At 70.2% G+C, this 57,671-nt stretch carries 45 protein-coding genes, 1 other RNA gene and 3 pseudogenes; 31 read left to right on the forward strand and 18 right to left on the reverse strand.

The genetic code is table 11. The features are described 5' to 3' along the window. Positions 1 to 53: 53 nt before the first annotated feature. From EAO75_RS19070 to EAO75_RS19085, 4 genes and pseudogenes are all read right to left on the reverse strand, one after another. A pseudogene (locus EAO75_RS19070) lies at positions 54 to 368 on the reverse strand (hypothetical protein); the annotation flags it as partial. 163 nt (positions 369 to 531) lie between these two features. Further along, complete coding sequence (locus EAO75_RS19075) at positions 532 to 1,485, reverse strand: N-acetylmuramoyl-L-alanine amidase (RefSeq protein ID WP_147996285.1); 954 nt, start codon at positions 1,483 to 1,485, stop codon at positions 532 to 534. Positions 1,486 to 1,549: 64 nt separating this feature from the next. Next, positions 1,550 to 2,200, reverse strand: a complete 651-nt coding sequence (locus EAO75_RS19080; RefSeq protein ID WP_147996286.1) for a class I SAM-dependent methyltransferase — start codon at positions 2,198 to 2,200, stop codon at positions 1,550 to 1,552. 129 nt (positions 2,201 to 2,329) lie between these two features. Further along, entirely contained in the window at positions 2,330 to 4,081 is a 1,752-nt protein-coding gene (locus EAO75_RS19085; RefSeq protein WP_147996287.1) for an MFS transporter, read from the reverse strand. A 284-nt stretch (positions 4,082 to 4,365) separates the two neighbouring features. Between EAO75_RS19085 and EAO75_RS19090 the strand changes: the two genes are divergently transcribed. Both EAO75_RS19090 and EAO75_RS19095 read left to right on the forward strand, forming a co-directional pair. Then, positions 4,366 to 4,908: a SigE family RNA polymerase sigma factor gene (locus EAO75_RS19090; RefSeq protein WP_147996288.1), complete on the forward strand. Its 543-nt coding sequence runs from the start codon at positions 4,366 to 4,368 to the stop codon at positions 4,906 to 4,908. Further along, entirely contained in the window at positions 4,905 to 5,741 is an 837-nt protein-coding gene (locus EAO75_RS19095; protein ID WP_147996289.1) for a hypothetical protein, read from the forward strand. The genes EAO75_RS19090 and EAO75_RS19095 overlap by 4 nt, the downstream gene beginning before the upstream one ends. Positions 5,742 to 5,781: 40 nt before the next feature. On the opposite strand, the gene EAO75_RS19100 is transcribed toward EAO75_RS19095, so the two are convergent. Both EAO75_RS19100 and EAO75_RS19105 read right to left on the reverse strand, forming a co-directional pair. Then, complete coding sequence (locus tag EAO75_RS19100) at positions 5,782 to 6,414, reverse strand: response regulator transcription factor (protein ID WP_147997965.1); 633 nt, start codon at positions 6,412 to 6,414, stop codon at positions 5,782 to 5,784. Between the two features lie 423 nt (positions 6,415 to 6,837). Beyond that, positions 6,838 to 8,028, reverse strand: coding sequence for a sensor histidine kinase (locus EAO75_RS19105; protein WP_147996290.1), 1,191 nt, complete (start codon positions 8,026 to 8,028; stop codon positions 6,838 to 6,840). A 302-nt stretch (positions 8,029 to 8,330) separates the two neighbouring features. Between EAO75_RS19105 and EAO75_RS19110 the strand changes: the two genes are divergently transcribed. Genes EAO75_RS19110 through EAO75_RS19120 form a run of 3 tightly spaced genes read left to right on the forward strand, consistent with a single transcriptional unit; the run spans position 8,331 to position 11,298 of the window. After that, the gene (locus tag EAO75_RS19110; RefSeq protein WP_147996291.1) at positions 8,331 to 9,206 is read left to right on the forward strand and encodes a MaoC/PaaZ C-terminal domain-containing protein; all 876 of its coding nucleotides are present in this window, start codon (positions 8,331 to 8,333) and stop codon (positions 9,204 to 9,206) included. A gap of 31 nt (positions 9,207 to 9,237) precedes the next feature. Continuing rightward, positions 9,238 to 10,314 (forward strand): Zn-dependent alcohol dehydrogenase, encoded by a 1,077-nt coding sequence (locus EAO75_RS19115; protein ID WP_147996292.1) that lies wholly within the window; start codon positions 9,238 to 9,240, stop codon positions 10,312 to 10,314. Between the two features lie 45 nt (positions 10,315 to 10,359). After that, the gene (locus tag EAO75_RS19120; RefSeq protein ID WP_147996293.1) at positions 10,360 to 11,298 is read left to right on the forward strand and encodes a 3-oxoacyl-ACP reductase; all 939 of its coding nucleotides are present in this window, start codon (positions 10,360 to 10,362) and stop codon (positions 11,296 to 11,298) included. Positions 11,299 to 11,400: 102 nt separating this feature from the next. Here the strand turns inward: EAO75_RS19120 and EAO75_RS45960 are convergent, their stop codons facing one another. Together EAO75_RS45960 and EAO75_RS19125 are read right to left on the reverse strand one after the other, a co-directional pair. Continuing rightward, entirely contained in the window at positions 11,401 to 11,565 is a 165-nt protein-coding gene (locus EAO75_RS45960) for a hypothetical protein (RefSeq protein ID WP_187284512.1), read from the reverse strand. A 95-nt stretch (positions 11,566 to 11,660) separates the two neighbouring features. Beyond that, the gene (locus EAO75_RS19125) at positions 11,661 to 12,824 is read right to left on the reverse strand and encodes a hypothetical protein (protein WP_147996294.1); all 1,164 of its coding nucleotides are present in this window, start codon (positions 12,822 to 12,824) and stop codon (positions 11,661 to 11,663) included. 221 nt (positions 12,825 to 13,045) lie between these two features. Here EAO75_RS19125 and EAO75_RS19130 point away from each other — a divergent pair, with 221 nt between their 5' ends. The 3 genes from EAO75_RS19130 to EAO75_RS19140 are packed head-to-tail and all read left to right on the forward strand — an operon-like array spanning position 13,046 to position 15,938. Then, positions 13,046 to 13,900, forward strand: coding sequence for a Nif3-like dinuclear metal center hexameric protein (locus EAO75_RS19130; protein WP_147996295.1), 855 nt, complete (start codon positions 13,046 to 13,048; stop codon positions 13,898 to 13,900). Next, positions 13,897 to 14,640: a zinc ribbon domain-containing protein gene (locus EAO75_RS19135; RefSeq protein ID WP_187284601.1), complete on the forward strand. Its 744-nt coding sequence runs from the start codon at positions 13,897 to 13,899 to the stop codon at positions 14,638 to 14,640. The genes EAO75_RS19130 and EAO75_RS19135 overlap by 4 nt, the downstream gene beginning before the upstream one ends. A gap of 11 nt (positions 14,641 to 14,651) precedes the next feature. Beyond that, positions 14,652 to 15,938, forward strand: a complete 1,287-nt coding sequence (locus EAO75_RS19140; RefSeq protein ID WP_147996297.1) for a bifunctional RNase H/acid phosphatase — start codon at positions 14,652 to 14,654, stop codon at positions 15,936 to 15,938. Here the strand turns inward: EAO75_RS19140 and eda are convergent. Together eda and yaaA are read right to left on the reverse strand one after the other, a co-directional pair. Then, a complete protein-coding gene (gene eda, locus EAO75_RS19145; RefSeq protein WP_147996298.1) occupies positions 15,921 to 16,553 on the reverse strand; it encodes a bifunctional 4-hydroxy-2-oxoglutarate aldolase/2-dehydro-3-deoxy-phosphogluconate aldolase in 633 nt (210 codons plus the stop codon). The genes EAO75_RS19140 and eda overlap by 18 nt on opposite strands. A gap of 81 nt (positions 16,554 to 16,634) precedes the next feature. Continuing rightward, positions 16,635 to 17,417 carry a peroxide stress protein YaaA gene (gene yaaA / locus EAO75_RS19150; RefSeq protein ID WP_147996299.1) on the reverse strand — a complete coding sequence of 261 codons (783 nt, stop codon included), beginning with the start codon at positions 17,415 to 17,417 and terminating at the stop codon, positions 16,635 to 16,637. A gap of 73 nt (positions 17,418 to 17,490) precedes the next feature. On the opposite strand from yaaA, the gene EAO75_RS19155 reads away from it, so the two are divergent. Further along, positions 17,491 to 18,942, forward strand: coding sequence for an RNB domain-containing ribonuclease (locus EAO75_RS19155; RefSeq protein ID WP_147996300.1), 1,452 nt, complete (start codon positions 17,491 to 17,493; stop codon positions 18,940 to 18,942). Here the strand turns inward: EAO75_RS19155 and EAO75_RS19160 are convergent. Both EAO75_RS19160 and EAO75_RS19165 read right to left on the reverse strand, forming a co-directional pair. Beyond that, a complete protein-coding gene (locus tag EAO75_RS19160) occupies positions 18,884 to 19,486 on the reverse strand; it encodes a hypothetical protein (protein ID WP_147996301.1) in 603 nt (200 codons plus the stop codon). The genes EAO75_RS19155 and EAO75_RS19160 overlap by 59 nt on opposite strands. Beyond that, positions 19,486 to 20,244, reverse strand: a complete 759-nt coding sequence (locus tag EAO75_RS19165) for a MerR family transcriptional regulator (protein WP_147996302.1) — start codon at positions 20,242 to 20,244, stop codon at positions 19,486 to 19,488. The genes EAO75_RS19160 and EAO75_RS19165 overlap by 1 nt, the downstream gene beginning before the upstream one ends. Positions 20,245 to 20,349: 105 nt before the next feature. Between EAO75_RS19165 and EAO75_RS19170 the strand changes: the two genes are divergently transcribed. The 5 genes and pseudogenes from EAO75_RS19170 (at position 20,350) to rnpB (ending at position 22,804) form a co-directional block, all read left to right on the forward strand. Further along, complete coding sequence (locus EAO75_RS19170) at positions 20,350 to 21,174, forward strand: helix-turn-helix domain-containing protein (RefSeq protein WP_261989360.1); 825 nt, start codon at positions 20,350 to 20,352, stop codon at positions 21,172 to 21,174. 19 nt (positions 21,175 to 21,193) lie between these two features. Next, the gene (locus EAO75_RS19175; protein ID WP_147996304.1) at positions 21,194 to 22,054 is read left to right on the forward strand and encodes a DMT family transporter; all 861 of its coding nucleotides are present in this window, start codon (positions 21,194 to 21,196) and stop codon (positions 22,052 to 22,054) included. Next, a pseudogene (locus EAO75_RS19180) lies at positions 22,015 to 22,167 on the forward strand (ABC transporter ATP-binding protein); the annotation flags it as partial. The gene EAO75_RS19175 and the pseudogene EAO75_RS19180, both read left to right, overlap by 40 nt. 74 nt (positions 22,168 to 22,241) lie before the next feature. After that, positions 22,242 to 22,349 (forward strand): annotated as a pseudogene (locus tag EAO75_RS47490) (GNAT family N-acetyltransferase); the annotation flags it as partial. 50 nt (positions 22,350 to 22,399) lie between these two features. Then, an RNA gene (gene rnpB, locus EAO75_RS19190) (RNase P RNA component class A) lies at positions 22,400 to 22,804 on the forward strand. Positions 22,805 to 23,079: 275 nt separating this feature from the next. Here rnpB and EAO75_RS19195 read toward each other — a convergent pair. After that, positions 23,080 to 23,691: a GNAT family N-acetyltransferase gene (locus EAO75_RS19195; protein WP_147996305.1), complete on the reverse strand. Its 612-nt coding sequence runs from the start codon at positions 23,689 to 23,691 to the stop codon at positions 23,080 to 23,082. Positions 23,692 to 25,101: 1,410 nt separating this feature from the next. On the opposite strand from EAO75_RS19195, the gene EAO75_RS19200 reads away from it, so the two are divergent. The 6 genes from EAO75_RS19200 to EAO75_RS19225 all read left to right on the forward strand — a co-directional run bounded on the left by EAO75_RS19200 (position 25,102) and on the right by EAO75_RS19225 (position 35,967). Next, positions 25,102 to 29,838: a non-ribosomal peptide synthetase gene (locus tag EAO75_RS19200; RefSeq protein ID WP_187284513.1), complete on the forward strand. Its 4,737-nt coding sequence runs from the start codon at positions 25,102 to 25,104 to the stop codon at positions 29,836 to 29,838. Between the two features lie 175 nt (positions 29,839 to 30,013). Then, the gene (locus EAO75_RS19205; protein ID WP_147996307.1) at positions 30,014 to 30,739 is read left to right on the forward strand and encodes a thioesterase II family protein; all 726 of its coding nucleotides are present in this window, start codon (positions 30,014 to 30,016) and stop codon (positions 30,737 to 30,739) included. 213 nt (positions 30,740 to 30,952) lie between these two features. Then, positions 30,953 to 32,089, forward strand: coding sequence for an aminotransferase class I/II-fold pyridoxal phosphate-dependent enzyme (locus EAO75_RS19210; RefSeq protein WP_147996308.1), 1,137 nt, complete (start codon positions 30,953 to 30,955; stop codon positions 32,087 to 32,089). A gap of 416 nt (positions 32,090 to 32,505) precedes the next feature. Continuing rightward, on the forward strand, positions 32,506 to 33,372 hold the full coding sequence (locus EAO75_RS19215) for a fatty acid desaturase (RefSeq protein WP_222723973.1): 867 nt from the start codon (positions 32,506 to 32,508) through the stop codon (positions 33,370 to 33,372). A gap of 69 nt (positions 33,373 to 33,441) precedes the next feature. Next, the gene (locus EAO75_RS19220) at positions 33,442 to 35,022 is read left to right on the forward strand and encodes an amino acid adenylation domain-containing protein (RefSeq protein ID WP_147996310.1); all 1,581 of its coding nucleotides are present in this window, start codon (positions 33,442 to 33,444) and stop codon (positions 35,020 to 35,022) included. Between the two features lie 108 nt (positions 35,023 to 35,130). Then, positions 35,131 to 35,967, forward strand: a complete 837-nt coding sequence (locus tag EAO75_RS19225; RefSeq protein ID WP_315987162.1) for a mycofactocin-coupled SDR family oxidoreductase — start codon at positions 35,131 to 35,133, stop codon at positions 35,965 to 35,967. Between the two features lie 72 nt (positions 35,968 to 36,039). Here the strand turns inward: EAO75_RS19225 and EAO75_RS19230 are convergent, their stop codons facing one another. After that, positions 36,040 to 36,804 (reverse strand): thioesterase II family protein, encoded by a 765-nt coding sequence (locus EAO75_RS19230; protein WP_147996311.1) that lies wholly within the window; start codon positions 36,802 to 36,804, stop codon positions 36,040 to 36,042. A 153-nt stretch (positions 36,805 to 36,957) separates the two neighbouring features. Here EAO75_RS19230 and EAO75_RS19235 point away from each other — a divergent pair, with 153 nt between their 5' ends. Continuing rightward, positions 36,958 to 37,227 carry an acyl carrier protein gene (locus tag EAO75_RS19235; RefSeq protein ID WP_187284515.1) on the forward strand — a complete coding sequence of 90 codons (270 nt, stop codon included), beginning with the start codon at positions 36,958 to 36,960 and terminating at the stop codon, positions 37,225 to 37,227. Here EAO75_RS19235 and EAO75_RS19240 read toward each other — a convergent pair. Together EAO75_RS19240 and EAO75_RS19245 are read right to left on the reverse strand one after the other, a co-directional pair. Then, positions 37,179 to 38,900 (reverse strand): ABC transporter ATP-binding protein, encoded by a 1,722-nt coding sequence (locus tag EAO75_RS19240; protein WP_222723974.1) that lies wholly within the window; start codon positions 38,898 to 38,900, stop codon positions 37,179 to 37,181. The genes EAO75_RS19235 and EAO75_RS19240 overlap by 49 nt on opposite strands. A 59-nt stretch (positions 38,901 to 38,959) precedes the next feature. Continuing rightward, positions 38,960 to 40,600: an ABC transporter transmembrane domain-containing protein gene (locus EAO75_RS19245; RefSeq protein WP_187284516.1), complete on the reverse strand. Its 1,641-nt coding sequence runs from the start codon at positions 40,598 to 40,600 to the stop codon at positions 38,960 to 38,962. 729 nt (positions 40,601 to 41,329) lie between these two features. On the opposite strand from EAO75_RS19245, the gene EAO75_RS19250 reads away from it, so the two are divergent. From EAO75_RS19250 to EAO75_RS19295, 10 genes are all read left to right on the forward strand, one after another. Further along, a complete protein-coding gene (locus EAO75_RS19250; RefSeq protein ID WP_410092484.1) occupies positions 41,330 to 42,184 on the forward strand; it encodes a metallophosphoesterase family protein in 855 nt (284 codons plus the stop codon). Between the two features lie 284 nt (positions 42,185 to 42,468). Continuing rightward, positions 42,469 to 43,482 (forward strand): amidinotransferase, encoded by a 1,014-nt coding sequence (locus EAO75_RS19255; protein ID WP_222723975.1) that lies wholly within the window; start codon positions 42,469 to 42,471, stop codon positions 43,480 to 43,482. A 17-nt stretch (positions 43,483 to 43,499) separates the two neighbouring features. Continuing rightward, complete coding sequence (locus EAO75_RS19260; RefSeq protein WP_187284517.1) at positions 43,500 to 44,459, forward strand: fatty acid desaturase family protein; 960 nt, start codon at positions 43,500 to 43,502, stop codon at positions 44,457 to 44,459. A 297-nt stretch (positions 44,460 to 44,756) separates the two neighbouring features. Beyond that, complete coding sequence (locus EAO75_RS19265) at positions 44,757 to 45,044, forward strand: phosphopantetheine-binding protein (RefSeq protein ID WP_147996316.1); 288 nt, start codon at positions 44,757 to 44,759, stop codon at positions 45,042 to 45,044. Continuing rightward, the gene (locus EAO75_RS19270; RefSeq protein ID WP_147996317.1) at positions 45,037 to 46,575 is read left to right on the forward strand and encodes an AMP-binding protein; all 1,539 of its coding nucleotides are present in this window, start codon (positions 45,037 to 45,039) and stop codon (positions 46,573 to 46,575) included. Before EAO75_RS19265 ends, EAO75_RS19270 begins: the two co-directional genes overlap by 8 nt. After that, positions 46,572 to 47,876 (forward strand): condensation domain-containing protein, encoded by a 1,305-nt coding sequence (locus EAO75_RS19275; RefSeq protein WP_147996318.1) that lies wholly within the window; start codon positions 46,572 to 46,574, stop codon positions 47,874 to 47,876. The genes EAO75_RS19270 and EAO75_RS19275 overlap by 4 nt, the downstream gene beginning before the upstream one ends. Further along, on the forward strand, positions 47,876 to 48,655 hold the full coding sequence (locus tag EAO75_RS19280) for a thioesterase II family protein (protein WP_147996319.1): 780 nt from the start codon (positions 47,876 to 47,878) through the stop codon (positions 48,653 to 48,655). Before EAO75_RS19275 ends, EAO75_RS19280 begins: the two co-directional genes overlap by 1 nt. Continuing rightward, positions 48,652 to 50,052, forward strand: a complete 1,401-nt coding sequence (locus EAO75_RS19285; protein WP_147996320.1) for a condensation domain-containing protein — start codon at positions 48,652 to 48,654, stop codon at positions 50,050 to 50,052. Before EAO75_RS19280 ends, EAO75_RS19285 begins: the two co-directional genes overlap by 4 nt. After that, a complete protein-coding gene (locus tag EAO75_RS19290) occupies positions 50,049 to 51,905 on the forward strand; it encodes a hypothetical protein (RefSeq protein WP_147996321.1) in 1,857 nt (618 codons plus the stop codon). The genes EAO75_RS19285 and EAO75_RS19290 overlap by 4 nt, the downstream gene beginning before the upstream one ends. Positions 51,906 to 51,945: 40 nt before the next feature. Next, positions 51,946 to 53,226 (forward strand): valine--pyruvate transaminase, encoded by a 1,281-nt coding sequence (locus EAO75_RS19295; protein ID WP_147996322.1) that lies wholly within the window; start codon positions 51,946 to 51,948, stop codon positions 53,224 to 53,226. Between the two features lies 1 nt (position 53,227). Here EAO75_RS19295 and EAO75_RS19300 read toward each other — a convergent pair whose 3' ends face one another. Together EAO75_RS19300 and EAO75_RS19305 are read right to left on the reverse strand one after the other, a co-directional pair. Beyond that, positions 53,228 to 56,365, reverse strand: a complete 3,138-nt coding sequence (locus EAO75_RS19300; protein ID WP_147996323.1) for a non-ribosomal peptide synthetase — start codon at positions 56,363 to 56,365, stop codon at positions 53,228 to 53,230. A 399-nt stretch (positions 56,366 to 56,764) separates the two neighbouring features. Beyond that, positions 56,765 to 57,595 (reverse strand): class I SAM-dependent methyltransferase, encoded by an 831-nt coding sequence (locus EAO75_RS19305; RefSeq protein WP_187284518.1) that lies wholly within the window; start codon positions 57,593 to 57,595, stop codon positions 56,765 to 56,767. Positions 57,596 to 57,671: the final 76 nt, after the last annotated feature.

Consider the following 57,671-nt stretch of genomic DNA (forward strand, 5'->3'; position numbering starts at 1 on the left):
GCGGTACTGCTGTTCATCGCGTCATTCCTCGACATCTACTCCGTCGACGGCGCCCCCGACGGGTCAAAAATGTTGCCGAGGGCGCTCCATGCGGCCAGGACCGTGGCGGCAATGCCGAACTGGCCGAGGTCCAGACCGGCGACCTTGGGCACCTGCGGCAGCCCCCGGGAGACCACGATGAGTGCGGCGCCGATGAGACCTGCCAGCACGACGCCGAGCAGGAGCGGTCCGCTGGCCCAGGCGTTCGGCAGCTCGATGCCGTCGGGGGCGCCGTCGACGGAGTAGATGTCGAGGAATGACGCGATGAACAGCAGTACCGCTGCTCCGATCACCACGCCGTCGCCTCGAGTGAGGGAGCGGATATTCACTTCAGGTCCTTGTCAATCGTCTCGTCGTCGGCATCGCTGGAGGCGTCGCTGTCACCATGTCGCCGTCAGGCCCCGGTGTGAAGCGCGGGGGTGGCCCCTCATCGTACGGACGACCTTATCGTCCGACCGACGAGGCTGTCCGCCGGGATCAGCCCGTGGACCACTACCCGCGCAGGAAGTCCACGATTCCCTCAGAGATCCCCTGCGCCGCCTTCTGTCGCCAGGCGCCGTTGGTGAGCTGTGCCGCGTCCTTGCTATCGCGCATGTTGCCGCACTCGATGAACACCTTGGGAACCGTTGACAGATTGAGACCGCCAAGGTCCTTACGCGTGACGAGACCGGTGCCGTTGCCGAGGTAGTTGGAGGGGGCGCTGCCCGTGACGCGGAGGAAGGAGCCCGCGATGCGCTCGCCGAGGTTGCGGGAGGGGGCGACGATCGGGCCGGTGTTCGCGGCGCCCGCGTTCACCTTGCCCGGGAGGATGACGTGGAAGCCGCGTTGGCCGGCGCCCGCGCCGTCCGCGTGGAGGGAGACGACGGCGTCGGCGTGCGCCTTGTTGCCGATCTCGGCCCGCTCGTCGACGCAGGGGCCCCAGGGGCGGTCGCCGTCCTGGGTGAACTTGACCGTGGCGCCCTGCTTCTCCAGCAGGGTGCGCATGCGGTGGGCGACGTCGAGTGTGAACTCGGCTTCTGCGTAGCCGTCGTTGGTGGACGTCCCGGTCGTGTCGCACTCCTTCCAGTTCGTCCCGATGTTCACCTTGCGGTTGATCTCGGACGTGTGCCGGAAGTTGTTCGGGTTGTGGCCCGGGTCGATGACGACGACCTTGCCCTTGAGGGAGCCGGAGCCGGAGGCGGCCGGCGCGGAGGTGGAGTCCGTGGTGGGGGTGGGACCCGGAGGCTTGTCGTCGCTCGTGGTGCCGTCCGTCGGCTCCGTGCTCGACAGCGCCCCCGACGGCCGTGCGGCCGCGTTGCCGGAGCCGGTCCCGCCGCCTACCGCCTCGTACACCACCCATCCGAGCAGCGCGCCCGGCACGAGGGCGGCGGCCGCCACGGTCAGGGCTCGCGAGCGGCGGCCGCGGCGGGGCTGGGGAGGATCGAAGTCCGGACCTACGTACGACACGCCTGACACCTTACGGGCCGACCGTGGCCCGCGCGGGGAGGCCACGGCCGAGCGGCTCCGGAGTTCAGATGCCGGCCCCCGTCCGGCGCAGCACCCGCAGCGATTGCGTCGCCGACACCTCCGTGAACGCCCCGGACTCCAGTGCGCGGAGGTAGACGCGGTACGGGGCCTGGCCGGTGAATTCGTCCTTCGGGTCCGGGAACACGTCGTGGATGACCAGCAGGCCGCCCTCGGCGACATGCGGGGCCCAGCCTTCGTAGTCGGCGCCCGCGTGTTCGTCGGTGTGGCCGCCGTCGACGAAGACCAGGCCGAGAGGTGTGCCCCAGATCTTCGCGACCTGCGGGGAGCGGCCGACCAGGGCGATCACGTGGTCCTCCAGGCCGGCCCTGTGCAGTGTGCGGCGGAACGTCGGGAGGGTGTCCATGAGGCCGATCTCGGGGTCGACCGTCTCGGGGTCGTGGTACTCCCAGCCCGGCTGCTGCTCCTCGCTGCCGCGGTGGTGGTCGACCGTGAGAGCCGTCACACCGGCCTCGCGGGCGGCGTCGGCGAGCAGGATGGCGGAGCGGCCGCAGTACGTGCCGACCTCCAGCAGCGGCAGGCCGAGCCGTCCGGCCTCGACGGCCGCCGCGTACAGGGCCAGGCCCTCGCCCAGGGGCATGAAGCCCTTCGCCGCCTCGAAAGCGGCCAGGATCTCGGGCTTGGGGGCCGGGGCCATGGGGGTCCTTCCGGTCGTACGAGCGTCTGGGCGCCCATGCTGCCGCACCCCCTGCCGGTGAGGCGACAGGGGGTGCGGGTGGTGTGGATCTCAGGCGTTGTCAGGCCTTCGTGGGCGTTTTCACGAGGCTCAGGCGGTGACCGTCTCTCCGGGCAGCGCCAGGTCCAGGTCCACCGCGCTGTCGTCGCCCGCGTGCGTCGCGGACGAGGCGAGCGGGGCGTGGCCGTCGGCCCGGGCGGCCAGGACGTAGGCGCCCTGGGTGGGGACGGTGAGGGCGTAGCTGCCGTCGTCCGCGGAGAGGGTCGCGCCGGCCTGGCGGCCGCGGCGGTCGATCAGGGTGACCTTGGCGCGGGCGACCGGCGTGCCCTCGGCGTCCAGGACCCGGCCGCGGAATCCGCGCAGGGCCTCCTCGGCGCGCGCGAGGTTGGCGTCCTCCTCGCTGCTGGCGCGCAGCTGCGGGTGGGCGGCCGGGCGCTGCTTCGGCAGGAACAGGGCGAGCAGGAGGCCTACGGCGACTGCGGCGGTCGCGATCAGGAAGGAGACGCGGAAGCCGTGCATGGTCGGGACCTCGACGCCGCCGACGTTGTTCGCGGTGTTGGCCAGGACCATGCCGATGACGGCGCTGGAGACCGACGTGCCGATGGAGCGCATCAGCGTGTTGAGGCCGTTCGCCGCGCCCGTCTCCGAGGCCGGGACCGCGCCGATGATCAGGGCGGGGAGGGAGGAGTAGGCGAGGCCGATGCCCGCGCCGAGGATCACCGCGATGACGAGGCTCTGCCAGGGGGCGGTCATCAGGCCGAGGCCTGCGCCGTAGCCGATCGCGATGATCAGCATGCCGAGGATGAGGGTGGTCTTGGGGCCGTACTTCGCCGAGAGGCGGGCGTAGACCGGGGCGGTGAACATCATCGTCAGGCCGAGCGGGGCGACGAGCAGGCCCGCGACGACCATCGACTGGCCGAGGCCGTAGCCGGTCTCCTTCGGCAGCTGGAGCAGCTGGGGCAGGACCAGGGAGACGACGTAGAAGCTGACGCCGACCATGATCGACGCGAGGTTGGTGAAGAGGACGGCCGGGCGGGCGGTGGTGCGCAGGTCGACCAGGGGGGCCTTGGTGCGCAGCTCGTAGACGCCCCAGAGGAGGAGGACGGCGGCCGAGGCGCCGAACATGCCGAGCGTGGTGCCGGACGTCCAGCCCCAGTCGCTGCCCTTGGTGATCGGCAGGAGGAAGAGGACGAGGCCGGCGGAGAGGCCGAGCGCGCCGAGGTGGTCGAAGGTGCCTTCCGCGCGGACCTTGGACTCCGGTACGACGAGGAGGGTGAGGGCGATGGAGAGGACGCCGAGGCCGGCGGCGCCGTAGAAGAGGGCGTGCCAGTTCGAGTGCTGGGCGACCAGGGCGGCGGCGGGCAGTGCGAGTCCGCCGCCGACGCCGATCGAGGAGCTCATCAGGGCCATCGCCGAGCCGAGCTTCTCGCGGGGCAGCATGTCGCGCATCAGGCCGATGCCGAGCGGGATCGCGCCCATCGCGAAGCCCTGGAGGGTACGGCCGACGATCATGGGGAGGAGGGTGCTGGTGAATGCGCTGATCAGGGCACCGATCACCATCACGGACAGGCTGGCTATCAGCATGCGCCGCTTGCCGTAGAGGTCACCGAGGCGGCCCATGATGGGGGTGGCCACGGCGCCCGAGAGCAGGGTGGAGGTCAGGACCCAGGTGGCGTTGCTGGGCGCGGTGCTCAGCAGCTGCGGCAGGTCCTTGATCACCGGGACGAGCAGGGTCTGCATCACCGCGACAACGATGCCCGCGAAGGCGAGGACCGGGACGAGGGCGCCGGAAGCGCCCGTGGCGGCCCTGCCGGCGGGCTGGTCGTTCGTCGTTCGTGTCATGTGTACATCGAACTCCGTCTGCCTGGGCAACTATTCCGATGCTTTGGGTCACTAACGAATTCTTGACCTTCTCTTGGGGGAACGGGTGGGGCAGGCCTCTGAGGGAGACGGGTTGAGAGCGTCCCGCAGGCATCGCATCCGAGCTCGCCGTCCTCCGGCGGGCGAAAGGACGCCCGCGTTGCCGGCGAAAAGGAGGCTCGCGTGGCCGGCGAAAAAGACGCCCGCGGCCCGAGGCAACGATCCGGGGGCTTCATGGACTCCTTTGAATATCTAGGGAGGTGCCCATGGGGGATCGCAAGGCGGCTCGGGACTCGGAGTTCCAGAGCTTTGTCATCGGCCGCTGGCCACGCCTGCTGCGGACGGCATTTCTCCTCACGGGGGAGCAGCACGCCGCGGAGGACCTGGTCCAGTCGACGCTCGAACAGGTCTATGTGGCCTGGCGCAGGGTCGGCTCGGCCGACGACCCGGAGGCGTATGTACGGCGCGTGATGATCAACGCACACGCACGAAAGCACCGCAGAAGGCTCAGGGAGTTCCTCGCACCGAAGGACGACTCCGGCTTCATGCGCGAGGTGGCGGACACCGGTGACCGCATCGCCCAGGCCGAGGACCGGGGCGCCCTGCTGCCGGCGCTGGCCCAACTGCCGCCACGGCAGCGCGAGGCGGTGGTCCTGCGGTACTGGGAGGACCTGACCGAGACACAGACGGCGGAGGCGATGGGCTGTTCCGTCGGCGCGGTGAAGAGCAACGCGGCCAAGGGGATCGCGAAACTCCGCGCCATACCGGGACTGGCCGAGATGGTGACGCAGGGAGGGCGCAGCCGATGAGCGCGGACCGGGAGACGAACCACGGGATGACCAGCCACGACATGACTCACACGGACATCGCCGTCCTGCTGGCCGACGCCGCGGACGAGGTCGAGATCGGCATAGCCCCCTATGACGCGGTGCTGCGGGGCGGCCGTCGCCGCAAGGCCCGCCGCTGGGCCGTGGCCACGGCGACGGCCGTGGTGCTGGTGGGCTCGGCGGGGACCCTGGCGGTGGCGGGGATGCCGGGCGGGCACGGCGACCGGGGCTCCTCGGTGGCGACCAGCGCGCCCACCGCGCCGGCGCCGGACGTGCGCACGCCCTCGCGGACGCTGCTCGCAGCAGGGACCGACCAGGGCAAGGACTGGCGGGTCTCCATCGACGTCTGGGAGGCGCCGCGCAATGAGCGCGAGGCGCGGGCCGAGCGGGGCGCCATGGCCGAGTTCGGGCACATCCCGTCCGACCTGCGCGACTCCTCCGACCTGATCGGCAAGAGCTCGTACTTCGTGCGGCGCAGCTTTGGCGACACGGGGAACGAACAGGTGCTGATCGAGGACGCGTTCACCGCCGAGGACACCATGTCCGGCAAGGACATAGAGGCAGCCGCCGTGCCTCTGGAGCCCGGTGCCGACGGTCCGGAGCGCCTGGTCGTAGGCCAGGTCGCCGTGACCGCCCGGTCCGTCACCTGCACCTGGAAGGACGGTTCGACGACCGAGGTCCCGGTGGTGTCCGAGGCCCACGACGTGAACAGCGACGACTTCGTGATCCGCCCGGCGGACGGGTCGCCGGTGAACTGGTTCGTGTGCCTGGCCCCCCAGGGGACGGCGTTCCAGTCGGTGGCGGTCACGAAGTAGGGGTGGCGAAGAGCGGATGCCGGGGTGGCTCGACGCCGGGTCACAGCCACCCCTGCTGTCGGGCCTCCCGCAGCGCCTCCATCCGGTTGCGGGTGCCGGTCTTGCCGATGGCGGAGGAGAGGTAGTTGCGGACGGTGGACTCGGACAGGTGGAGCTTGGCGGCGATGTCGGCGACCGTCGCGCCCTCCGTCGAGGCGCTCAGGACGTCGCGTTCGCGGGCGGTGAGGGGGTTGGGGCCGGCGCTCAGCGCGGCGGCGGCCAGGGCCGGGTCGACGACCGTCTCGCCGGTCAGCACCCGGCGGATCGCCACCGCCAGGTCCTCCACCGGACCGTCCTTGACGAGGAAACCGGCGGCGCCCGCCTCCATGGCCCGGCGCAGATAGCCGGGGCGACCGAACGTCGTGAGGATCAGCACCCGGCAGTCGGGGACCTGGTCGCGCAGCTCGGCCGCCGCGTCGAGGCCGCTCAGGCCTGGGAGTTCGATGTCGAGGAGGGCGACGTCGGGGCGGTGGGTGAGGGCGGCGTCCACGATCGTGTCCCCGGCCGACACCTGCGCCACGACCTTGATGTCCGGTTCCATCCCGAGCAGTAAGGCGAGTGCCCCGCGCATCATCCCCTGGTCCTCGGCGAGCAGAACCCGGATGGACTTGGCGGGCCGATGGTCCCGCGGCATCTCGTTCACGGGCCAAGAGTAGGGCGCGCGGGGCAAAGCGGACCCGGCTCGACGGCCACGTCGGCCGTGGTCCGGCCGGCGGGCCGCGGCGGTGCGCTCGCCCGCCCCCGGGCTGCTCCGCGAGGAGCCGCGCGAGGTGCGGTGGCGGTCTGCGCCTGACGGGGGCGCAGGCCGCCGACCGGACGAGCTCTGCGTCGCCCGGCGTCGCGCAAGGCCCGCTGAGCGGTCAGCCGTTGGGGTAAGCGGCCGTGATCAGCTTGGCGCGGAGGGTCGTCCACTGGGCCGGCATGTCGTGGACCAGGTAGAGGTCACGGCGGCGGGTCCAGGCCTGGCCGGACTCGGGGTCGTGGTTGTGCCACCCCGGAGATGACGGCTCGGCCCGGTGTGCCGTAGCCGGTGCCTGTGCTGCTGCGCCGGGCGGGTCTATCCGACGGGCAACCGGATCTCCTCGACCGCCAACTCCCTGGACTCCAGCTCCGCAGGCAGTTCCGCCGTCACCACGAACCCGTTGCGCGGACCCGGGCCCGCCGTCAGGGTGCCGCCGGCCGCGGACAACCGCTCCGCCAGCCCTTTGAGGCCCGTACCGCCGACGATGCCCGACTTCTCGGCCCGCTCGCCCCCGCACCCGCCCCCGTCGTCCGTCACCGTCAGTGCCACCCGTTCCCCGCTGCCCGACACGACGATCTCGCAGCGGTCCGCGCGGCTGTGCCGTACGGCATTCGTGACGGCCTCCCGCACCACCCAGCCCAGCAGGACCTCGGTCTGCGGCACGAGCGGCGGGCCCGAGCGGCGTACGACGGGCTCGATTCCGGCGGCCCGCAGTGCCGATACCGCGCGGTCCAGCTCAGTGCTCAGGCTGCCCGTCCGGTACCCCGTCACGGCCTCGCGGATCTCCGTGAGGGCCTGGCGGCCGACCGCCTCGATATCGTTCAGCTGGTCCTGCGCCGCCGCCACATCCCCGGCGGCCAGGCGCCGCGCCGCCTCCGACTTCACGACGATCACCGACAGCGTGTGCCCGAGCAGGTCGTGCAGATCGCGGGAGAAGCGCAGGCGCTCCTGCTCGACGGCGCGCCGGGCCAGCTCCTCGCGGGCGGCGCGCAGTTCCCGTACCGCCTCTGACAGGGACAGGATCGCCGCCGTCACCATCGTGGAGATCCAGGTGGCGTAGGCGATGTCGAGGCCGCCCCAGCCGTCGTGGGCCACGGAGACGACCGCGGCCAGCATACTCACGACCAGCCCGGCCGTGCGCAGCTGCGGCATCCGCACGGCCGCGCCCGTGGCCAGCCCGAGCAGCGGGAAGAACAGCAGCCAGTTGCCGCCGTACGCCCCGGCCAGAGCGCAGGTGACCAGGCCCATCAGCACCAGCGCCACCCGGGTCGAGGTCTCCTCCCGCCGCTCCTTCACGAAGGAACGGAACGCCACATAGATGTAGAGCGAGTTGAAGGTCAGCAGGCCGATCCCGCCGATCCACGGGTCCGGGGTCTCCCCCTGGAAGAGGTTGGAGAAGGCGCCCATCCCCATCAGCAGCCAGGGCAGCAGGCTGTAGCCGCTGGGGCTCCGCTCGTCCTTGTAGTGCTCGCACGAGGTCCTGCGGGTCTTGAACAACCAGGCCATGCCCTGCCCCCTGTCGGGTACGAACCGATGACACCGACGGTACGGACACGCGCCGCCGCACGGCAGAGGACCTTGTACGCGATTCGGCAGGACAAATGTCACGGCACGCCGAACCGGCGAACCGGATCTGATGCCGCGTCAGGAGCCTTCACAACTGCGGTGCGCTCGGCTATACAGAGGGCGCCGGACTGGAACGCGTTCTAGAACGGCCCGTGACGACCTCGGTGCGGCCGACGGTGCGGACGGCCGTACCGAGGTCTTTGCCCGCCACTGCCCAGACTCCCGCCACTGTCAGGAGCCGTATGCCCATCGACGCAGCCAAGGCCCTCGCCGCCGAACCCCGGACCGGCGAGATCTCCTGGAACTCCAAGGACGTCCAGCTGTACCACCTCGGCATCGGCGCCGGCGCGAACCCCGACAAGGACAGCCCCGCCACCGACCCCGACGAACTGCGCTACACCCTGGAGTCCCGGCTGCACGTCCTGCCGAGCTTCGCCACCGTCGCGGGCTCCGGCTCGCCCGGCGTGATCAGCGGCCTGTCCATGCCCGGCATCGAGGTCGACCTCGCCCGGGTCCTGCACGGCGGCCAGAGCGTCGTGCTCCAGCGGCCCATCCCGGCGACCGGCACGGCCACCGCGACCCACCGCATCGCCGCCGTGTACGACAAGGGCAAGGCGGCCGTCCTCGTGCTGCGCACCGAAGTCGCCGACGCCGAGGGCCCGTTGTGGACGAACGACTCCCAGATCTTCATCCGCGGGGAAGGCGGCTTCGGCGGCGACCGTGGCCCGTCCGCCCGGCTCGATCCCCCCGCCGGCGAGCCCGCCCGGATCGTCGAACGGCCCATCCGCGAGGACCAGGCCCTGCTCTACCGTCTCTCCGGCGACTGGAACCCGCTGCACGCCGACCCGGAGTTCGCCAAGGTCGCCGGGTTCGAGCGGCCCATCCTGCACGGGCTGTGCACCTACGGGGTGACCCTCAAGGCGGTCGTCGACACGCTGCTCGGCGGCGATGTGACCCGGGTGCGCTCGTACGTCACCCGCTTCGCCGGGGTCGTGTACCCGGGGGAGACCCTGCGGATCCGTATGTGGGCAGGGGAGGGCAGCGTGCGGGTCGCCGTGAGTGCGATCGAGCGGGACGACGCGCCCGTCCTCGCCGACACCGTCGTCGAACACACATGAGTCCAGAACGCCGTACGAGGGGAGCCGCACCATGCGCGCAGCCGTACTGCACGAGATCGGCCAGGACAAGCTGGAGGTCCTCGACGACGTCGAGGCGGTGGGCTTCGGCCCCGGGAAGGTGAGGGTCCGGGTACGGGCCACCGGGCTGTGCCACTCCGACCTGTCCGCGATGAACGGCGTCCTGCCCCAGCCGGCGCCCTTCGTCCCCGGGCACGAGGGCGCCGGGGAGATCCTGGAGGCCGGGGAGGGCGTACGGAACCTCAAGCCGGGCGACCGGGTCGTGCTGTGCTGGCTGCCCGCCTGCGGCGCGTGCCCCGCCTGCAAGCGCGGCCAGACCCAGCTGTGCCTGGCCGGGTTCATGAACGCCGGCACTCCCAACTTCAAGCGCCCCGGCGGTGACCTCTTCGGCTTCGCCGGCACCGGCACCTTCACCGAGGAGGTCGTGGTCGACGCGGGCTGCGCCGTGCCGATCCCCGACGACGTGCCCTTCGACATCGCGGCCCTGATCGGCTGCGGCGTCACCACCGGACTCGGCGCCGCCCTCAACACCGCCGATCTGGAGGCCGGTTCGTCCGTCGCCGTCATCGGTTGCGGGGGCGTCGGCATCTCGGCGATCCAGGGTGCACGGCTCAAGGGCGCCGCCGAGATCGTCGCCGTCGACCCGGTCGCCTCCCGCCGCGAGGCCGCGCTGAAGTTCGGTGCCACCAAGGCCGTCTCACCGGACGAGCTGGCCGACGCCAAGCAGCAGATCACCGCCGGCGAAGGCTTCGACTACGTCTTCGAGGTCGTCGGCAGGTCCGCCACCGCCCGCACGGCCTACGAGAACACCCGGCGCGGCGGCACCCTCGTCGTCGTGGGCGCGGGCGCCATGGACGACTTCCTCCAGCTCAACATGTTCGAGCTGTTCTTCGACGAGAAGCGCATCCTGCCGTCCATGTACGGCGGCGGCGACGTCCTGCGCTCCTACGAGCGGACGATCGCGCTCTGGCGCGCGGGCCGTATCGACCTGGAAGGCCTGATCACCCACCGGGTGCCGCTGGCCGAGATCAACGAGGCCCTGGACCAGATGCGGACGGGCGCGGCGCTGCGCACCTGCATAGAGATCTGACGACCCCGCTTCTCCGTCTGACGACCCCGCTTCCCTAGGAGCCTGATGTCACTGCCACTCGAAGGACTGTCGGCGATCGTCACGGGCGCGGGCCGGGGTCTCGGCCGGGCCGAGGCGCTGGAGCTGGCCCGGCTCGGCGCGGCCGTCGTCGTCAACGACTACGGGCAACCCGGCAGGGACGGCTCGGGCGAGGCGTCCGCCGGGCCCGCCGAGGAGGTCGCCGCCGAGATCCGCGCGGCGGGCGGCACGGCGGTTGCCCACACCGGGGACGTCGCAGACTTCCAACAGGCAGGTGAACTGGTCGAGTTGGCGATCGGGGAGTTCGGCAAACTGGACATCCTGGTCAACAACGCGGGCATCCTGCGCGACCGCATGGTCTTCTCCATGGCGGAGTCGGAGTGGGACTCGGTGATCCGGGTCCACCTCAAGGGCCACTTCAACACGGTCCGGTTCGCCGCCGCGCACTGGCGCGAGCGGTCCAAGGCGGCGGGAGGGCCGGTGTACGGGCGGATCGTGAACACCTCCTCGGAGGCGTTCCTCGCCGGATCCGCCGGGCAGCCCAACTACGCGGCCGCCAAAGGCGGAATCGTCGGCCTCACCACCTCCACGGCCCTCGCCCTGGCCAAGTACGGCGTGACCGCCAACGCCATCTGCCCGCGCGCCCGCACCCGGATGACCGAGGACGTCTTCGCCGGCCTCGAACAGCCCGAGGAGGGGCTGGACCCGTTGGCCCCCGAGCATGTCGCCCCGCTCGTCGGCTACTTGGCGTCCCCGGCCGCCTCGCGGATCAACGGGCAGCTGCTCGTCGTGCACGGCGGCATGGTGGCGGTGGTCGAACGGCCGCGGGTGGCCGCCAAGTTCGACAGCAAGCAGGACACCTTCACCTACGACGAACTCGACGCGCAGCTCACCCCGCACTACGCGGCCCAACCGTCGGGCGAGACGTTCGCGGCGGCCGAGGTGCTCGGCCTGAAACGGGGCTAGACGACGAGGCTGGGCAACGAGGCTGGACAGCGAGGCTGGACACAGAAACGGCCCTGTTCCTCAAGGAGGAACAGGGCCGTACGCCGTGGCCCGCGCGTGGCGTCAGGCTGCCGTCTCGGTTTCCTCGACCGGCTTGCGGTGCCGCCCGCGAGGGGCCGACTCGCTGTCGTGGGCCGAGATCTGGCCCCGGTGCCTGCCGTGGCCGGAGGCCTTCTGAACGTCGTGAACGTCGGCCGGCCCCGGCTGGGTCGTGCTGGCGTTGCTCATCGGAAAACTCACCCCGTCAACATGATCTTTCTTACAGCCGGGCGAGTTTAACCGGACGACCACGGGACGAATCCAGACGGCCACGCCAACCGCCACTACTTCGTTACAAGACCGCCCAACGGGGCTTGCTGCAAGGGCACAGGGCGGGCCACGACGGGATCCGGAGGGTCCGTTTCCACCGGTGCGCAGGACGCCGGATCCGCTTCCGAGGGCGCCGCCTCCGCTTCGGCAGGCACCCCCACCCGAGCCACCCCGCACCGCACCTCCGCCGTGGCATACGGCAGTTGGAGCACCCCGTCCCGTGTCCACAGTCCGGCACCCGTCAACCACCCCTCGGGCGCCGCGAGATGACGCACCTGCCGCTCGGCGGGCCGCCACACCCCGACCCAGCTGCCGACCGGCCCGTCGATACGCAGCGCCACCCCGCAGCTCTCCGGCGTCAGCACCTGCCCCGGCTGGATCGCGAACGGCGTCACCACGCACTCGGGCATCCGCAGGCACTCCGGGAAGCGCACCGGCAGCGTGCTGCCCAGCACTCCCCAGCCCAGCCTTTCCTGCCCCGGCGAGGGCGCGTCCGAGCGGATCAGCAGCAGCCCGCTGTCCGGGTCCGCCAGCAGCACCCGGTCGTCGCTGTCGTCCGAGATCTGCAGCAACGGCGACACCTCGCCGCCCCGCCCCAGATCGACCACGACGGCCTTCGTACGGCCCCCGGACTCCGGGTCGAGACGGTCCAGGGCCAGCATCCGCCCCTCGCGGTCCAGCCACACCCCGCCCGAGCAGCGCCCCGGGATCCGCGCGACGTGCTCCGGCCCGAAGGCGCCCCCCGCCACCAGCCACACCGCGCTGGAGGACCGGCCCACCGCGAGGGCGTACGCCTTCTCGCCGCCCGGCGCCGGGGGCAGCATCCGCAGCCGGGTCCCCTCTTCCGGGCACTGGACCGCGCCCAGCGGCAGCTCGCCCGTGCCGGGCCCCGTCGGATACAGCAGCGAGAACACATGCCGTCCGTCGGTCGGGCGGCGGATGAGGACCCGCCCGTCGCCCATCGGCTGCACCTCGGTGCCGGGCTCCTCCGGCTGGTGCGCGGGCAGCGGCACGGCGTAGGGCTCGGGCCCGTCCAGGGTCCAGCGCTCCGGGAACCAGCTCTCGCCGTCGAGCGCGAGGCGGGCGGCGTAGGAACCGTCCGCCGTGATGGTGCATTCCGCCCGAGGCACGTCGCCGTCCTCATGCTCCGCCTCGGGTTCGATGGCACAGGCCGTCATGGTCCGGTCACCTCCGGTCACGAAGCTAGTTTTCGCACGCACAGGCGTGGGATCGACCGCGTTCCGCTTCACACAAAGGGATGGCCCAGGAACGATTCGCCTGAGGAAACAGGGGTGGATGTGCTGAGCGGAGCCGGTCCTGACCGCAGGGGGCCGGCGGGGCGATCGGGCCGCTTCCGCGCCGGTACGGCCGTGGGGACCAGCCAGGTAGCCTTGCCTTCGTGCCCCGTCTGTCTGAAGTCATCGCCGCGCTGGAGAACCTGTGGCCCGCCGCGCGGGCCGAGTCCTGGGACGCGGTCGGCACCGTCGTGGGCGACCCCGACCAGGAGGTCTCCCGGGTCCTGTTCGCCGTCGACCCGGTCCAGGAGATCGTGGACGAGGCGGTCAAGCTGGACGCCGACCTGCTGGTCACCCACCACCCGCTCTACCTTCGCGGTACGACGACGGTCGCGGCCTCCACCTTCAAGGGCCGCGTGGTGCACACGCTGATCAAGAACGACATCGCCCTGCACGTCGCGCACACCAACGCCGACACCGCCGACCCGGGTGTCTCGGACGCCCTCGCCGGCGCGCTGGACCTGCGCGTCGTAGGACCGCTGGTGCCGGACCCGACGGACCCGTCGGGCCGCCGCGGTCTGGGCCGTGTCTGCGAGCTGGACCACCCGCTCACCGTGCGCGAGCTCGCCCTGAAAGCCGCCGAGCGCCTGCCCGCCACCGCGCAGGGCATCCGCGTCGCCGGCGACCCCGAGGCGGTCGTACGGACGATCGCCGTCAGCGGCGGCTCCGGCGACAGCCTCTTCGACGACGTACGCGCCGCCGGCGTCGACGCCTTCCTCACCGCGGACCTGCGCCACCACCCGGCGTCCGAGGCCCGCGCCCACAGTCCTCTCGCGCTGCTCGACGCAGCGCACTGGGCCACCGAGTGGCCCTGGTGCGAGCTGGCCGCCGCCCAGCTCGACGAGATCTCCGACCGCAACGGATGGGGCCTGCGCGTCCACGTCTCCGACACGGTCACCGACCCCTGGACCGCCCACGCGGCATCCGCCGTCACCGATACATCTGGAGCCCCCAACTGAACGCCGCGCCCGCCGACCAGATCCGACTCCTCGACGTCCAGGCCCTCGACGTCCGTCTCCAGCAGCTCACGCACAAGCGGAGGTCGCTGCCCGAGCACGCCGAGATCGAGTCGCTGACCAAGGACCACACCCAGCTGCGCGACCTGCTCGTGGCCGCGCAGACCGAGGAGAGCGACTGCGCCCGCGAGCAGACCAAGGCCGAGCAGGACGTGGACCAGGTGCGCCAGCGCGCCGTCCGCGACCAGCAGCGCCTGGACTCCGGCGCCGTCACCTCCCCGAAGGACCTGGAGAACCTCCAGCACGAGATCGCCTCCCTCGCCAAGCGGCAGGGCGACCTGGAGGACGTCGTCCTGGAGGTCATGGAGCGCCGCGAGTCCGCGCAGGAGCGGGTCGCCGAGCTGACCGAGCGGGTCGGTGCCGTGCAGGGGAAGGTCGACGACGCGACCGCCCGCCGGGACGCCGCGTTCGAGGAGATCGACGGCGAGGTGGCCACGGTCACCAAGGAGCGCGAGGTCATCGCCGGGTCGGTCCCCGCGGACCTGCTCAAGCTCTACGACAAGCTGCGCGTGCAGCAGGGCGGCATCGGCGCGGCCAGGCTCTACCAGCGCACCTGCCAGGGCTGCCGCCAGGAGCTCGCCGTCACCGAGCTGAGCGAGGTCCGCGCGGCGGCGCCCGACACGGTCCTGCGCTGCGAGAACTGCCGCCGGATTCTGGTGCGTACGGCCGAGTCCGGCCTCTAGGAGGCTGTGCCGTGCGGGAGTTCATCGTCGAGGCCGACGGCGGGTCACGGGGCAACCCGGGGCCCGCGGGCTACGGAGCGGTCGTGATCGACGCGGCGACCGGGCAGACGCTGGCCGAGGCGGCCGAGTACATCGGCATCGCCACGAACAACGTCGCCGAGTACCGGGGCCTGGTCGCGGGCCTGCGCGCCGCGTTCGAACTCGACCCCGCGGCCACGGTGCACGTCCGCATGGACTCCAAGCTGGTCGTCGAGCAGATGTCGGGCCGCTGGAAGATCAAGCACCCCGACATGAAGCCGCTGGCGTTCGAGGCGGCTGCCGTCTTCCCGGCGTCCCAGGTGACGTACGAGTGGATCCCCCGCGAGCAGAACAAGCACGCGGACCGGCTGGCCAACGAGGCGATGGATGCCGGGAAGCGAGGGGAGCAGTGGGTGGCGGCGGAATCCACGGCGGAGCTGGAAGCGGCTGACGCGAGAGCCGCGCGGGCGGCGGTCGAGCCTGAGCCGTCCGGTCCGCCGGGAGACGCCGCGGCGGGCGCGGCACGGGCGCGGGCCGCGCTGGCGCAGGCCGGTGCCGACGGCGCCAAGGCCGACGGCGCCAAGGCCGACGCCGATGTCAGGGCCGCGCGTACCGTCGCCGCTCCCTCGACCGGCTGGGGTCCCGCCGACATGGGGGCGCCCGCCACCTTCGTGCTGCTCCGGCACGGCGAGACGCCGCTCACGCCCCAGAAGCGGTTCTCCGGCAGCGGCGGCACCGATCCGTCCCTGTCCGACGTCGGCCGGGACCAGGCCGAGCGCGTCGGAGCCGCCCTCGCCCGGCGCGGCACCATCCAGCACATCGTCGCGTCCCCGCTCACCCGTACCCGGGAGACCGCCGGCATCGTCGCCGCCCGCCTCGGCCTGGACGTGACCGTCGAGGAGGGCCTGCGCGAGACCGACTTCGGCGCCTGGGAGGGCCTCACCTTCGGCGAGGTCCGCGAGCGCTACGCCGATGACCTCAACGCCTGGCTCGCCGACCCCGAGGCCCGTCCCACCGGCGACGGCGAGAGCTTCGCGGCCACAGCCACCCGGATCGCCGCCACCCGCGACAAGCTGATCGCGGCCTACACGGGCCGCACGGTTCTCCTCGTCACGCACGTCACGCCGATCAAGACGTTCGTCCGTCTCGCCCTGGGCGCCCCGCCCGAGTCCCTGTTCCGCATGGAACTCTCGGCGGCCTCCCTCTCGGCGGTGGCGTACTACGCCGACGGCAACGCGAGCGTGCGGCTCCTCAACGAGACCTCACACCTGCGCGCGTGAGCGTCCGAGGCCGGCCGCCTCGCGCGCCAGCGCCTCGACCCGCCCCCAGTCCCGCGCCGCCACCGCGTCCGCCGGGAGCATCCAACTTCCGCCCACGCAGCCGACGTTGGGCAGGGCGAGATAGTCGGGCGCGGTCGCCGGACCGATCCCGCCCGTCGGGCAGAACCGGGCCTGCGGCAGCGGTCCGTTCAGCGACTTGAGATAGGCGGTGCCGCCCGCCGCCTCGGCCGGGAAGAACTTCATCTCCCGCACCCCGCGCTCCAGCAGCGCCACCACCTCGGACGTGGTCGACACCCCCGGCAGATACGGCACCCCCGACGCCCGCATGGCCTCCAGCAGCAGGTCCGTCCAGCCCGGGCTGACCAGGAAACGCGCCCCCGCCGTGACCGCCCGCGTCACCTGCTCGGGCGTGATCACCGTGCCCGCGCCGACCACCGCCTCCGGCACGGCGTCCGCGACGGCCCGGATCGCCTCCAGCGCGGCCGGCGTCCGCAGTGTCACCTCGATGGCGGGCAGCCCGCCCGCGACCAGGGCCCGCGCGAGCGGTACGGCGTCGGAGGGGTCGTCGACCACGACCACGGGGACGACTGGCGCGAGATCCAGGACTGAGGTCATGGCGTCATCCTGCCCAGGGCAAGCAGTATGCGCAAAGGGCGTTGCGCATACTGCAATGCCGGGTCGGTCAGCCGATGGCCGTCAGTGGATCTCCGTCACCAGCACGTCCAGCATCCACGCCTTCCCGGCCCTGGCCGGCGCCTCCACCTCCACCTCGTACCCGAGGTCCCGCAGCGCCTCCACCAGCTCCGCCGGATCCTTGGGCACGGCACCCGCCGTCAGCAGGCTCCGTACGATCCGTCCCTTGGTCGCCTTGTTGAAGTGGCTGACGACCTTCCGCGTCGGCGCGTGCAGCACCCGTACCGACGCCGTCCGCCCGGCCACCTCGCCCTTCGGCTTCCATGCCGACGTGTACGCCGACGACCGCAGATCCAGCACCAGCCCGTCCCCGGCCGCCTCCGGCAGCACCTCAGCCATCGGCGCCCGCCAGTGCGTGCCGAGCGCCCCGAGGCCGGGCAGCTTCACGCCCATCGAGCAGCGGTAGGAGGGGATGCGGTCATTGACGCGCACGGCACCCCACAGCCCCGAGAAGACGAGCAGCGACCGGGTCGCGCGCTTCTTCGCGGTGGCGTCCAGCGACGCCAGGTCCAGGGCGTCGTACAGCACCCCGGTGTAGATCTCCCCGGCCGGCCGTGCCCCCGCGGTCGGCAGCCCGGCGTTCTTGGCGACCTCGCCCCGCAGCCCCTCACTCAGCCCGAGCACGTCGGCCGCCTTGCCCTCGTCGGCCGCGCACAGCTCGACCAGCTCGTTCAGCACGGCCTCGCGGGCCTCGCCCAGCCCCGGCAGGGACAGCGACTCCAGCTTCAGCGGCGCACCACGACCGGACGCGGCCTTGCCTTCGGACGGCGGCAACAGGACAAGCACACGTACTCCTTCACTCGAACTCCGCCACAGCGTACGGCGTGCCACCCGGCGGCCCTCGCCCTACGCTCGACACATGCCCCGCCGCCACATCCGCGTGACCGGCGCCCCCGAGGCCCCCCTCCGGGCCGCCCTCACCGCGCTGCGCAACGAACTCGGCGTCCCAGGCGGCTTCCCGCCCGAGGCCCTGGCGGAGGCCGAGCGAGCAGCGAAGACTCCCGCCCTTCCCTCCTACGACGCCACCGACATCCCCTTCCTCACCATCGACCCTCCCACGTCCACCGACCTCGACCAGGCGATGCACCTGTCCCGGCAGGGCACCGGCTACCGCGTCCGGTACGCCATCGCGGACGTCGCCGCCTTCGTCGTACCGTCGGGCGCGCTCGACCGGGAGGCGCACCGCCGGGTGACCACGCTCTACTTCCCGGACACACGGGTCCCGCTGCACCCCGAGTCGCTGAGCGAGGGCGCGGCGAGCCTGCTCCCGGACCAGGACCGGCCCGCCGTGCTGTGGACGATCGACCTCGACGCGGACGGCCGTACGCTCGCCGTCGACGTCCGCCGGGCCCTGGTCCGCAGCCGGGCCAAGCTGGACTACGCGGGCGTGCAGAAGGAGATCGACGGCGGGACCGCCGAGGAGCCGCTGGCGCTGCTGAAGGAGATCGGCGAGCTGCGGGAGCGGCTGGAGGTGGAGCGGGGCGGGATCTCGCTGAGCGTGCCCGAGCAGGAGATCGTCGAGCGCGACCACGCCTACGAGCTCGCCTACCGCGCACCGCTGCCCGCCGACGGCTGGAACTCCCAGATCTCCCTCCTGACCGGCATGGCGGCAGCCGACCTGATGCTGACCCTCGGCACGGGCGTCCTGCGCACCCTCCCCGCAGCCCCCGACGGCGCGGTCGGCAGGCTGCGCCACACCGCGCAGGCCCTGCACATCGACTGGCCGCACCACGTGTCGTACGCCGAACTCGTCCGCTCCCTCGACCCGCACCGCCCGCACCACGCGGCCTTCCTCCAGGAGTGCACGACGCTGCTGCGCGGCGCCGGCTACACGGTCTTCAGAGGCGGTGCCCTCCCGGCCATCACCACCCACTCCGCGGTGGCCGCCCCCTACGCCCACTGCACGGCCCCGCTGCGCCGCCTCGCCGACCGGTACACCGCCGAGATCTGCCTCGCGGCCGCCGCCGGCCGGCCGGTCCCCGACTGGGCACTCGCCGCCCTCGACGCGCTGCCCGCCCAGATGGCCGACGGCGCCCGGCGCGCGGGCACGGTCGAGCGGGAGTGCCTGGACGTCGTGGAGGCGGCGCTGCTGAAGGACCGGGTGGGGGAGGTCTTCGACGGCTGCGTGGTGGAGGTGGAGGAACGCCGACCCGCGGTCGGAACGGTGCAGTTGGTGTCCCCGGCGGTCATCGGCCGGATCGAGAACTCGGACGGGGACCGCCTGCCGCTGGGCGAGCGGATCCAGGTCAGGCTCACCCAGTCGGATCCGGGAGCGGCGAAGGTGCGCTTCGAGCCCGTGCGATCGCCTTGACGAGGCTGTCGGCGTCGTCGGCGTGGAAGCGCACGAGACGGATGTCCTGACGGCGGCCGAGGAAGGTGAAGTGGGCGACGGGCTCGGTGAGTTCGAGCGTCACGGTGGTCTGCGAGCCGATGGCGAGGTTCAGTTCGCCCTCGGTCCGCTCATGGGTGGTGCGCAGGTCGCGCCGTGCCCGGGCGATCTTCTCCAGCGGTATGCGCAGATCGACGTGCGCGGCACGCCGGACGCGCAGGTGGCCGGTGTCGAGGACGTGCGGGCGTACGACGGAGGCGGCGTGCATCCCGATGATGAGCACGAGGGTGTACAGGTCCACCGTGAACCACACCCGTTGCACGGTCGGGTGGTTCCGCAGCAGCACGGACATCATGATCGACTCGATCACGATCACGAACCCGAAGCCCAGCATCATCGGGCCCTGCCCGCCCGAGTACCCGAAGCCGGTGCCCGAGCCGACTCCGTTGCGCCGCCGGGCCACCCACAGCCCGATACCGGCGAGGAGCCGCAGCTCGTGCCGGACGAGGACGAGCGCGGTGCGCATCACGGTCCGTCTCCTTCCATGAGGATGTGCAAGGTACGGCGGATCGCCTCCGCCTGGGCCGGCGCGAAGTCGGCGTAGAAGGCGCGCAGGAAGCTGTTGTCCGGGTCGACGTCCACCGGGTCCGGGAGCAGGTCGCGGGGCAGGCAGTCGGCGAGGGCGCGGGCCGCCTCGTCCACGCGCGGGTCGGTGGGGTCCGCGTCGGCGAGCTCGTCCAGCAGGGCGTAGGCGGCGAGGGCCCGGTCCTTGCCGCCCGGCCGGCTGAACGCGTCCCCCAGCGCGCCCATGAGCTGTTCCCTTCCCTCGGGATCCGCCGCGGTCTCGATCAGCGCGAGCATCTCGCGGTCCTTGGCCGCCATGGGGGAGTCGGAGACCTGCGCCATGTCCTTGAAGAGCGCCGCGAGCCGGGGCGACACGGGCCCCTCGGCGGTCACCGCGCCCTCCGTCTCCAGCAGCGCCCGCAGCCGCGCCCGCCGCTCCCGGATGGCGTCCTCCTGCCGGGCGAGATCGTCGTCGAGCTCGGTGAGCACCTCGACAAGATCCTTCCCGGCGTCCTCGGCAAGCACGTCCCGCACCTCGGCGAGCCCCAGCCCCAGCTCCGTCAGCCGCCGGATCCGCGCCAGCACGACGGCATGCCGCAGCGTGTACTCCCGATAGCCGTTCGGCCGCCGCTCCGGCTCGGGCAGCAGCCCCTGATGGTGGTAGTGCCGCACCGTCCGCGTGGTGACACCGACGGCGGCGGCGAGTTCTCCGATCCGCATGAGACCAGTAGAGACGTTGACGTTGCGGCAGGGTCAAGCGGACGCCTCCGGCGGCATGAAACCGGGTCTCCAGGTGTTACCCCACCACCAGGCAGGGGGTGCGACGTGGGCGAACAGGCGCTGTGGACCAGGGCGAGGCTGGGCCGGGACGGCCCGCCGCTCGATCTGCTCACCGCCCGCTTCGACCGGCACGTCTACGCCCCCCACGCCCATGACGAGTTCACGATCGGCGTGTGCGTCGGGGGCAGCGAGATCATCGACTACCGGGGCGGCCGCATCCGCCCCACCCCCGGCTCCCTCGTCGTACTGGCACCGGGCGAGATGCACACCGGCGGCCCGGCCGAGACCGGCGGCTACGCCTACCGAGCCCTGTACGCGAACACGTCCCTGCTGACCGACGGCACCCTCGGCACCGCCGCCCCGCACTTCCGCGACCCCCTCCTCGACGACCCGGACCTGGCCACGGCCCTGAGTCTCACCCACGCCGAACTGGCCGCCTGCCCCGACCCGTTGGAGGCCGAGTCCCGCATCCCGTGGCTCATGACAGCCCTGACCCGCCGGCACTCCACGGCCAGGGCGGCGAGCGACACGGTCGCGGGCGCCGATCACATAGCGAGGGCGGTCCGCGACCGCCTGGCCGACGAGCTCACGGCCCCACCCTCCCTCGCGTCCCTGGCCACCGACCTCGGCCTCTCCCGCTATCAGCTCCTGCGTGCGTTCCGTACGACGATGGGGGTACCGCCGTACGCCTGGCTGGCCCAGTACCGGGTGAGCAGGGCGCGCGGCCTGCTGGAGACGGGCCTGCGCCCGGCGGAGGTCGCGGGCCTGGTCGGCTTCGCGGACCAGGCGCACCTCACCCGCTGGTTCCGACGGGTACTGGGCGTCACCCCGGCGGCGTACCGCAACAGCGTTCAAGACACCGGAGCGTGACGCGACCGAAACTCGCCGCATGACTGCACGCGGCTGGTTCCTGTTCGCCCTGATGAGCGTCGTCTGGGGCATCCCGTACCTGATGATCAAAGTGGCGGTGGACGAGGTCTCCCCCTCGATGGTGGTGTTCGCGCGGTGTGCCCTCGGCGCCGCCCTCCTGCTCCCGTTCGCACTCCGCCAGGGAGGCCTGCCCGGGACGGTACGACGGCACTGGCGGCCGATGCTGGCCTTCGCGTGCATAGAGATCATCGGCCCGTGGTGGACCCTGACGGACGCGGAACGCCACCTGTCCAGCTCCACGGCGGGCCTGCTCATCGCGGGCGTACCGATCGTCGGCGTGGCCCTGGCCCGCTTCCTCGGCAGCACCGAGCACCTGGGCGTCCGGCGCCTGACCGGCCTCACCCTGGGCCTGGCGGGCGTGGCGACCCTGACGATCCCGCACCTGACGGGCGGCGACGCCCGCTCCCTGACCGAGGTGCTGCTGACGGTACTGGGCTACGCGACGGCGCCCCTGATCGCGGCGAGGCACCTCAAGGACGTCCCGTCCCTCCACCTTACCGCTGCCTGCCTGACGCTCGCGGCCCTGGTCTACGCCCCCGCGGCGGCGCTGACCCGGCCCGCCGCGATGCCGTCGACCGAGGCACTGACGGCCCTGGCCGCCCTGGGCGCGATCTGCACGGCGGTCGCCTTCGTGGCGTTCCTGGAGCTGATCAAGGAGGTGGGCCCGACGCGGGCGACGGTGTTCACGTACGTCAATCCGGCGGTCGCGGTCGCGGCGGGCGCCGTCTTCCTGGACGAGCCCCTCACGGCAGGCATCGCGGTGGCCTTCGCCCTGATCCTCGCGAGCTGGTGGTGTTCGGGCCGCGCGAGGAGCTGCTGACCAGCAACGAACCGGTCGTACGGCAGTTCCTGAACGGCCGGATGCAGGGCCCGATCGGGATGGCGGAGGAGAAGGACGCCGCGCAGGTAGCTGCTGACCAGCAACGAACCGGTCGTACGGCAGTTCCTGAACGGCCGGATGCAGGGCCCGATCGGGATGGCGGAGGAGAAGGACGCCGCGCAGGTGTGTCGCCGACGGGGCGTTCATCGGCTGGTGCACCCTGGACTCGTGGAATCCGGACTTCCGCAGCGCCTCGCTGGGCTACTGCTTCGACGATGCGGCGTGGGGAGACGGGCGGCGGGCCAAGGAAGGGCGCTCGCCCGGTACCATGGTCGACACGGCAGACGAGCCGGGCGGACGGCCGCGTGGAGTCCCCTTAGGGGGCTTCCCGAGGAACGTCCGGGCTCCACAGGGCAGGGTGATGGCTAACGGCCACCCGGGGTGACCCGCGGGACAGTGCCACAGAAAGCAAACCGCCCAGCGCTTCGGCGCTGGGTAAGGGTGAAACGGTGGTGTAAGAGACCACCAGTGCCCAGGGCGACCTGGGCAGCTAGGTAAACCCCACCCGGAGCAAGGTCAAGAGGAGCGCCGTAAAACGCGCTCTGCGCGGACGTTCGAGGGCTGCCCGCCCGAGTCCGCGGGTAGACCGCACGAGGCCGACGGCAACGTCGGCCCTAGATGGATGGCCGTCGCTCCGAGGTCCGCGAGGACCCCGGAGAACAGAACCCGGCGTACAGCCCGACTCGTCTGCCGCTACTTGCGGCTTTGCTTCGGAAAGGGCCTCTGATCTGCGACGGAGGCCCTTTCCGGCGCGGCCTGGGCATCGGCGCTCCTGCCGGTCCCCGCGGCCTATTCGGTGCAGGCTGTCGTGAACGGTAGGCCGGGCTGACTGTCGAGTCCGGACTCACGGCGAGGTGCGCGCCGCTCCTTCGGCCCCGAGTGCAAGCTGCGGATCGTGGCCGAGTACGACGCCGCGCCCAAGAATGAGAAGGGCGCGAGATTTTCGCCGACACGCACGGCTCGTACTACGGCCGCCACTCCCGCCTGAGCAGCCCGTAGATCCACGAGTCGGAGACATCGCCGTTGACGACGCAGTCCTCTCGCAAGGTCCCTTCCCGCAGGAAGCCGAGCTTCTCCAGCACGCGGGCAGATCCCACGTTGCGCGTATCGGTCTCGGCCTGGACGCGATTCAGGTCCAACGTGTCGAACGCCCACCGCAGCAATGCGCGCGCGGTCTCGGTCGCGTAGCCGTGTCCCCACGCCGCATCGTCGAAGCAGTAGCCCAGCGAGGCGCTGCGGAAGTCCGGATTCCACGAGTCCAGGGTGCACCAGCCGATGAACGCCCCGTCGGCGACACGATCCACGGCGAGCCGCGCCCCGGTGCCCTCCTTCTCCATCTCCCGGCAACGGGCGATGAACTTCTCGGCACGCTCGCGTTCGGTCCACGGTGGACTGTCCCAGTAGCGCAACACGTGGGCCTTGCTCTGCAGCGCGAAGATGTCGTTCGTGTCCGCGTCTTCGAAGGCACGCAGTCGAAGGCGAGCGGTCTGCAACGAGGGGGTGGGCAGCGGCGTACTCAATTTCGCCTCCCGCGAAGTGTCTTCTCGGCGGGCCAGTGGAACGACATGTCCGGTCATCGGCCCGGCCGAGCGTATCTTAAGCCTGACCCTGACACGTAAGTGTCCGCAGGCAGAGGCTCTTTCGGGCAGGGTCGTCGAGCCGGTCGGGACCGTCTGCGCCGGGTTTGGTCCTCGTCCGTCCAGCCAGTGGGCCTCCAGCGGGTCGAGGGTGACTCCGGCACCCCCCGTCACGAGAGATCCTGAACTCGCAGGCATAGCAGCAGGGCCTCTTGGCAGCTCGGGGTTGCGATCCCAACCGAGCAGTGCCAGAGGCCCTGTTGTCGCGGTCTGTCGCGTTCGCTTGCGTGGAGCACCGGCGGGTGCACGCCTTTGGTCATGAGCGGCCGCCCGGCCGGGCGTTGGCCCCATGCCTTCAGTCGGCCGGCGTCCCGAGCGGAATGGACACCCCCGGCCGCGTCTGGAGTTCCCACCCTCGGTCCACCAGGCGTTCCGCCAGCCCCCCCACACACAAGCGAGACGAAGGGACGAACCGCGCCCATCTCTCTCGCCGCGGGACGGAGTTCATGCCCAGCCAAGTCGAACCGAAGGATCGCGTTCGGAAAGCGGATGGTGTCTGAAAACGCGCCGGGCTGATCAACCAGCTCGCGCCGGACGCGGCCGGGACCGATCCAGGACGCCCACTCCTCGGGCGGCGCCGTGGTCCAGGACCGGGGACAGCTCCTCGCTCTGATCCACGACATCAACACCCTGATCAGATAGTCTTCTTACTTCGACGACGGCACGAGGCATGCCAGCCAGGGCCGCGACGAGGGGGACCAGTCCGATGGAAGACACCAGCACCTGCCCGGACCGCACCACAGACGCATACCTGGCGGCCGTCCGGCGGACCGTCCGACTGCCGCTCGACCGGCGGCGGCGCGAGGCGCTGGAGCGAGTCGCTGCTCATCACCGAGCTCTCCTATGTCCGGGTCAAGACCCGGGTACCGGAGACCGACACCGCGGTCTTCGACCGGGACGATCCGGTCATCAGGCTGACCGTCAGCGGCCGTCCCGAGCGCGAACGGGCGGGCCGCACGCTCGAGTTCTTCCTGAACCACCTGCCGGTGCGCCGCGCGACGGGCGGGCACAGCCGGCGGGCGCCGGCCCGTCGCGCTCTCGACGCGGAGAACGGACTGCTTCCGTACCGGCACTTCCCCTGCGCCGCGCTACGGGCTCCGGTCGGCGCCGACCCCTTTGAAGTGTCCTTCATCTACGGGCATTTCCATCTCCTGATGATCCGCTGGTCAGCGAACTGGTGACCGAGCACGCGGAGCTGCGGGATCCCACCAACCTCCCGGTTCGGGTGGATGCGCTCAACGATCCGGATCCGGATCCGGACGCCGCCGCAGGCATCCGGAGAGCCACGGACTCCGGCCGAACACCGTGACTGACAGCACCCTGATACAGCCTGGGAAGGAACACCGGCTCTTGTCTGCTCCGCATTCCAACCTGACGATTCCCCTTACCGCCGCACAGGACCGGGTTCTCGTGCTCGACCGGATGGACCCCGAGGCCGGCGCCTTCCACGCGGTGCGGGCCTTCGAGCTTCGCGGCCCCTTCGATCCGGCGAGGTTCCGGACGGCCGTCCAGGACACGGTCCGACGGCACCCGGTCCTGCGGACCGCGTTCCCGGTGATCGACGGCGAGCACCAGCAGGTGGTCCGGCCGGCCGCCGAGGTCGAAGCGGACGTGGCGGTCGTGACCGTCGGCGACCGCCGGGACCTGGAGGACGTGCTGCGTGAGTCGGCGCGGCGACCGTTCGATCTCGCCCGGCCCCCGCTGCTCCGGTGCGTCATCGCCGAACTGCCCGACGACGAACGGGTGGTGCTCGTCTGCGTCCACCGTCTGATCGTCGACGACGTGTCCTTCGGGCTGCTCCTGCGTGAGGTGTCCGCGGCGTACCGGGACGCGACGTCCGCGCCCGCGGAGCGGCCGGCGCAGACCAGCCCGCCGGAAGCGTCGCCGTTCGCCGATCACGCCGGGCGTCAGTACGCGAAGCTGTGCGGCGGCGCGTATCGGGAAGCAGAAGACTACTGGGTGACGACCTTGGCCGAGGCTCGTCGGCTTCTCCCCGTCCCGACCGACTTCCCGCGTCCCCAGGTGCGCACGGCGATCTGCGCCACGGCATCTGCCGGCGTGCCGGCGAGCGTCGTCGACGGTCTCGCGGAGCGGGCGCGGGCGCGGGACACGGACCTGTCCACCGCCGCGCTCGCCGCGTTCCACGTCTTCCTGGCCCGGCTGTCAGGGGTCGGCGACATCATTGTCGGTATCGAGAACCACGCCGGCCGGACCGGCGGGGCACATGACGCGATCGGGCCGTTCACCGACATGCTGCCGATCCGGGCGGACCTCTCCGGCGACGTCCCGTTCGGCGATGTGCTGACCCGGGTGCGCGAGGCGATAGCCGACGCTCGTTTCCACGGCGAGATCCCGTTCGGGGCGATCGTGTCCGCGCTGTCGCTGGACCGGGAACTCAGTTACGACCCCGTAGTCCAGGCGGCGTTCTCCTTCGCGGATCCGCCGGCCGTCGACCGGACACTCGCTGTCCCGGGCGCGGACGTCCTTCCGGTGCCCCTGCCCACCGGCAGCACCGCCGGGGCCGACCTCGCCGTTCGGCTCACTCCCGACGACGACGGCGGCCTCGCGATCCGCTTCGACTACCGGACCGACCTGTTCAGCAGCGCGACGATCGGCCGGTGGACGGCGGACTTCGCCGCCCTGCTGGCAGGTCTGGCCGCCGCGGATCTCACCCTGCCGGTGAACCGGGTGCCGCTCGTGACCGGCCCGGAGCGGACCGAGGTGCTGGAATCCTGGAACGCGACCGCGGCCGAGGTGCCGGACCGTCTCGTCCAGGACCTGGTGTCGGAGGTGGCGGGCCGCCACCCGGACCGGCCGGCCGTCGGCTGGCGCGACGAGCAGATGACGTACGGCGAGCTTGAGCGGCGGTCGGACTCCCTGGGCTGGTACCTGCGGGACCGGGGTGTCGGTCCGGGCACGGTGGTCGGCCTCTGCCTGGAGCGGTCGCCTGCCACGGCGGTCGCGGTGCTCGCGGTCCTCAAGGCCGGCGGTGCCTACGTGCCGCTCGACCCCGCGTATCCGGCGAGCCGCCTGGCGTTCATGACCGAGGACTCTCAGGCGCGCGTCGTCGTCACACAGGCGTCCCTGGCGGGCCGCCTGCCCTCCGGGACGTCGGTGGTCGTCCTCGACGGAGAGGACGCCGACGCCGTCACGCGGGCCGGGGACGGCCGGGGACGGCCGCCGTCGGACGCGACCGGGGACGACGCGGCCTACATCATCTACACGTCAGGCTCGACGGGGCGGCCGAAGGGCGTGGTGATCGATCACCGGTCCCTGACGAACCTCGCCGCCGCGCAGCGGCACGACTTCGGCATCACGGCCGAGGACCGGGTGCTGCAGTTCGCCTCGTTCAGCTTCGACGTGTCGGTCTCCGACATGTTCTTCACCTGGACCGCCGGGGCGTTCCTGCAGATCGCAGCCGAGGACGAGCGGCTGGGCCCGGCGTTGCAGGAGCGGCTGCGCGCGTCGCGGATCACGTCGGTCACGCTGCCGCCGGCGGCCGTGTCGACGCTGACCCCGTCGCCCGGCGCCCTGCCCGACCTGCGCACGCTGGTCGTCGGAGGCGAGGCGTTCACCGCGGAACTGGTCGAGCCGTGGACCCGCCAGTGCCGGGTCGTCGACGCCTACGGCCCGACCGAGAGCACCGTCTGGACGACGCTGGCCGAACTCGGCCCGGGTGACGCGCCGGTCATCGGCCGGCCGCTGGCCAACCTTCAGGTGTACGTGCTGGACAGCTGGCTGGAGCCGGTGCCGGTGGGCGTCACCGGGGTGCTGTACGTCGCCGGGGCGGGGGTCGCGCGCGGCTACGCCGGGCGTCCGGGGCTGACGGCCGAGCGCTTCGTCCCCAACCCGTTCGGGCCGCCCGGCAGCCGGATGTACGACACCGGAGATCTCGTCCGCTGGCGTCACGACGGTGTGCTGGAATTCGCCGGCCGGGCGGACGACCAGGTGAAGGTGCGGGGGTACCGCATCGAGCTCGGCGAGATCGAGGAGGCGCTGCGCGCCCACGCGCGCGTCGGACAGGCCGTTGTCGTGACGCGTCCGGACGAGGCCGGCGGTGCGCGGCTGGTGGCCTATGTCCGCGCCGAGGACGGCGACGGGGCCGGCACCGCGGAGCTCCGCGAGTGGCTGGGCAGCAGGCTGCCTGCGTACATGGTGCCGGAGGTGTTCGTGCCCGTCGACGCCTTCCCGACGACGCGGGCCGGCAAGGTCGACCGGTCGCGGCTGCCCGATCCGCCGACGACCCGTCCGGCCAAGGGGCCCGTCTTCGTCACGCCGCGCACCCCCTTGGAGGAACGGATCGCGGCGGTGTGGGAGCGGGTGCTGCGGATCGACCGGGTGGGCGTCGAGGACGACTTCTTCGCGCTCGGCGGCAATTCTCTGCGGCTGCTGGCGGTGCGGTCCGGGCTTCAGCAGGAGCAGCCTCGCGTCGACGTGCGGCTGGCCGATCTCTTCCGATTCCCGACGGTCGCGCTGCTGGCCGACTTCCTGGAGCGCTCCGGGCGGGGGAGCGGGACCGCGGACGGGAACGGGAGCGGTCGTCCGGGGGCGGTGGACCCGGCGCCATCCGCCCAGGCGACGGAACCGGTCCCGCCGGTCGCCGTCGATCCTTACGAGGAGCTGCGCGACGCGCTGTCCACGGAGGAGGTCGACGCCGCGGTCGCCGCGGCCGCGCGCCTTCGCACACACCTGGCCGCGACCGGCGGAGTGGCGGGGCGGACGGTCCTGGTCGCCTACGGAGGCGGAAAGGACAGCAGCTTCGCTCTGGCCTTCGCCCGGCTGATGCAGCTGGTCACGCTGAGGATCTACGGCCAGACGTTCCGGATGCGTGTCATGAGCAACCGGCACACCGGGATGCCCAGCGCCGTGATGGACAACATCGACCGCGTCTACCGGGCGCTGCGGCTGTACGACGACCCGGACTGCGAGCTGCTGTGCGTGGACGGGGACACGGTGTCGCCCTTCCGCGCGGACCTTCCGCTGCCCGCCGATCTGGTCGAGCGGAACCGCGCCGACATCCTCATGTCCGGCCACCGCGCGGCCGGCGACGGGCGTCCCACCTTCTGCAACGCCTGCAACCTGAACATGGTGCGGGCCTTCGCGATCGCGGGGGCCTACCAGGACGGCGTCGACGTCATCGTCACGGGCGACTCGCCGGAGGAGCAGCGGGCCTATCTGAACTGGATCAACAAGGTGGCGCGGGCCTTCAAGATAGGCGCGAAGGGGTCCTCGCGGCAGGGATTCAACCGCGTGCTCGAACTCTTCGACGGCATCGCCCGGGAGTACTTCACCGACATCCACGGCGCGAGCGGATCGGACACCGTCCTGCAGGGCATCCCGCACGACATGAAGAAGAGTCTGACGTTCTTCTCGATCTATCAGGAAGCGAACTACGCAAGCGGCAGCCACTGGGAGTTCCTGACGGAATATCTGGGCTTCGTGTTCGACGACATCGCCTTCAGCTTCAGCGAGTCGGACTGCGGCAACCCCGGGCTGATGGCGCATCTGCGGGGTCTGAAAAGCGAGCACCGGTACGGCAGGTCGTACTCCGAGGGGTTGTCCGAGTACGTGGACTTCGCCATCGGGCTGATGCGGGAAAAGGATTTCCCGGAGCGCCTGATCGAGATGATCCGGCAGCGCTACGCCGGCCCGGACGGCGTGGCGACCATGCGCACCGCGATGACCCGCTACGCCGAGGAAGCGTACGCGCTGACCGAGGAACAGCTCGTCTGCATGACGTACGCGCCGTTCGTGGACGAGGCCGCCGGCCTGGCGGAGTATCTCGCGGCCGAGCAGCCGGACTTGGCGGACCGGGCCGCGGACATCCGGCGGCTGCTGGCCGACGGCTCGGCGGCCGTGGACCGGGATCGGGACCACGAGCTGAGGCGCAGGCTGGAGACGATGAGCGGCCTGACGCTGGGGCAGCTGTCCGTCCTGTACCGCCGGCCGTCGCTTCCGTCCGATCCCGGTGTCGCGGCGGACAACCTGCTGGGCGTGGTGCGTGCGGGCGACCCGCACAAGAGCGTGATCGACACCCGGCGCGACCCGGCCGGGCCCACCGTTCCGGAGCTGATATCAGGACGCTGAGATACGCCGACGGACACTGTGGCCGGCCCGCCGGCGGCGATCTTCGGCACCACCGCGGCGCTCGGCGCCGCGGTGGTCCTCATCGGCGTGTCCTGTCTGGGCGTTCTCGGTGTGCCCGCCGTCTCCGAGATGTGCGCGGCGGTACCACAATCCGTACTGGCTGGAGAGGCATGACATGGATGACATATCGACATTGCTGCTGTGTGTTCCGCACGCGGGGGCCGGGCCTGCGGTCTTCAAGAAGTGGAGCGGTTACGACGTTCGGGGCATCGAGCCGCATCCCGTGCTGCTGCCGGGAAGGGAGCAGAAGCTCTTCGACGAACCCCACACCGACATCCACGCCGCGGTGGCGGACATCTCCCAGGAGCTGCGGCCGCTGATCGGCGACCGCCCGGTGGCGCTGTTCGGGCACTGTCTCGGCGCGCTGGTCTGCTTCGAGCTCACCCGCCGCCTGCGCTCGGCGGGCGTCGCGGTGACCCGGCTCATCGTCAGCGGCAGCCGTGCGCCCGACCAGCTCCGCGAACGGCTGCTGACGGGCATCGTCGACGACGAGCGCTTCCTGACCGAACTCGAACGCAGCGTCGGGTACCGCGCCCCGGCGATGGACGACCCGGAAATGCGCGAGCTGCTGATGCCGACCCTGCGCGCCGACGTGCGGATGGACGAGGAGTACCGGCTGGACGACAAGACGCCGCTCGACATCCCCATCACGGCGGTGCGCGGCGCCGAGGACGAGATCGTGTCCGCCCGCGACATCAACGCTTGGCGGTCCTGGACGACCGCGGACTTCACGACGGTCGAGTTTCCCGGCGGTCATATGTACGTCGGCGAGCACGGGGCGGCGCTGGTCCGGCTGGCGGCGGATTCTCAAGTGGTGACCGGGCAGGCCGACTTGACGTGACGCCGACCGAGGCGGCTGTCGGCACAGCCTCACGATGCTCCAGCAACTCCAGAACGGACTGCGGGCGATCCGCTCGGCGTGGCGCCCGGACAATTCGAACGGTAGTGTCGCCGCCGCGGGCGGATCTGATCTCTGACGACTCCGTCCGCGGTTGACGGTCTGTCAGGGTGACGTCTCCAGGCGGGGGATAGCGGTGGAAGCGGATGGTGTGCGTTGATTCCTGAGCGCTGCAAGGTCGAGCAGTTCTTCGGTGAGTGGGACGCCCGGGTGGAGCACGTCGCGTGCGCCTCGGACGTCGACGGGCTGTCGATGCGCGAACTGCTGCAGCTCGCCGACCCCGAGACGACGGCGCTCTGGGAAGGGCTCGAGCTCGGTTATACGGACACGCTCGGACACCCGTTGCTGCGTGAAGCGATCACGGAGCAGTACGCACGCATGAAGGCCGGGGAGATCACCGTCTGCGGCGGCGGTGCCGTAGAGGCGATCTTCCTGCTCGCGAACGTCCTGTTGAAGCCGGGCGATCACGCGCTGGTCGTCTGGCCCGCCTTCGAATCGCTGTTCCGCATAGCGCCGACCCTTGGCGCGACGATCACGCCGATCGAACTCGACGCGGACAACGGCTGGAGACTGGACCTCGACGTCGTTCGTCAGGCTTTGCGACCCAACACCCGCGCCCTGTTCGTCAACTTCCCGCACAATCCGACCGGCGCGCTGCCGACCCGTCATGAATTCGAGCAACTGCTCGCGCTCGCCCGGGAGGCGGGAATCACCGTCGTGTCGGACGAGGTGTACCGCGGTCTCGAGCACGACCCCGATGCGCTGCTTCCCGCGGCGTGCGACGTGGACGAGCAGGCGGTGAGCATCGGCGTCATGTCCAAGTCCTACGGCTTGGCCGGACTGCGCGTCGGGTGGCTGGCCACCCGCAACAAGAGGATCACCGATGCCGCCCGCGTCCTCAAGGACTACACCACCGTGTGCGCCGCCGCACCGGCCGAGATCCTGGCGCTCATCGCCCTGCGCGCCGGGCCTCAACTGATCGAGCGCAGCCGCCAGATCATCCTTTCGAACCTGTCGATCGGTGAGTCCTTCTTCACCGAGCACAGCGACGCCTTCGAATGGGCCGCGCCCACAGCCGGTCCCATGGCGTTCCCGCGGCTGCGCCTGCCGGTACCGYTCGACGAGTTCGTCGCGGACCTCGCGCGTGAGAAGAGCGTCCTGTTCCTGCCGGGCACCATCTTCGACATGACCGACAACCGGCTGCGGCTGGGTCTGGGCCGTAGCTCGCTGCCTACCGCGCTGGAGCGGGTCGACGACTACCTCGCCTCCAGTGCTGTGCCCACGGGGTCGTAACAGGGCGCGAGCTCGGCGAAGACCTTTCTGCTATGGCCAGTTCGTGGCATCGGCCTCGTCCGGAATGAACAATTCCACCGTTCCGCTCCGCCAGGCTCGGTGACAGGGGCGGACCGGACCGCGCCAAAAAGCCTCTGCTGGGCGATATTTACGCGTGAGAGTCAAGCCGATAAGCCGCACCGGGCCCCTGGCTGCGAGATCGTCAGGAGCCGTTGACTCCACGACCTGCGCTATATACGTTTGCTTATATGTCGCAAGACGTCACTGGCTCCATAACGGGGGGCCGAGGAACTCGGCATCGGTTCGCGCCGGAAATACTGGAGAGTGTTCGTCAGGCATCTCGCCTCGACAACTGGCACGGACCGCTCGAGCTCGTTCGGCACTGGTTCTGGATAGCATTCTGGTCCGCTTCGGCGGTGTTCACGTTCGGCAACTGGCCGCTGTGGGCCTCGATCCCGGTATATCTCGCCGCCGCCTTCTTCATCGGCGGACGTCAGCGCGCGCTGGCGGGTGTGCTGCATATGTCCACGCATCGCGCTTTCATGGCTCAGCACCGCGTCGAGAGCGTCGTCGGCTCCCTCTTCGGCGGCTACCCGGTGCTGCAGAGCTTCACCGCGTACCGGGCTTCGCACCTTGGTGAACACCATGGCAGCCTGGGCGACCCGGACCGCGATCCCGACTACCGGCAGTACAAGGACAACGGCCTGTGCGGCGACAACCTGGGGCGCCGGGCACTGAACCGCTACCTTCGCAAGGTGGTGGGCCCACGCAACACCGCCGCGTACATCCTCTATCTGCTCAGGCACCGGATCTACTCCAAGAGCGAGGCACCCGCCGAGCGTGTGGTGCGCATCGCCCTGCTCGTGGCCGTGCTGGCCTGGTCGGTGATCGCCGGCTGGTGGCTGTGGCTGATCCTGCTCTGGTTCGTGCCCCTGGCGACGACGCAGGTCTGGATCGGCGCGGTCGCCGAGTTGATGGAGCACTTCCCGCTCATCGAGAACGCGCCGCGTATCGACCTCTACATGTCCTGGAACCGGGAGTACGGTTTCGTGACCCGCTTCCTGTTCGGCGAGATCGACGGCGAGGGTTTTCATCTGGCGCACCATCTGTTCCCCAGGACGCCGATGTGGCGCTTGCGCGAGGTCGACGCGATCTTGGCGCGGGACCCGGAGTACGCGTCACTGCCACGCCTGAGCGGAGTGCTCGGCGGGATGGTTCAGATCTACCGGTCCCTGCCGCCGACAGGACCTGGCCGGCCGCTCCCGGCACAGTCCGTCGCCTGACTCGCAGGGCGACGGCTGTCCACACCTTCAAGAAACGCTCTCAGACGACGCTTTGCTGAACGGGTGAACATGGCTGATCTCGTGTCGTTGGTCGCGCAGTTCGAGCGACAGGCACAATCGACGCCGCACGCGGTCGCGCTTGACGACGACGGTCAGCTCACGACGTACGCGCAGCTCGATCAGTGGTCTGACACCGTCTGCGCCGACCTCATGGCCGCGGGTGCCGTACCCGGCGGTCTCATCGGCATCCTGCTCCCTCGCGATTCCCGATGGATTCCCGCGATCCTCGGCGTGCTGAAGGCGGGTTGCGGATACGTACCCCTGGATCCGCTGTATCCCGAGGAACGTCTGGCACTGATGGTGGAGGACTCGGGGCTGAAGCTGATCCTCCGCGACCCGGCGGGCGCCGATCTGCCGTCGAGCCCGCTGCGCGTGGACATGCCGGGCGCGCAGGCCCGGAGACGGTCGGCGTCCCGCCCGCCGTTGGGCCCCGACTCACCGGCGTACGTCATCTACACGTCGGGATCGAGCGGCCTGCCGAAGGGTGTCCCGATCCGGCATCGGCACGTGCTCGGCCTCATCCAGGCCGTCACCGCACGAGTGCGTTACGAGGCCACCGATGTCTGGTCCCTGTTCCACTCGCCCTCCTTCGACTTCTCGGTGTACGAGATGTGGGGGCCCCTGCTCACCGGTGCCCGCATCGCCACCGTGCCGCAGCACGCGCGGGTGGACCCGGCCGGCTTCGTCGAGTTCTTGAGGGCCCGCCGTGTCTCCGTGCTGTGCATGGTTCCGACGGTCTTCCGGCACCTCGTCGCTTCGGGCGCCGSACCGCAGGACGAACTGGCGGTGCGGCAGGTCGTCTTCGGGGGCGAAGCCGTCGACCCGGTCGCGGTCTCGGGGTGGTTGTCGACGCTGCCGGCCCGGCGGCGACCGGAGGTCCTGAACATGTACGGGATCACCGAGTCGACCGTGCACGTGACGCTCCGAGAGATGACAGAGGCCGACTTCACCAGGACAGAGCCGGGCACGTTGATCGGCACGGCGCTGGCGCACGCCCGGATGCGGCTCCTGGACTCGCGGATGCGACCGGTCGAGAAGGGGGAGATCGGCGAGATCCTGCTGGACGGGGTCGGCGTGACCGACGGCTACCTTGGCCGGCCCGACCTCAACCGGGAGCGCTTCGTCGAGCTGACGTCGGCGGACGGATCGGTGGTGCGCTGTTTCCGCACCGGCGACACCGCCAGGTGGGACGAGGAGACGGGAAGCTACGTCTACCACGGCCGTATCGACGATCAGGTGAAGGTGAACGGCCACCGCATCGAGTTGGGCGAGGTAGAGGCATGCCTGCGGGCTTGTCCCGGCGTGTTCGAGGCCGCCGTCGTGCTGCACAGCCCACCGGGTCGTGCTCCGAGCCTGCTGGCCCACGTTGTCGCCCCTCCGCCCGCCGCGGACCGGGCGGAGCACAGCCCTGAGCCGGGCGACCCGAAAGCGCCGGCTCGCGCGATCCGGGAGATCAGGCGCGCCCTGGCCACAAAGCTTCCCCGGTACATGATTCCCCAGCACATCGAGATGGTCTCGAGCCTGCCGCGGACCGAGTCGGGCAAGGTGAGTCGCAGGGGTCTGATTCCCAGCAGGCCCGCCGCGGACTAGAAGTGCCGCACTGTGGCAGGTTGGCGATGACGCCTTTCATATCAGGCGGCCCTATCCGGAGTTGCCCGATACCGGTACGGTCAAATATCCACCGAAATCAAATCCCAGTTGGGGGAGCTTGTGTCGCGTCTCGAGGGTAAGGTCGCCTTCATCACCGGAATGGGTCGCGGAACAGGCCGCAGCCACGCCGTTCGGCTGGCTGAGGAAGGCGCGGACATCATCGGGATCGACATATGTCGTGACATCGAAACCGCGGCCTATCCGATGGCCTCGCAGGACGACCTCGCCGAAACGGCGCGGCAGGTCGAGAAGCTCGGTCGGCGCGTTTTCACCCGAGTCGCGGACGTGCGCGATGCGCTGGGACTGCGCGCTGTCCTGCAAGAGGGCGTCGAGAAGCTCGGCCGCCTGGACTTCGTCGTCGCCAACGCAGGCATCAGCACCGCCCAGTCCCGGATGACGACGTTGGAAGAGGACATCAAGGCCTGGAACGACACCATCGATGTGAACCTGACCGGCGTGTGGAACACCGTGCAAGCGGCCATCCCGTATCTGCTCGCCGGAGGCCGGGGCGGTTCGATCATCATCATCGGCTCGACCGCGGGGCTGAGCGGCGTGGCCGCGGGCCCGTACACGGCTGCCAAGCACGGCATCGTGGGCATCATGCGCGGCCTGGCCAACGAGCTGGCCGAGGACTACGTCAGGGTGAACGTCGTCCACCCGACCGGGGTCAACACCCCGATGGCGAGCAACCCGGGGATGGAGGCGTACCTGGCCTCGGAGGTCGAGCAGGGAAACCAACTGGAGAACGCGATGCCGGTCGACATGTTGGAGCCCTCTGACATCAGCGGCACCGTCGCGTTCCTGTGTTCCGACGACTCCCGTTACATCACCGGCGCGAACATCCCGGTCGACGCGGGGTTCGTGAACCGCATGCTGACGACCTGATCCGCCTTCTCGAGCCGATCGTGTCCCCGCCCCGCGGTGAACGGGGCGAGGACACGGCCTCAGCGGGAATCCTCAGCCGACCGTCAGCCTGGGCCCGCCCAGCCGGCCGGCCTCGCGGACCAGGATCTCCAGGACCGCCGCCGGCTGCTCGAAGGGGACGGAATGGCCGCCGGGCACCACGTGTGCGGAGTGCGCGGCATCCGTCCACGCAGCCCAGCTCCGGTAGTTGATCTCGGCCATGGGATCGTCGTCGCCGGTGATCGCGACGATCGGTATGTCCAGGCGATCCTCGGCCGTGGGCGGGCGGCCGAGGCGACAGGCTCTGTCCACGGCCATGTCGGCTCGCATGACCGGCAGGATCACGTCGGCCACGTCTTCGTCCACCATGTCGTCCGGGGTCACGCCCCATTCGCGCAACGCCCCGATGAGGGTCTGGTCGTCGGCGTCGGCCAAAGTGGTGTCGCCCAGGATGTCCGGCGCGGCCGAACCGGCGGCGACGAGCATGGACAGCGGGCGCGAACGCCGTCGCAGCCGCATGGCGACCTCGCGGCCAAGCGTCGCCCCCACGCTGTGTCCGAAGATCACGTAGGGACGTTCCGCGTATGCGTCGATCGCCGCGGCGATGTCGTCTGCCAGCGGTGTGAGTGAAGAGACCGGGGGCTCGGCGAAGCGGCTCTCGCGTCCGGGGGTGTGGATCGCGACCAGTTCGAGCCCGGGCGGCCGGAACGGAAGCCACCGCCGGAACAACGCCGGGCCGGAAGCCGACGGTGGGAAGGCGAACACGAGCAAACCCGTCGTCGGCCCGGAGATCACCTGGAGCAGTCGATCGGTTGACAACGTCCTCTACGCTCCCCTCATGCCGGGCCGGTCGGCCGGTACTTTCTGTTCGACATCGGTGGGCCCTAGCTCCCAGTGGTGTCGGCGTCTAAGTAGGCTGCGTCCGACCGGCGGACGTCGAAAATGGAAATTGTTTACGGGAGGTTGCCGACCATGATGGTGGACGAGCAGAAGGTCTCGCAGTTGGTGGCCGAGGTGATCGGGATCGACGTCTCCGAGGTCGACGTGGACACGAACTTCTTCGACCTCGGAGGCAATTCGTTGCTGCTGATATCGCTCGTCGAGAAACTGAAGTCGACGCTGGGTGTCCAGACCGACATCGTCACGTTGTTGGAGTTCCCGACGATCGAAGGGTTCGTGTCTCACTGGAACGCTCAGTGGGCCGGCGCCGACTCGGCGCCGGCCGACCACAGCCGGGCGTAGGCTCCGTCCTGGTCGAGCAGCCCCTCATGGGATCCGACCTCGACGATGCGGCCGTTCTCCATGACGACGATCCGGTCCGCGTCCTGCGCCGTGTGCAGACGGTGTGCGATCGCGATGACGGTTCGCCCTTCGAGAACGGTCGCCAACGCCCGCTCGAGGTGCCGCGCCGAGCTGGGATCCATCTGGGAGGTCGCWTCGTCGAGGATCAGCACCGGCGGATCGGCCAGGAGCAGTCTGGCCAGGGCGATCTGCTGGGCCTGCGCATCGGTGAGCTCCTGGGCGCCGGCGCCCAACACGGTGTCCAACCGCTCCGGAAGGCCTGTGACCCAGCCGTCGGCACCGACCGCCTTCAGCGCGTTCCACAGCGCGGGGTCATCGGTCGCCGCCTGCGGTTCCCGATCCGCGTATGCGGCGGACAGCTCGAGATTCTCCCGTAGCGAGCCCCCGAAGACGTACTGCTCCTGAGTCACCAGCACTATGTGCTTGCGCAGTTCGTGCGGCGGCACCTCGTGGAGCGGCACCCCGGCGATGTCGATGCTGCCCGCGCGCGGATGGTAGATGCCGGACAGCAACCGGGCCAGTGTCGACTTGCCGCTGCCGGTCCGGCCGACGATCGCGATCCGCTCGCCGGTGCGCACCTCCAGGTCGACCCCGTGCAGGACGTCTGGTCCGTTCGCGTAGGCGAACTGGACATCCCGCACCGACAGATCCGCCGAAGCGATCTCGTCGTGCTTCGACAGCACCCGCTCGGTCCCCGTGTTCGAGACGCCGAGGATGCGCGCCAGCGACGCCTTTCCCATCTGGAGCAACCCGACCCAGCCGAGCAGGACCTCCAGAGGGATCATCATCTGCAGCGTGTACACGGTGGCGGCCGTCACCTGGCCGAGGTTGACCCAGCCCTGGGTGTAGGCGTATCCGCCGAGCAGCAGGATCGGAGTCAGCGGCAGGACGAACAGGAACTCTTCGATGCAGTACAGCACCGTCCGGACCCACAGCCGGTTGGCGACCGCGTCGTACCAGGTCTGGGCGTCGTGTTCGGCCAGGCGGATCCGGTCTGCTTCCAGGCCGAACGCCTCGACGGTGGCAGCCCCTTGGATGGTCGCCGTCAGACCCTCGGTGAGACCGCTGGAGGTCTCGGCCTCGCGGAGATAGGAGGGATACGCGCGGGCCAGATACCACCGGGTGGCCAGCACCAGGGGCGGCACGATGATGAGAACCGCGAGCYACAGCAGCCACGACACCAGCACGAGCGCGCCGATGGTGAGCGCGATCCACACCAACGCGTCGAGGACCGAGGGCACGGCCAGCTGCGCACTGCGTCGCAGCCTGTCCGTGTCCCCCGAGGCGCGCGTGATCAGATCGCCCTCGTCGGACCCTTCGACCACGTCCTGCGGAAGCGCGAGCGTGTCATCGACGAACTTCTCGCGGATCTCGGCCAGGACGGTCGCGGCCAGCGCGCCCGCGGCCCGGAACGCATAACGGATCAGGAATGCCTGCAGCAGGATGAATCCGCCGAAGACGAGCGCGAGCGTGGTCACACTGCCCGCGGTCGCCGTTCCGTCCTGGATGCCCTGGACCATGGACCCCAACAGCCGGGGCCCGACAAGGCCGCAGGCCGAGGCCAACGCGTAGAGCAGCAGAACGCCGACCAGTTCCCGTCTGCGGTGTCGCATCGCGGTCGACAGAAAACGGCGGACCTCTCGCCCGTCGGCCACGGGAAGCATGCGGGCGCTCATCGGCCGACCACCGACGCGTCGTCGCGCACCATCAACGTGCGGTATTCCGGCTGGTTCTCCATCAGTTCCTCGTGGGCCCCGGTCGCCACCACGCGACCGTCGATCACGAAGGCGACCGACTGCGCCTGCTGGAGCATCAGGGGGCTGACTGTGAACACCACCGTGCTTCGCCGACTCGGTTCTGTCTTGTGGCGCTGGGCCAGATTCGTCGCTATGGCGTGCTCGGTGTAGGCGTCGACAGCATTCGTGGGCTCGACAAGCAAGGTGAAGTCCGCATCGGTGAGAAGTGCCCTGGTGAGTCTCAGACGTTGCAGCTGACCTCCCGAGAAGGTCCTGCCGCGCCCGGTCATCTGGGTGTCCAGACCGTCGGGAAGCGCGTCGATGATGTCTGTCGCGCTGGCGATCCGCAGTGCGTCCGCGATCTTCTCCGGGGCCGCCGTTCCCGACGGTGAGATTTCATGGCCGATCGTGCCCGCGAAGAACCGGTCGTTGTTCCGTGCCAGCAGGACACGGGAACGCACGTCCGCGATCGGCAGCGACGACAACGACTCCTCGCCCAGCATGACTTCGCCGGAGTCCTCGAAGCGGGCCAGCCGGCGGGTCAGCATCTCGGCGTCCCCCGGCCGGGCGCAGGCGACTGCCGTCAGTGCCGCAGGGGGGAGGTCCAGTCCGGAGTCCGGGTCGACCAGGTGCACCGTGCCCCGGCTTTCCGGAGCCGAGACGGGGCCCGCCCGGTCCGGCACCGGTGTGTTCAGCAATGCCGTCACCCGGCCGGCGGCGACCATCGACAGGGTCAGCTGGTTGGCGCCGTCCATGATGTCGTGCAGTGGCAGGGTGAGGAAGACGGCGAAGGCGTAGAACTGGACCATCTGACCAATCGTCACCTCCCCGTTGAGCACGAAGCGAGCCGCCGCGTAGGTGACGATCACGGCGATCAGACCCGGCATGAGGAGGTCCGTCGCACCGAGATTGGCCTCGGCGCGCGCCACCCGGGCGTCCGCGACCTTCAGTTGGGCCGAGTCGGCGTGGAACGCCTTCGCGTACGGCCTCTCGCCGCCGATCCCGCGCAGCACCCGCAACCCCGAGGCGATGTCGACGGCCCGTCCCGCCAGCCGGCCCTGCTGGGACCGGTAGTCGCCTTGGTGCCGGTGCAGCGGACGCAGCAGATAGCCGCCGAGCACGATGACAGCGGGAACGGTCAGCAGGACCACGACCCCCAACGGAATCTTGATCGTGAACATCAGCACGATGATGGCGATGACGGCGATGACCGAGCCCAGGACCCGGCCGAGGTGCTGCATCCCGGCGCCGATGGCGGGGACGTCGGCCGTGCAATTGGCCGTCAGCTCACCGATGTCGTGCTTGCGCGAGAGCGAGGCGCCGAGCGCGGTGACGTGCCGCGTGACCAGCTGCATGGTCAGGCAGCTGGACAGGGTGGCGGTGAAGGTCGACTGCCGGAAGAACGCGGTTCCCATGGCCGATCGCACCAGGCCGAGGAGAAGGATGACGACCGACCACAGGATCAGCTGGTCGTTGTTGTGCTTCGCGATGCCGTCATCCAGCGCCCACCCGATCGCGACCGGAATGACCACCTGGCTCGTGTTCCAGATCCCTGACGACACGATTGCCCAGATCACGCCCGCCTTCTGGCGTACGACAAGAGCGAGGAGAAATCTGAACGGCGATCTGTGATCAAGTCCGGCATGTTCAATCACGGGGATCCGCTGCATCAGTGCGAAGTACCTTTCGGCGTCGTCCAGATCGATCAGCCTGCCGTGCGGGTTGCTACGGCGGTCACCGCGACCTGCTCATCCGGGTGATCGGTAAAGCAGGCTACCCGAGTAGCAGTCCATCGGAGTAGGGATCAGTTCCCTGTGTTGGCTGATTGCCGTTGCGGTGAGCTTGACCCTGACGCGTAAATGTCCGCAGGTAGACGCTCTTTCACCCCGGGATCGCGTCCAGCGGGCCGAGCACCGGGCGGAAAGGGGGGCATCGCCTCCTCGATACGCGCTGGCTGAGCTTGGCTCTGACGAGTAACTGTCCGCAGGCAGAGGCTCTTTCGGGCAGGGTCTCGCCGGAACGGTCGGGACCGTCTGCGCCGGCACTATCCAACTCCAGGTCCTTTGCCCCATGTTGTGGTACTACCCGGCTTGACCGCATAGGACAAGGTCCACATCGACTGATGACCACCGGGCGGCCCAGCCAGTAGCATCGCGATGCGAAGATCCGACCACGGGGGAGCAGTACATGGTCGAAGGCCATATATATGAGCTCGAGTTGGCGCCGCGCCGCCTGCGACCGCGACCGCCGCACACCCGCTCGGCCGCGGCGTGCCGACCGTCGCCGACGAACCACCGGCCGACGCGGTGACTGCCGGCACCGCGCGGGCGGAGCGAATGTTGGCGGTCAGCGATCTGCACGTGGCCTACCCGGACAATCGGCGCCTCGTGGAGGAGTTGGTTCCGAACCACAGCGATGACTGGCTGGTCATCGCCGGGGACACGGCCGAACTGGTCTCCGACGTGGAATGGGCGCTCAAGGTGCTGAGCGCACGGTTCGCCCGGGTCGTGTGGACGCCCGGCAACCACGAGCTGTGGACCCACCCCAAGGACCCGGTCACTCTGCGCGGTGTGGCGCGCTACGAGCACCTCGTCGAGTACTGCCGCAGCATCGGCGTCCTGACTCCGGAGGACCCGTACGCGGTCTGGACCGGGGACGGTGGCCCCGTCACGGTGGCCCCGTTGTTCGTGCTCTACGACTACTCCTTCCTCCCTCCCGGTGCCGCGACCCGCGAGGAGGGCATGGCGATGGCCCTTGAAGCCGGCGTGGTGTGCGCGGACGAGTACTTCCTGCACCCCGACCCCTACCCCAGTCGGCAGGCCTGGTGCGAGGCGAGACTCGCGGCCACCGAGGAGCGGCTCGCGGCCTGCGATCCGCAGCTTCCGACCGTGCTGGTCAACCACTATCCCCTGGTCCGCCACCCGACCGAGATCCTGCACCACGCGGAGTTCGCGCAGTGGTGCGGCACCACACGGACCGAGGACTGGCACCGGAGATTCCGGGCCGTGTCAGCGGTGTACGGCCACCTGCACATTCCTCGTACCACCTGGCACGACACGGTCAGGTTCGACGAAGTGTCGCTGGGCTATCCAAAGGAACGCTCGGAACGCCGGTGGCCAGTGCAGGCCGCGTTTCCGCGACAGATTCTGCCGCGACCGTGACCGCCTCGACTTTGCCCGCCGGAGTGCCAACGGAATTCTCCGGCTCTTCTGTCCGCGATGCTGTCGGGCCGCCTCCCGCCATCAGCTGAACAGCGGCTAATCCGGCGCACCGAGCCGCGATACGCCACGTCGCGATTCACCATGGCACCGAATCACCGAGATGCAATGAGTTGGAAAGGGAACAGATGTCGACACCCGACCTCCCGGAGGCAGCAGCCATCGGCGAAAAGCCACAATTGGAAAGCCCTGTCTCTTCGTTCAATGAGTGGGATCCGCTGGAAGAGGTGATCGTAGGGATCATCGACGACGCCAGCTTCCCGACCTTTCACATGTCGCTCCCGTCGGTGCTGCCCGGGGATCAGGTCGAGACCTTCCGCAGCCAGGCGGGACGCCCGTTTCCGCCGCACCAGGTCGAAGCGGCACGCCGCGAGCTGGAGGAGTTCGTCCACATTCTGGAGGGCGAGGGGGTGACGGTCCGGCGGCCCGAGCCCATCCCGCAGCGGCAGGTCTACAGCACCCTGGACTGGGCCAGCACGGGGCTGTACGCGGCGATGCCCCGGGACGCGCTCCTGGTCGTGGGCACCGAGATCATCGAGGCCCCGATGGCGTGGCGGTCCCGGTACTACGAGTCGCTGGCGTACCGGCCCCTGCTCAAGGAGTACTTCCAGGGCGGGGCCAAGTGGAGCGCCGGCCCGAAGCCGGAGCTCACCGACGCGCAGTTCGACCAGACCTGGACCGACCCCGGCGAGGAAGGTCCGCAGCGGCTGGTCGTCACCGAGTTCGAACCGACCTTCGACGCGGCCGACTTCACCCGGTGCGGCCGCGACATCATCGCCCAGAAGAGCAACGTCACCAACGAGTTCGGCATCGAGTGGCTCCGCCGCCAGCTGGGCGACGAGTACGTTGTGCACGTGTTCGAGTTCAAGGACTCGCACCCCATGCACATCGACGCGACCCTGGTGCCGATGGCGCCCGGCAAACTGCTCATCCATCCCGAACGGGTCCCCGAGGTCCCCGAGTTGTTCAAGAGCTGGGATGTGATGGAGGCGCCCACGCCGGTCATACCGGACGGACACCCGCTCTACATGACGAGCAAGTGGCTCAACATGAACATCCTGATGCTCGACCACGAGCGGGTGGTCGTCGAGCGCCAGGACGAGCCGATGATCCAGGCGGTGCGCAAGTTCGGGTTCACCCCGATCCTGTGCAACTTCCGCAACTTCAACAGCTTCGGTGGGTCATTCCACTGCGCGACACTCGACGTGCGGCGGCGCGGCACCCTCGAGTCGTACTTCTAGAGCGAGGAGCCGGGACCGTGCAAATATGGAGAACCTCCCGCAAGGACTTCTTCCTGGCGGCGTTCAGCGCGGCACAGTTCGCCATCACGCTGCTGCTGGCGCTGAGTTGGGCCACGGCCTCGCCCATGGCCCGGGTCGCGGGCGGACTGCTGATGACCCTGATGATGGCGTACAACATCATCGTGGTGTCCCATCTGTTCACACACATGCCCTGGTTCGTGAGCGGGCGGCTCAATGCCCTGGTATCCCTGGTCAATTCGGTCAACATCGGCCAGTCGGTGCAGGCGTACCACCTGACCCACGTCCGCAACCACCACCGGTTCAACAACGACCGGCCGGCCCCGGACGGCACCACCCGCGACACCACGTCGACGTACTACAAAGGGAAGGACGGCGGGCACCGGCCGCTGCTGCCCTATGCGGTCGGGGGCGCCGTCGACTCCCTGTACACGCGGGTGAAGGACACGGCCGCCGTCGTGCGTCTTTGGAAGGTCGGACCGAAGGAGGAGAACCTGTTGTCCCTGGCCTCGCGCAGGGATGAGGGCAGGGTCCGCGAACTCCGCCAAGTCCAGGCCGACCGGGCCGTGTTGTTCGTCTCCCTGGCCCTGTTCGCGGCGATCTCGTGGCAGTGGACGCTGTTCTGCTACCTTCCCGCGTTCTTCGCGGCGCTGACCCTGGTCAACGTGCAGAACTACTACCGCCACTTCGGGGCGAACCCGGATGCGCGCGCGGCGGACTCGGTGAGCCACTACAACCGGGTTTACAACTTCCTCACCTTCAACGACGGGTTCCACCAAGAGCACCACCTCAGCCCCAGCACGCACTGGTCCCGGATGCCGGAGGTCAGTGAGCGGCAGCAGGACAGGCTTGACGCGCAGCCGCGCATCGTCAGCCCGGTGCCGGCGATGCTCGGGTTCCTCCACCGCCGTCGGCCCCAGCTGCATCTCGACCCGGATGCCGCCAACCGCGTGGGATGACGGACTGAATCCACGAGCGATGAAGAACGGCGCCGCCTTCGTCGGCCGGGCGCGGCTCGCGGTGCGTCCGCGAGCCGCGTGCCGGCGGCGATCAGCGCCTTGATCGGGCATGGCCCTGGCCGCCTCGATCTGGCACAACTTCCGGACCAGGGAAGGCGGTTAGCCGCTCACTGACCGCCTACGACCACTGATCGTATGCGGAAAGACTTGCCTAGATCAGGAACCTGCTTTCGTGATAGGAACATGCGTACTGGGGCAGTTGCAGTACATCTGGCAGCTGAATGAGAGGGACGTACCGTGAGGGAAACCCGGGAATCGTTCACCGATGTGAGTTTCGAGGAGCCGCGGGGTTCCCTGGAAAAGGCCATCGCGGACATCCAGGCGGAGATTCTCGATATCGACCGGGTGGGGCGGTCCGACAGTTTCTACGACCTGGGCGGCACTTCGCTCCAAGCCATGCGGATATGCGCCCGGTTGGAGCGTGACCTCGGCGTCCGGGCACTGCCGGTATGGCTGTTCGACGCCGACATCCTTTCCGATTTCGCCGAGCGGGTGACGGCCGAGGGACAGACGGCAGATGCCTGACGCGCGCACCATCCACGGGGCCATCTCCCGTCACGCCGCTCGACAGCCCGACGCCACCGCGTTGATCGCCGCCGGGCAGCCCATCAGCTACGCGGTGCTGGACCGGGCCTCGGACGGCTACGCCGCCGAACTTGCGGCCCTGGGTGTCGGCACCGGCCAAGTGGTTCCCACGCTCCTGCCCCGCTCGGCCCTGTTGGCCGCGCTCCAACTGGCCATCCTCAAGTGCGGCGCGGCCTACACGGGCATCGATCCGCGGTGGCCGACCGAACGGGTGGGGATGCTCATCGAGCAGACCGGCTCTCCGGTCGTGGTCGGCGGCCCGTCGCCGGCGACCGAAGGCCTGCGGACCTACCGGCCCGAGATCGAGGACCTGGCAGCGGCCGCTGAGCGCGGCGGCGGGTTCACCGGGCCGGCGGTGGACGCCTCCGAGCCGGCCACCGTCTTCTTCACCTCGGGGACGACGGGCCGGCCCAAGGGTGTGGTGGCCCCGCACCGGGCGGTGACCCGCATGTTCACGGCGGACGGCCTGGCCGGGTTCGGCCCCGGACACGCGACGCCGCAGGCGGCTCCGCTGCCGTGGGACATGTACGCATTCGAACTGTGGGGCCAGACGGTCGCCGGCGGGACGTCGGTGCTGGTCGACGGGGACCACCTGATGCCGGGAGTGCTACGCGAGCTGATCAGCCGTCACGGCGTGGACACGCTCTGGCTCACCACGTCGTTGTTCAACATGTTCGTCGACGAGGACGAGGACTGTTTCACCGGACTCGATCGGGTCTACACCGGCGGCGAGAAGCTCTCCCCGCACCATGTGCGGCACTTCGTCAGGCGGCATCCGGAGATCCCGTTGTACAACGGCTACGGTCCGGCGGAGAACTGCATGCTCACCACGACGTGGCCGCTGACCGAGGCGGACTGCGACCTGCCAGGAGGAGTCCCGGTCGGCCTCGCGGTGCCGGGCACCCTGGTCGTCCTGCTGGGACCGGACGACAAGCCCTGCGCCCCCGGCGAGAGCGGGGAGATCTGCGCCGCCGGGGACGGTCTGGCCGTCGGCTATCTCGGCAACCCCGACCTGACGGAGGCGAAGTTCCCCACCATCGACGTGGCGGGAACCCCCGTACGCGTGTACCGGACCGGTGATGTCGGTGTGACCGATGACGCCGGAGTGCTGCACTACCGGGGGCGCGTCGACCGGCAGGTGAAGATCAGCGGGTATCGGATCGAGCTCGGCGAGATCGAGATCGCGGTCCGAGCTCTGGGCGGTGTCCGGTCCTGCGCGGCCATCGCGGTGCCGGGGCCGGACGGAAGTGCCCAGACCCTGGCCCTGTTCTACGTGCCCGACGGCCCCGCCGAAGCCGACGGCGGGGATCCGCTGTCGATCCGCAAACAGCTGGCCGATTCGCTGCCCTCCTACCTCGTGCCCGCCGTCGTGCGCACCGTCGGCCTGCTGCCGGTGACCGGCAACGGCAAGCTGGACCACGCCGCACTGACCGAACTGGCACGCCAACCCCGGCGCAGAGGCCGCGCGTGAGTGGCTCGAAGGTCTACCCGATGACCTTCGAGCAGGAGTCGGTCTGGCTGGCCGAGCGCCTGTCCGGCGAGTCGTCCCGCTACCTGGAGTGCTGGGCCTACCGGCTCCACGGGGCCGTGGACGCGGATGCCGTGCAGTGGGCGTTGAACCGGATCGTCGACCGGCACGAGTGCCTTCGCAGCCGGCTGACCATGCTGGACGAGCGCCTGGTGCAGGTCGTGGAGCCGGTCCACACCACCACGCTGGAGCACCTGGATCTGGGCGAGAACGGGCTGGACGAGGAGTTGCACCGCCTCGCGGAGCGGCCCTTGGACCTGAACGTCTCGCCGTTGCGGGCCGCCCTGGTGCACCTGTCGCCGACGGAGTCGGTCCTGCTCGTTCAGATCCACCACGCCGTGGTGGACAGATGGTCTCTCGACATCCTCGACGAGGAGTTCAGCCGCTTGTACTCGGCACGAGTGACGGGCCGGCCGCAGGAGTTGACGCCGGTCTCGCCGCAAATGGGCGAGTACGCGCTGGCGCAGCGTGCGGCAGGCCTCGACTCCGCCGCCGTGGACTACTGGCGGGACCGCCTGCACGACATACCGGTGCCGCTGTCCCCGCTCGCCGATCGGCCGCCGCCCGCCGCGCCCAGCTCGCGCAGCGGCGTACATAGCTTCACCATCGCGCCGGAGCTGGGACGACAGGTCCATGGCCTGGCCCGAACCGCGCGCACCACCGCGTTCACCGTCTTCACCGCGACGCTCGCCGCGCTCTCCTGCGGATACCTCGGCACGGACGAAACGGTCATCGGCACGCCGGTGTCCCGCCGCGCGGACGGCGACCTGGACGGCACGATCGGCTGCCTCACCGACTTCGTCCCGCTGAGGTGTCCGGTGCCGGCGCGGCAGGAGTTCGCCGGCCTGGTCGCCGAAACGCGGACGACGGTGCTGGGCGCGATGACCCACGGCAGCCTGTCCTATGCCGAGATCATGGCCCGGACCGGCGTTCGCAGGCGGTTGCGCAGTGCGCCGCTGTGCCCGACCGTACTCGGACTGGACGACGACCGCGTGGGCCGGCTGGACCTGCCCGAGGTGAGCGCGGAACGGATCGAGGTCCACTCGCGCGGCAAAGGCGCTCTGCAGCTGGACCTGGCCGTCGACAAGGACGGTTACGACGCCGTCCTGACGTACGACCGTGACCGCTACGACCCGCCGACCGTGCGCCGCATGGCCGAAGACCTCTGCGCCGTGCTGGGCACGGCGGTCGCTCATCCCGACTGGGAGACAGCGGAGATTCTCTCAAGCAACGGAGTGAGCTGATGCCTGAGGTGTCAAAGAGCCCGTGGTTGCCGTTCGGGGTACCTCCCGGCGCCCAGATCGCGCTGCTGACCCTGCCGCACGCGGGAGCGGGCGCGGGAACGTACCGGGCCTGGGGTGCCGGACTGGCACCGCGCGTCGGGGCCTACCCGGTCCAGCCGCCCGGCAGGGAGAAGCGGCGCAACGAGGCTCCGATCCGCGAGGTCACGCGATACGTCCGCGAGCTCGCACCGGAGATCACCGCACGCCTCCAGGGGCCCTACGCCGTATTCGGTCACAGCACCGGCGCCCTCTGTGCCTTCGAGCTCGTGAGGGAGTTCCGCCGGCTCGGCTGGGCACTGCCGGAACGGCTGTTCGTGGCCGGCCGCCGAGCCCCGCATCTGCCGATGCCGCGCCATCGCCTGGACGAGCTGCCCGTCGAAGAGGTGGCTGAGTTCCTGGGCGCGCTGGGCGGCACCCCGCCGGAGCTGCTGGCCGACCACCTGCTGCTGAAGCAGCTCCAGCCGCTGATGGGCGCCGACTTCCAGGTCAACGAGGAATACCCGTACCAGCGACAGGAGCCGCTCCCGGTACCGATCACGGCCTTCGCCGCCACGGAGGACGAATGGGGCACCCCTGATCTGATGAAGGGCTGGGGCGAGCACACCAGCGCCGACTTCGAGATGTGCACGCTCAGCGGCGGCCACTTCGCGATCTTCGAACAGGCGGAGACGGTGCACGACGTGATCACCGCCCGGCTGACGGATCCGTCGGGAGCGCCGGTGCCGGAGCCGAGGCCATGAGTCCCCTGACGGACGCGCGGGCGATCGGCCCGCTCCAGGAGGACATGTGGCTGTTCTGGAGTCGGCACCGCACGAGCTCGGTGTACACGATGCCGGAGGTGTTCCACTACGACGGCGACTTCGACATGGCGGCGGCGGAGTTCGCGCTCAACGCGACGATCCAACGGCACGAGACCCTGCGCACGGTGTTCCGGCAGACGGACGCAGGCGTCGTCCAGGTGGTTCAGGACCCTGATCCGGTGCCCGTCGAGGTGCTGGACCTGCGCGATGCGCCGGAACAAGCGCGGCCGGAACAACTGCAGGCGGCCATAGACACGGTGTCGGCCCGGCCTTTCGACCTGTCGGCCGGCCTGCCGATCAGGCTCGCCGCGATCCGGGTCCGCGAGGACCTGACCTGGCTGGTCCTGGTCGTCCACCAGATCGCGTGCGACGGGGAGTCGATGGTCGTCGTGCTGGAGGAGTTCGGCGAGCTGTACCGGTCGGCACGCCGCGGGACCTCGCCTGAACTCGGGCCGGCCGCGCCGGGGTACGGGGACTTCGTGCGGGCGCAGCTGGCGGCCCTGGCCGACGGCGGCCTGGAGGAAGAGGCAGAGTATTGGCGGGAGCGGCTGGCGGAGATGTCCGGTAGTGCCCTGCCGGGGACGGAGCGGGCCGCCGAACGGGACTCGGCGGTGATGGGCACGGTCATGCTGCCGACCATGCTCCCGAGCGAGACGTCGGCCGCGGTGAAGGCTTTCGCGCGCCGCAGCAGCGCGACACCGTTCGCCGTCCTGCTGTGCGCGATGGACGTCATGATCGCCGCTGCCACCGGTGACGGCGACGTGGCGATCGGGATGGTGACCAGTGTCCGCCCGCCGCGGTTCGCGCGGACCGTGGGCATGTTCACGAACATGGTGGTCCAACGGTCACGGATCGACCTGTCCCGGTCGTTCGCCGCCGTCCTGGCGGACGTGTCCCTGGATCTGATGGATTCCATCGACTACCAGGAATTGCCCTTCACCCAGGCGGTCGCCGGCCTGCACGAACCCGGCGGCGGGCTGATCCGGACCACATTCACCGCAGGAGCCGTCGGTGGGCTGACCCTCGACGAGGGAAGCGTGTCGGACGTGGTGACGGCGCCGGCTGAAGGGCTGTACGACCTGTCAGTGGTCTGCGAAATCGCTCCCGCGCACATCGCGGTGGACTGGAAGTTCGCGCTGTGCACGTACTCGGTCCAGGCCGCGCAGGGCTACTGCGCCGCGTACCAGGAGATCCTGGCGACGCTGCTGGACCGGCCCGAAGCGGCGATGGATTCCCTGGGTCTGACCGGGATCGCGGCCCGGCCGGCCGCGACCGGGCCGGAGCGGACCCCTGAAGCAGTTCCAGGCAAATCCCCTCTTGCGGAGAACAACGGGTGACTGTGTCGAATCAACCCACGCGTGCCGAAGTGCTCGATGCCTACCGGTCCCTGCCGCCGCGTCAGGGCGAACCGGCCGCGGACCTCTCCCGTGACGTGATCGCGTGCGGCGACGAGAGCGTGCGCGAGGCCGCGCTGGCCCTGGGCCGCGATCTCGGGCGCCCGGTGGTGGACGTCGATGTCGCGTCCGGCTGGCTTTCACAGACGCCCACGCCCGCGCCGACCTCGGTGCTGCTCATGGCCGGTCGCCACACGCTGGTGGCCGAGACGGTGCGCGAGTGGGTGACGTCGGCGACGCGGCATGAGGTGCCCGTGGGGTTCGTGCTCGCCGCCGATCCGGCGGAAGCCGAGTTCCAGGCGTCGAAGATCACGCTCGGCCACGCGCGCGTCCCCGCCGGAGCCGATGTCCTCATCGACGCGGTCAACGGGGTGTGCGGTCCGCCCGACGACCTCAAAGTGGCCCGCCCCGAGCGGCTCGGAGCGATCCTGGACGCGCCGTGGCGGTTGCTGGCCATCAGCGGCCACTCCGACCTCGGCCACATGGGTCTGGGATCGCTCGTCCTGTGCGGAGCCACCGGTCCGGAGCGGGTCGACGGCAGGCTGCTGTCCGACGGGTGTGATCCGAGCGTGGACCACTGCCGGTGCACGACGAAGCTGCTGCGCACCGCTGTGCCGACGGTCGGGCTGCGGGCCGCCGTGGTGGCCCTGATGGGCTGCGGTTCCTTCGATCTGGCCGTGGGCGAACATCCGACCACGAACAGCATGTGCGCCAGTGCTCTGAACGGCTGGGCTCTTGCCGCCGTCGGCACGCTGGGGCAGTTCAACGCCGACTTCGACGCCGTCGGTGTGCTGGCCGCGCACGTCGCCGAGGGACTCAGCCTGGGCGAGGCCGTCCAGCGCCTGAACCGCGCGCATCGCATTCCCACCGGGTACGGCGTGGCCCTGGCCGGCGATCCGGCATTGCGGTTCCCCGCCCGCACGCCTGCCAGGCTTGCCGACAGCGGTGCCGCCGTCGTCGGCGATGACGCCGGCGATCGCCTCCAGACCCCCGATGAAGCGCTCGACCTCTATCAGGTCATGATCGCCCGCAGCAGAACAGTGGAACGCGCACGGCACGCGCTTCAGGCGGTCGCGGAGAACGGACTGGACGAGGACCTGGAGGACAGCCTCGAGCGTCTGGGCCGCGGTTGCGAACAGGTTCAAAGCGCAGCCTGGGACGGCATCGGCCGGATCCGAGGGGCCTCCGACATGGAGACCTGGCGCATGAGCGACGGCGTCACGGCGAGGCTGGAACGGGCGGTACGGCGCTGGGACGAGGCGTTCGCCGCGACGGCGATGCTGGCCGTCGGCAATGACGTGTACGCGGCCTTGCACACCTTTTTGCGGCTGGACGACGCCCGCGCCGAGGGGGCGTGCGCGCGGTGCGGGTCGCGGATCCAGGTCTTCGAATACGACGATCCGGACTCGGCCGGCGGGCAGCGCGTCGCGGCCGAGTGCTGGCTGTGCGGCCCGATGCGGGAGTCGGCGGGCACGGGTCCGGTGCTGGCGATCACGGCGAGTGGCCTGCACGCACCGGGCGACGTGGTGCGTCCGGCGCTGTCCGTGCGGGGAACGTCCGGGGAACCGGACGGGACCGGCCACCTGGCCGTGATCCTCAACGACCGGGTCACCGACCGGGTCCTCGCGACGTTTCACGCCGAGTGCACCCTCGCGGACCTGCCCGAGCCGATGCTGACGATCCCCGAGGACACCCATAGCGACCTGCACGTGCTGTGGGCGGTGTGGGTCGGCCAGGTCACGGTCACCTTCGCCGGGACCAGGCTCGGCGTCGTCCGGACCGTGGAACAGGCCTGACATCGGACTCCTAGCGCAACGCGAACGAAAGGAACTGCCCATGGGCCTGTCCAAGGTCGGAACGCAGATGTCGCGTATGACCGGGCTCAGGAGCCTGATGGAGGACGTCGCGAGCGCGATGGCGACCACCACCGGGACCAGGTGGCTCAATCTGAGCATCGGCAACCCCGCGGCGATTCCCGAGGTCACCACGATGTGGCGGGAGGCGGCCGGCTGGGCGGTCGCCGACAGCTTCTCCGACGCCGTGGCCTACGGGGCGTCCCGTGGCGCGCCCGCTCTCGTCAACGCCATAGCCGACTACTTCCGCCGGCATCTGGGGTGGAACATCGGTCCGGAGAACATCGTCGTCGGCCCTGGCAGCCAGATGCTCTGCTTCGCCGCCGCCGCGCTCTTCGCCGGTGAGGACGGCAGCGGGGCGCGCCGGATCGGCCTTCCGGCGATCCCCGACTACACCGGCTACCAGGGCATCTGCATGGTCCCCGGGGGAATCGCCGGGGCCGAGTCCGGGTGGCGGGTCGGCGCGGACCGGTCGTTCCACTACGAACTCGACCTGGACGCGACGGCCCGCCGGACGGACCTCGGCATGCTGCTGGTGTCCAGCCCGTGCAACCCGACCGGGCGGAGCCTTCGCACCGACGAGCAGGACGCGCTGATCGCGATCGCCGAGCGGATGGACATACCGCTGTTCCTCGACCACGCCTACGGCCGGCCGTTCCCCCAGATCGGCCCGACGTTCGCGCCACCGGTGCTGCATCCGCACGTGGTCAACTGCTTCAGCCTGTCCAAGGCCGGGATGCCCGGCGAGCGCGTCGGATTCGCCATCGGCCCCGAGCGGTACATCACGCCGATGGTGTCCTTCCTGTCCAACTCCGTGCTGCACGCCTCAGGACTGGCGCAGGCCATGGCGGCCCGGGCCTTGTCCTCCGGCGCGCTCGACGAAGTCGTCGCCTCGGCCATCAAGCCGTTCTACGCCGAACGCCGAACCCTGACCGAGAAGCTGCTCCTCGACGCGATGCCGGCGGACGTGAACTGGCGCCTGCACGCGAACGAGGGCGGCATGTTCGGTTGGCTGTGGGTCGATGAGGACTGGTTCAGCGACGTCGACCTCTACGCCGATCTCAAGAAGCGCGGCGTCTTCATCGCGCCGGGCCGGAGCTTCTTCTCCGGACCGCTCGAAAGCGGTACGCATTCCACACAGTGCTTCCGCATCACGCTCACGGTGGACGAGAAGGACCTGCGCGAGGGCATCGGCCGCATCGGGGAGGTCATCGGGGCCGCGAGTCCACATCGCGTGGGCTCGCGGCCTCCGCTGAGCCTCTAGCTCACGCCCCGGACAACGGCAAGCCGTCGACGCGCGTGTCGGGATCGGCCAGGCCGGCCGCGAGCAGCGTCCACAGGGACTGCTGCCACTTCTGCGCCGAGGCCTGGTCGAACCGGTCGGCGGCGTACTCGATCTCGCCGGCCCAGCCGGTGGCGGTCTGGCGTGCGGCCCAGCTCAGGGCGARCTTCGCGGTGCCCGAGTGCACGAACACCTCGGAGATCTCCAGGCCCTCGATGGCGCCGCTGTCGTCCAGCGGCGTCGACTGCAGCGCGAAGATCGCCTGGAACAGCGGGTTCTGACCGGCGGCCGCACTCTGCCCGGCGCCTTCCACGGCGTCGGCGAACGGCAGCTCCTGGCGGGTCAGTGCCTCGGCCAGGACCTCGTCGGTGCGCGCGACCAGCTCGCGGAACGTCATGCCCTCGGTGAAAGGCATCCGCAACGGCACCATGTTGACCAGGTAACCGACCAGATCCTCGGTGCCCGGACGGTTCCGGCACGCGACCGGGACGCCGACCACCACCTCCCGCGCCTCGGCCGGCCGGTGCAGCGCCGCGAAGAAGGCCGCCAGCAGGACGACGAACGGCGTGGTTCCGCACGTGCGGGCCAACTCGTCCAGCGCCGCCGCGTCGAGGGCGTCGCCGGGCAGCGGCAGGGCGAAGCCGTCGGTACCGATCCGTCCGTCACCCTCGCGCCGGGTGCCCACTTCGGCGGCCGGCGGGGCTCCGGCGAGCCGCGCACTCCAGAAGGAACGCTGCTCCTGCGCCTCCGCTCCGCGCAGCCAGCGCTCCTGCCAGACCACGTAGTCGGTGTACTGCACCGCGGGCTCGGGCAACGACTTGCCCGCGTAGAACGCGACGAGCTCCCGCCAGAACACCGCGAGCGACCAGGCATCGAACACCGTGTGGTGCACGTTGAGCAACCACAGATGCTCCTCGGCATCGACGCGGTAGCAGGTCGAGCGCAGCAGCGGGCCCTGAGCAAGGTCGAACGGACGCCGGGCCTCCTGGTGCGCACAGCGGATCGCCTCGTCGAGATCGGCGACGTCCGTCACCGCGGTATGCACCGGCGCCGCGGGCTGGATCCGTTGCCAGACTTTGCCTTCGCCCGTCTCGAAAACGGTGCGTAGCGCTTCGTGGCGGGCGACGACCGCGGTCACCGCGGCGTCCAGTCGCTCCACGTCGAGCGGGCCCCGGATCCGGTAGGCGACCGGGACCGCGTAGGTCGGCGCGCCTCGGTGCACCTGGTCCAGGAACCACAGCGCCTGCTGCCCGCGCGCGGCGGGGCGCCGCTCGCCGCGCTCCTCCGACGGCAAGACCGACGCGCCGGTCGACGCGCCGCGCTCATGCTCCCCCTTGACCAGGGCCGCGATCCCGGCGACGGTCGAGGCGGCGCGCAGCTGCGCGAACGACAGCGCCACGCCGGTCACTTCGGTCACCCGGCTGAGCAGCTGAAGGCCCCGCAGCGAGTCGCCGCCGGCCGCGAAGAAGTCGTCGTCGGGCGGCAGCGGCGCGGTGCCGAGCACATCGCCGCCCAGGGTGCCCAGGACGCGCTCCAGCGTCGTCATCCGGGGCCCGTCGGCCCGCGCGGACGCGACGGACCCGGCACGGTCGGCGGGGACCGGCGGGAGGGCGGAGCGCGCCACCTTGCCGTTCAACGGCGACCGCGGGATGCGGTCCATCATCACGAACGTCTGGGGCATCATGGCCGCGTTGAGCCGGCCGACGAGCTCGGCACGGATCGCCGCCTCGGACCCGCCGTCCTCGGCTTCGACGTACGCGACCAGGCGCGAGCCGAAAGGCGGGTCGTCGACGGCGATGACGACAGCGTCCCGGACCCCGGCGCACAGCATCACCGCGCTCTCCACCTGGCCCGGCTCGACGCGGTGTCCGCGGACCTTGACCTGGCGGTCGGAACGCCCGAGGAAGACCAGCGTCCCGTCCGGCCGGCGGCTGCCCCGGTCGCCGGTCCGGTACATGCGCGAACCGCGCGGGCCCTGGGGGTCGGGCAGGTAGCGCTCGGCCGTGACGACCGGGTTGCCGTAGTAGCCGCGGGATACCGGCGGGCCGCCGACCCACAGATCCCCCGGCTCACCGTCCGGCACCGGCCGCAGATCGTCGTCGAGGATGTAGATCGAACTGCTCGCGAAGGAATACCCGATGGGAACCAGCGCGTAGTCGTCGGGGCCGTCGCCGGAGGTCTTCTCGGCCGGCGTCGGCCGGTGCAGCAGGACACTGATCGTGGTCTCCGTCGGCCCGTAGTCCGAGACCCAGTCGACCGCGTCGGCTCCGGGCACCCGGTACCAGGCGCGGAGCTTGTCGACGAAGATCTTGTCGCCGCCGATGAACACGATGCGCAGACTCGGCGGCAGGCTGACCAGACCGGCCGTCAGATCCTCCACCCACTGGTGCCAGTAGGCACTGGGCAGGCTCACCATCGTCACGGCCAGGCGGTCGATCAGGTCGGTGAACTCCACGCTGGTGAACTGGCGCCGGTCCGGCACGACGACCGCGCCGCCCGCGACCCACGCCGGCAGGATCTCCTCCAGCGCGGCGTCGAAGGCGATCGCCGTGGACTGCAGCACCCGGTCCGCCGCACCGATCTTGAGCTCGTCCCGCAGGGAGACGGCGTGGTTGGCGAAGCTCGCGTGCTGCACGGCGACCGGCTTGGGCTTGCCGGTCGAACCCGAAGTGAACACGCAGTAGGCGAGGTTGGCCGGATCGACGGCCACGGCCGGGGACGTGGCCGGCCAGCCGGCCAGGTCGAGGGTGTCCACGTCCACCAGGGGCACACCGTCAGGAGCCACGCGTATCTGTCCGCCCCGCACCAGCAGGACGGCACCGGCGTCGGTGAGCATCCCCTCGGCGACACCGCTGGGCAGAGAAGGATCGACGGGCACGTACACGCCGCCGGCCTTCCAGATCCCCAGCATCGTGACCAGCAACAGCGGCGTGGGCTCCATGATGACGCCGACGAGCCGCTCGGGCCGCACACCGGCGCCGACCAGCATGGCGGCGAAACGGTTGGCCTGCTCGTCGAGCTCGCGGTAGGTCAGAGTGCCGTCGTCCCAGACCACTGCGACGGCGTCGGGCGTCAGCGCGGCTTGCGCTTCGTAGAGGTGGTGAATGCAAGGACCGGGCATCAGTCTCCTACCTCAGATTCCGATTCGGTCGCGCACGATGAAGTAGGGGTCATCGGTCCCTGACATGGAAGCTTCCGTCCTCACCCGTAAGTGATCTGACGAGTCATCAGGCGTCCGATGTCGGTGCGGCCCGTCGTCGATCGATCCCACCTCATCAAGGTCACGAAGCCGATGTCAATAGCCGACAACTCCGGACCGCAGCGGATCGGTTCCCTGAGTCATGTCTGCCCGTTGGTCCGCCGGAAAACGGCGTCCAGCGGTCCCGCGAGAGCGGCGGACGCGTCGTCGAGCCACAGCTCGTAAGGCGATGACGGCGGGCAACTGCGAACGCAGCCGCGCCAATTGGTCCTCGAACTCGCCCCAGACGGATCAGTGGCCGTCCGGGCGCTCCTGGAGGCGCTAGGCGTTCGGCGCCGTGGGCTTGCGCAGCAAGTAGATCCGGGGTTCCAGCTTTCCGATCATCTGGTAGACGCCCCACAGGGCGTTGCCGAGCTCGACGCGGTACTCGGATTCGCCCAGCTCGGCTCGCAGTGCCGTGGACTCCCGCAACAGCCGTGCGGCGTACAAGAGCTGACGGGACGTCAGGTTGGTGCCGTCTTCCTCGGATGCTTCGCGGAACTCGGAGCCGACGATATCGATCATCTCGATGGTGAAGCCGGCCTTCGATGCCCGCCTCTCGAAGTCGTCCGGCTCCATTCGCTCGGGAACGACTGCCACGTCGGCGTAGAGGCGGGCACGCTCACCCGGCTCGAGCAGATCGGTGGCGAACAACTGGTACACCAGCAGGTGCCCGCCGGGCTTGAGGACACGGTGCCCCTCGGCGAGTGCCCGGTCGGCATCCACTACGTGGAAGAACATGTCGTGACTGAAGATCAGGTCGAACTCGCCGTCGGAGCCGGGGATGTCCTCCATGACGCCGCGCCTGATCGACACCCGCGATCCGGCGGGATGCTCGGCCACGGCCGTCCGCGCACGTTCGTTGTTGCTGTCCACCGGGTCCACGCAGACGGCGCGACATCCGAACATCTCGACCATCGCGAGCGAATGCGCGGCGTAGCGCCCGCCGATGTCGAGCACGACATCGGCGGGACCGATGTCGAGATCGTCGACGATCTCGAACACCAGCCCGTGGCTTCGCGGGTGGTAGCTGCGATTGAGCGCCCGATTCACCGCGTCGGCGCCCCCGGGGTGGTACATCTCGTCGAGAGTGATCGCCTCCGCCTGTCCCATGGGCGGGCACGCTACTACCCCGGTCGCGATCATTGCCACAGTCGTGSCAGGGATCTGAGCATAAGTCAGGTTATAT

The sequence above is a fragment of the Streptomyces sp. UW30 genome (genome assembly GCF_008042075.1).
Lineage (GTDB): Bacteria > Actinomycetota > Actinomycetes > Streptomycetales > Streptomycetaceae > Streptomyces.

Excerpts from the sequence above, each read along its gene's own strand:
- EAO75_RS19105 (WP_147996290.1), bottom strand. The coding sequence starts at position 8,028 with ATGGCCTGGTTGTTCAAGACCCGCAGGACCTCGTGCGAGCACTACAAG.
- EAO75_RS19175 (WP_147996304.1), top strand. The coding sequence starts at position 21,194 with ATGACTGCACGCGGCTGGTTCCTGTTCGCCCTGATGAGCGTCGTCTGG.
- EAO75_RS19285 (WP_147996320.1), top strand. The coding sequence starts at position 48,652 with ATGAGTCCCCTGACGGACGCGCGGGCGATCGGCCCGCTCCAGGAGGAC.
- EAO75_RS19080 (WP_147996286.1), bottom strand. The coding sequence starts at position 2,200 with ATGGCCCCGGCCCCCAAGCCCGAGATCCTGGCCGCTTTCGAGGCGGCG.
- EAO75_RS19205 (WP_147996307.1), top strand. The coding sequence starts at position 30,014 with ATGGATGACATATCGACATTGCTGCTGTGTGTTCCGCACGCGGGGGCC.
- EAO75_RS19125 (WP_147996294.1), bottom strand. The coding sequence starts at position 12,824 with ATGACGGCCTGTGCCATCGAACCCGAGGCGGAGCATGAGGACGGCGAC.
- EAO75_RS19165 (WP_147996302.1), bottom strand. The coding sequence starts at position 20,244 with ATGCGGATCGGAGAACTCGCCGCCGCCGTCGGTGTCACCACGCGGACG.
- EAO75_RS19110 (WP_147996291.1), top strand. The coding sequence starts at position 8,331 with ATGCCCATCGACGCAGCCAAGGCCCTCGCCGCCGAACCCCGGACCGGC.
- EAO75_RS45960 (WP_187284512.1), bottom strand. The coding sequence starts at position 11,565 with ATGAGCAACGCCAGCACGACCCAGCCGGGGCCGGCCGACGTTCACGAC.
- EAO75_RS19270 (WP_147996317.1), top strand. The coding sequence starts at position 45,037 with ATGCCTGACGCGCGCACCATCCACGGGGCCATCTCCCGTCACGCCGCT.
- EAO75_RS19120 (WP_147996293.1), top strand. The coding sequence starts at position 10,360 with ATGTCACTGCCACTCGAAGGACTGTCGGCGATCGTCACGGGCGCGGGC.
- EAO75_RS19195 (WP_147996305.1), bottom strand. The coding sequence starts at position 23,691 with ATGACCGGACATGTCGTTCCACTGGCCCGCCGAGAAGACACTTCGCGG.
- EAO75_RS19295 (WP_147996322.1), top strand. The coding sequence starts at position 51,946 with ATGGGCCTGTCCAAGGTCGGAACGCAGATGTCGCGTATGACCGGGCTC.
- EAO75_RS19160 (WP_147996301.1), bottom strand. The coding sequence starts at position 19,486 with ATGCGCACCGCGCTCGTCCTCGTCCGGCACGAGCTGCGGCTCCTCGCC.
- EAO75_RS19090 (WP_147996288.1), top strand. The coding sequence starts at position 4,366 with ATGGGGGATCGCAAGGCGGCTCGGGACTCGGAGTTCCAGAGCTTTGTC.
- EAO75_RS19280 (WP_147996319.1), top strand. The coding sequence starts at position 47,876 with ATGCCTGAGGTGTCAAAGAGCCCGTGGTTGCCGTTCGGGGTACCTCCC.
- EAO75_RS19305 (WP_187284518.1), bottom strand. The coding sequence starts at position 57,595 with ATGGGACAGGCGGAGGCGATCACTCTCGACGAGATGTACCACCCCGGG.
- EAO75_RS19095 (WP_147996289.1), top strand. The coding sequence starts at position 4,905 with ATGAGCGCGGACCGGGAGACGAACCACGGGATGACCAGCCACGACATG.
- EAO75_RS19085 (WP_147996287.1), bottom strand. The coding sequence starts at position 4,081 with ATGACACGAACGACGAACGACCAGCCCGCCGGCAGGGCCGCCACGGGC.
- EAO75_RS19235 (WP_187284515.1), top strand. The coding sequence starts at position 36,958 with ATGATGGTGGACGAGCAGAAGGTCTCGCAGTTGGTGGCCGAGGTGATC.
- EAO75_RS19155 (WP_147996300.1), top strand. The coding sequence starts at position 17,491 with ATGCCCCGCCGCCACATCCGCGTGACCGGCGCCCCCGAGGCCCCCCTC.
- eda (WP_147996298.1), bottom strand. The coding sequence starts at position 16,553 with ATGACCTCAGTCCTGGATCTCGCGCCAGTCGTCCCCGTGGTCGTGGTC.
- EAO75_RS19115 (WP_147996292.1), top strand. The coding sequence starts at position 9,238 with ATGCGCGCAGCCGTACTGCACGAGATCGGCCAGGACAAGCTGGAGGTC.
- EAO75_RS19100 (WP_147997965.1), bottom strand. The coding sequence starts at position 6,414 with ATGCCGCGGGACCATCGGCCCGCCAAGTCCATCCGGGTTCTGCTCGCC.